Source organism: Piscibacillus sp. B03, assembly GCF_052246295.1.
In the GTDB taxonomy this organism is placed as follows: domain Bacteria; phylum Bacillota; class Bacilli; order Bacillales; family Alkalibacillaceae; genus Piscibacillus.
This window is the reverse complement of the sequence record NZ_JBQQCO010000005.1, coordinates 56654-114324: the sequence shown is the minus strand read 5'-3', so window position 1 is coordinate 114324 and position 57671 is coordinate 56654. Positions and strand designations below refer to the sequence as shown.

At 34.9% G+C, this 57671-nt stretch carries 62 protein-coding genes and 1 other RNA gene (2 of these 63 running past the window's edge); 60 read left to right on the top strand and 3 right to left on the bottom strand.

Annotation, left to right across the window (positions count from 1 at the left end; translation table 11 throughout):
* The 36 genes from ACTWQB_RS05390 to ACTWQB_RS05215 form a co-directional block, all read left to right on the top strand.
* On the top strand, positions 1 to 1298 hold the 3' portion of the coding sequence (locus tag ACTWQB_RS05390) for a RecQ family ATP-dependent DNA helicase (RefSeq protein ID WP_443138158.1). It extends 163 nt beyond the left edge of the window; 1298 of the gene's 1461 nt are visible here — the last part of the coding sequence; its start codon lies beyond the left edge, outside the window; its stop codon occupies positions 1296 to 1298.
* Complete coding sequence (locus ACTWQB_RS05385; protein ID WP_443138157.1) at positions 1298 to 1870, top strand: lysostaphin resistance A-like protein; 573 nt, start codon at positions 1298 to 1300, stop codon at positions 1868 to 1870. The genes ACTWQB_RS05390 and ACTWQB_RS05385 overlap by 1 nt, the downstream gene beginning before the upstream one ends.
* 405 nt (positions 1871 to 2275) lie before the next feature.
* A complete protein-coding gene (locus tag ACTWQB_RS05380; RefSeq protein WP_443138156.1) occupies positions 2276 to 2851 on the top strand; it encodes an adaptor protein MecA in 576 nt (191 codons plus the stop codon).
* A gap of 18 nt (positions 2852 to 2869) precedes the next feature.
* On the top strand, positions 2870 to 3799 hold the full coding sequence (locus tag ACTWQB_RS05375; RefSeq protein WP_443138155.1) for a D-alanine--D-alanine ligase: 930 nt from the start codon (positions 2870 to 2872) through the stop codon (positions 3797 to 3799).
* 172 nt (positions 3800 to 3971) lie between these two features.
* Complete coding sequence (locus ACTWQB_RS05370; RefSeq protein WP_443138154.1) at positions 3972 to 5237, top strand: Glu/Leu/Phe/Val family dehydrogenase; 1266 nt, start codon at positions 3972 to 3974, stop codon at positions 5235 to 5237.
* Between the two features lie 90 nt (positions 5238 to 5327).
* The gene (locus ACTWQB_RS05365) at positions 5328 to 6311 is read left to right on the top strand and encodes a YpdA family putative bacillithiol disulfide reductase (protein WP_443138153.1); all 984 of its coding nucleotides are present in this window, start codon (positions 5328 to 5330) and stop codon (positions 6309 to 6311) included.
* 5 nt (positions 6312 to 6316) lie between these two features.
* Entirely contained in the window at positions 6317 to 7273 is a 957-nt protein-coding gene (locus tag ACTWQB_RS05360; RefSeq protein WP_443138152.1) for an asparaginase, read from the top strand.
* A gap of 316 nt (positions 7274 to 7589) precedes the next feature.
* A complete protein-coding gene (gene sleB / locus ACTWQB_RS05355) occupies positions 7590 to 8456 on the top strand; it encodes a spore cortex-lytic enzyme (RefSeq protein WP_443138188.1) in 867 nt (288 codons plus the stop codon).
* Between the two features lie 15 nt (positions 8457 to 8471).
* A complete protein-coding gene (gene ypeB / locus ACTWQB_RS05350) occupies positions 8472 to 9815 on the top strand; it encodes a germination protein YpeB (RefSeq protein ID WP_443138151.1) in 1344 nt (447 codons plus the stop codon).
* 107 nt (positions 9816 to 9922) lie between these two features.
* Complete coding sequence (locus ACTWQB_RS05345; RefSeq protein WP_443138150.1) at positions 9923 to 10573, top strand: flagellar brake protein; 651 nt, start codon at positions 9923 to 9925, stop codon at positions 10571 to 10573.
* Between the two features lie 26 nt (positions 10574 to 10599).
* Entirely contained in the window at positions 10600 to 11259 is a 660-nt protein-coding gene (cmk, locus tag ACTWQB_RS05340) for a (d)CMP kinase (RefSeq protein WP_443138149.1), read from the top strand.
* Positions 11260 to 11274: 15 nt separating this feature from the next.
* Complete coding sequence (locus ACTWQB_RS05335) at positions 11275 to 11853, top strand: lysophospholipid acyltransferase family protein (RefSeq protein ID WP_443138148.1); 579 nt, start codon at positions 11275 to 11277, stop codon at positions 11851 to 11853.
* A 66-nt stretch (positions 11854 to 11919) separates the two neighbouring features.
* Positions 11920 to 13059 carry a 30S ribosomal protein S1 gene (gene rpsA / locus ACTWQB_RS05330; protein WP_443138147.1) on the top strand — a complete coding sequence of 380 codons (1140 nt, stop codon included), beginning with the start codon at positions 11920 to 11922 and terminating at the stop codon, positions 13057 to 13059.
* 189 nt (positions 13060 to 13248) lie between these two features.
* Positions 13249 to 14559, top strand: a complete 1311-nt coding sequence (der, locus tag ACTWQB_RS05325) for a ribosome biogenesis GTPase Der (protein WP_443138146.1) — start codon at positions 13249 to 13251, stop codon at positions 14557 to 14559.
* Positions 14560 to 14575: 16 nt separating this feature from the next.
* Positions 14576 to 15598, top strand: a complete 1023-nt coding sequence (locus ACTWQB_RS05320; protein WP_443138145.1) for an NAD(P)H-dependent glycerol-3-phosphate dehydrogenase — start codon at positions 14576 to 14578, stop codon at positions 15596 to 15598.
* 80 nt (positions 15599 to 15678) lie between these two features.
* Positions 15679 to 15942 (top strand): stage VI sporulation protein F, encoded by a 264-nt coding sequence (locus ACTWQB_RS05315; protein WP_443138144.1) that lies wholly within the window; start codon positions 15679 to 15681, stop codon positions 15940 to 15942.
* Between the two features lie 244 nt (positions 15943 to 16186).
* Positions 16187 to 16387: a DUF2768 domain-containing protein gene (locus tag ACTWQB_RS05310; RefSeq protein WP_443138143.1), complete on the top strand. Its 201-nt coding sequence runs from the start codon at positions 16187 to 16189 to the stop codon at positions 16385 to 16387.
* Positions 16388 to 16398: 11 nt separating this feature from the next.
* The gene (locus tag ACTWQB_RS05305) at positions 16399 to 17127 is read left to right on the top strand and encodes a hypothetical protein (RefSeq protein WP_443138142.1); all 729 of its coding nucleotides are present in this window, start codon (positions 16399 to 16401) and stop codon (positions 17125 to 17127) included.
* Positions 17128 to 17269: 142 nt separating this feature from the next.
* Positions 17270 to 18748 (top strand): stage IV sporulation protein A, encoded by a 1479-nt coding sequence (gene spoIVA / locus ACTWQB_RS05300; RefSeq protein ID WP_443138141.1) that lies wholly within the window; start codon positions 17270 to 17272, stop codon positions 18746 to 18748.
* Positions 18749 to 19197: 449 nt separating this feature from the next.
* Entirely contained in the window at positions 19198 to 19470 is a 273-nt protein-coding gene (locus ACTWQB_RS05295) for an HU family DNA-binding protein (protein ID WP_443138140.1), read from the top strand.
* A 208-nt stretch (positions 19471 to 19678) separates the two neighbouring features.
* Positions 19679 to 20332 carry a heptaprenyl diphosphate synthase component 1 gene (locus ACTWQB_RS05290; RefSeq protein WP_443138139.1) on the top strand — a complete coding sequence of 218 codons (654 nt, stop codon included), beginning with the start codon at positions 19679 to 19681 and terminating at the stop codon, positions 20330 to 20332.
* A gap of 1 nt (position 20333) precedes the next feature.
* Positions 20334 to 21044, top strand: a complete 711-nt coding sequence (locus ACTWQB_RS05285) for a demethylmenaquinone methyltransferase (RefSeq protein ID WP_443138138.1) — start codon at positions 20334 to 20336, stop codon at positions 21042 to 21044.
* Between the two features lie 19 nt (positions 21045 to 21063).
* Positions 21064 to 22032, top strand: a complete 969-nt coding sequence (locus ACTWQB_RS05280; protein WP_443138137.1) for a polyprenyl synthetase family protein — start codon at positions 21064 to 21066, stop codon at positions 22030 to 22032.
* An 82-nt stretch (positions 22033 to 22114) separates the two neighbouring features.
* Entirely contained in the window at positions 22115 to 22561 is a 447-nt protein-coding gene (ndk, locus tag ACTWQB_RS05275; RefSeq protein WP_443138136.1) for a nucleoside-diphosphate kinase, read from the top strand.
* A gap of 270 nt (positions 22562 to 22831) precedes the next feature.
* A complete protein-coding gene (locus tag ACTWQB_RS05270) occupies positions 22832 to 23605 on the top strand; it encodes a CheR family methyltransferase (protein WP_443138135.1) in 774 nt (257 codons plus the stop codon).
* Between the two features lie 13 nt (positions 23606 to 23618).
* Positions 23619 to 24785 (top strand): chorismate synthase, encoded by a 1167-nt coding sequence (gene aroC, locus ACTWQB_RS05265; RefSeq protein WP_443138187.1) that lies wholly within the window; start codon positions 23619 to 23621, stop codon positions 24783 to 24785.
* The gene (aroB, locus tag ACTWQB_RS05260; RefSeq protein ID WP_443138134.1) at positions 24785 to 25864 is read left to right on the top strand and encodes a 3-dehydroquinate synthase; all 1080 of its coding nucleotides are present in this window, start codon (positions 24785 to 24787) and stop codon (positions 25862 to 25864) included. The genes aroC and aroB overlap by 1 nt, the downstream gene beginning before the upstream one ends.
* A gap of 13 nt (positions 25865 to 25877) precedes the next feature.
* Positions 25878 to 27158: a 3-phosphoshikimate 1-carboxyvinyltransferase gene (gene aroA / locus ACTWQB_RS05255; protein ID WP_443138133.1), complete on the top strand. Its 1281-nt coding sequence runs from the start codon at positions 25878 to 25880 to the stop codon at positions 27156 to 27158.
* Between the two features lie 24 nt (positions 27159 to 27182).
* Positions 27183 to 28439, top strand: coding sequence for a tetratricopeptide repeat protein (locus ACTWQB_RS05250; RefSeq protein ID WP_443138132.1), 1257 nt, complete (start codon positions 27183 to 27185; stop codon positions 28437 to 28439).
* A gap of 14 nt (positions 28440 to 28453) precedes the next feature.
* Positions 28454 to 29008, top strand: coding sequence for a ReoY family proteolytic degradation factor (locus tag ACTWQB_RS05245; protein ID WP_443138131.1), 555 nt, complete (start codon positions 28454 to 28456; stop codon positions 29006 to 29008).
* Positions 29009 to 29021: 13 nt separating this feature from the next.
* Entirely contained in the window at positions 29022 to 29489 is a 468-nt protein-coding gene (locus tag ACTWQB_RS05240) for a DUF2487 family protein (protein ID WP_443138130.1), read from the top strand.
* A gap of 136 nt (positions 29490 to 29625) precedes the next feature.
* Positions 29626 to 30135, top strand: a complete 510-nt coding sequence (locus ACTWQB_RS05235; protein ID WP_443138129.1) for a ubiquinol-cytochrome c reductase iron-sulfur subunit — start codon at positions 29626 to 29628, stop codon at positions 30133 to 30135.
* Between the two features lie 3 nt (positions 30136 to 30138).
* Positions 30139 to 30813, top strand: a complete 675-nt coding sequence (gene qcrB / locus ACTWQB_RS05230; RefSeq protein ID WP_443138128.1) for a menaquinol-cytochrome c reductase cytochrome b subunit — start codon at positions 30139 to 30141, stop codon at positions 30811 to 30813.
* 35 nt (positions 30814 to 30848) lie between these two features.
* A complete protein-coding gene (locus ACTWQB_RS05225; RefSeq protein ID WP_443138127.1) occupies positions 30849 to 31652 on the top strand; it encodes a c-type cytochrome in 804 nt (267 codons plus the stop codon).
* Positions 31653 to 31717: 65 nt separating this feature from the next.
* Positions 31718 to 32308 (top strand): DUF1405 domain-containing protein, encoded by a 591-nt coding sequence (locus ACTWQB_RS05220; protein ID WP_443138126.1) that lies wholly within the window; start codon positions 31718 to 31720, stop codon positions 32306 to 32308.
* 254 nt (positions 32309 to 32562) lie between these two features.
* Entirely contained in the window at positions 32563 to 33246 is a 684-nt protein-coding gene (locus tag ACTWQB_RS05215) for a zinc metallopeptidase (RefSeq protein ID WP_443138125.1), read from the top strand.
* A gap of 132 nt (positions 33247 to 33378) precedes the next feature.
* Here ACTWQB_RS05215 and ACTWQB_RS05210 read toward each other — a convergent pair whose 3' ends face one another.
* Positions 33379 to 34248: a YitT family protein gene (locus ACTWQB_RS05210; RefSeq protein WP_443138124.1), complete on the bottom strand. Its 870-nt coding sequence runs from the start codon at positions 34246 to 34248 to the stop codon at positions 33379 to 33381.
* Positions 34249 to 34383: 135 nt separating this feature from the next.
* On the opposite strand from ACTWQB_RS05210, the gene ACTWQB_RS05205 reads away from it, so the two are divergent.
* The 16 genes from ACTWQB_RS05205 to nth all read left to right on the top strand — a co-directional run bounded on the left by ACTWQB_RS05205 (position 34384) and on the right by nth (position 49397).
* Complete coding sequence (locus tag ACTWQB_RS05205) at positions 34384 to 34728, top strand: nucleotide pyrophosphohydrolase (protein ID WP_443138123.1); 345 nt, start codon at positions 34384 to 34386, stop codon at positions 34726 to 34728.
* The gene (dapB, locus tag ACTWQB_RS05200) at positions 34721 to 35524 is read left to right on the top strand and encodes a 4-hydroxy-tetrahydrodipicolinate reductase (RefSeq protein WP_443138122.1); all 804 of its coding nucleotides are present in this window, start codon (positions 34721 to 34723) and stop codon (positions 35522 to 35524) included. Before ACTWQB_RS05205 ends, dapB begins: the two co-directional genes overlap by 8 nt.
* A 12-nt stretch (positions 35525 to 35536) precedes the next feature.
* Positions 35537 to 35953 carry a methylglyoxal synthase gene (mgsA, locus tag ACTWQB_RS05195; protein WP_443138121.1) on the top strand — a complete coding sequence of 139 codons (417 nt, stop codon included), beginning with the start codon at positions 35537 to 35539 and terminating at the stop codon, positions 35951 to 35953.
* Entirely contained in the window at positions 35946 to 37073 is a 1128-nt protein-coding gene (gene bshA / locus ACTWQB_RS05190; RefSeq protein ID WP_443138120.1) for an N-acetyl-alpha-D-glucosaminyl L-malate synthase BshA, read from the top strand. Before mgsA ends, bshA begins: the two co-directional genes overlap by 8 nt.
* Before the next feature lie 15 nt (positions 37074 to 37088).
* Complete coding sequence (locus ACTWQB_RS05185) at positions 37089 to 38294, top strand: CCA tRNA nucleotidyltransferase (RefSeq protein WP_443138119.1); 1206 nt, start codon at positions 37089 to 37091, stop codon at positions 38292 to 38294.
* Positions 38270 to 39241 (top strand): biotin--[acetyl-CoA-carboxylase] ligase, encoded by a 972-nt coding sequence (locus tag ACTWQB_RS05180; RefSeq protein ID WP_443138118.1) that lies wholly within the window; start codon positions 38270 to 38272, stop codon positions 39239 to 39241. Before ACTWQB_RS05185 ends, ACTWQB_RS05180 begins: the two co-directional genes overlap by 25 nt.
* Positions 39242 to 39252: 11 nt before the next feature.
* Positions 39253 to 40089, top strand: coding sequence for a 3-methyl-2-oxobutanoate hydroxymethyltransferase (panB, locus tag ACTWQB_RS05175; RefSeq protein WP_443138117.1), 837 nt, complete (start codon positions 39253 to 39255; stop codon positions 40087 to 40089).
* Entirely contained in the window at positions 40086 to 40961 is an 876-nt protein-coding gene (gene panC, locus ACTWQB_RS05170) for a pantoate--beta-alanine ligase (RefSeq protein ID WP_443138116.1), read from the top strand. The genes panB and panC overlap by 4 nt, the downstream gene beginning before the upstream one ends.
* A gap of 1 nt (position 40962) precedes the next feature.
* Positions 40963 to 41346, top strand: a complete 384-nt coding sequence (gene panD / locus ACTWQB_RS05165) for an aspartate 1-decarboxylase (protein ID WP_443138115.1) — start codon at positions 40963 to 40965, stop codon at positions 41344 to 41346.
* Positions 41347 to 41396: 50 nt separating this feature from the next.
* Complete coding sequence (locus tag ACTWQB_RS05160) at positions 41397 to 44084, top strand: helicase C-terminal domain-containing protein (RefSeq protein WP_443138114.1); 2688 nt, start codon at positions 41397 to 41399, stop codon at positions 44082 to 44084.
* A 35-nt stretch (positions 44085 to 44119) separates the two neighbouring features.
* Positions 44120 to 44866, top strand: coding sequence for a hypothetical protein (locus ACTWQB_RS05155; RefSeq protein ID WP_443138113.1), 747 nt, complete (start codon positions 44120 to 44122; stop codon positions 44864 to 44866).
* 86 nt (positions 44867 to 44952) lie between these two features.
* A complete protein-coding gene (locus ACTWQB_RS05150; protein ID WP_443138112.1) occupies positions 44953 to 45468 on the top strand; it encodes a cell wall elongation regulator TseB-like domain-containing protein in 516 nt (171 codons plus the stop codon).
* A 24-nt stretch (positions 45469 to 45492) separates the two neighbouring features.
* On the top strand, positions 45493 to 46674 hold the full coding sequence (locus ACTWQB_RS05145) for a pyridoxal phosphate-dependent aminotransferase (protein WP_443138111.1): 1182 nt from the start codon (positions 45493 to 45495) through the stop codon (positions 46672 to 46674).
* 21 nt (positions 46675 to 46695) lie between these two features.
* A complete protein-coding gene (gene asnS / locus ACTWQB_RS05140; protein ID WP_443138110.1) occupies positions 46696 to 47988 on the top strand; it encodes an asparagine--tRNA ligase in 1293 nt (430 codons plus the stop codon).
* Positions 47989 to 48059: 71 nt separating this feature from the next.
* Positions 48060 to 48734, top strand: a complete 675-nt coding sequence (locus ACTWQB_RS05135) for a DnaD domain protein (protein ID WP_443138109.1) — start codon at positions 48060 to 48062, stop codon at positions 48732 to 48734.
* A 12-nt stretch (positions 48735 to 48746) separates the two neighbouring features.
* Positions 48747 to 49397, top strand: a complete 651-nt coding sequence (gene nth / locus ACTWQB_RS05130; RefSeq protein WP_443138108.1) for an endonuclease III — start codon at positions 48747 to 48749, stop codon at positions 49395 to 49397.
* 29 nt (positions 49398 to 49426) lie between these two features.
* On the opposite strand, the gene ACTWQB_RS05125 is transcribed toward nth, so the two are convergent.
* Together ACTWQB_RS05125 and recU are read right to left on the bottom strand one after the other, a co-directional pair.
* On the bottom strand, positions 49427 to 52012 hold the full coding sequence (locus ACTWQB_RS05125) for a PBP1A family penicillin-binding protein (protein ID WP_443138107.1): 2586 nt from the start codon (positions 52010 to 52012) through the stop codon (positions 49427 to 49429).
* A complete protein-coding gene (recU, locus tag ACTWQB_RS05120) occupies positions 51996 to 52631 on the bottom strand; it encodes a Holliday junction resolvase RecU (RefSeq protein WP_443138106.1) in 636 nt (211 codons plus the stop codon). The genes ACTWQB_RS05125 and recU overlap by 17 nt, the downstream gene beginning before the upstream one ends.
* A gap of 92 nt (positions 52632 to 52723) precedes the next feature.
* Between recU and ACTWQB_RS05115 the strand changes: the two genes are divergently transcribed.
* The 8 genes from ACTWQB_RS05115 to ACTWQB_RS05080 all read left to right on the top strand — a co-directional run.
* Positions 52724 to 53689 (top strand): DUF2515 family protein, encoded by a 966-nt coding sequence (locus tag ACTWQB_RS05115; protein ID WP_443138105.1) that lies wholly within the window; start codon positions 52724 to 52726, stop codon positions 53687 to 53689.
* 267 nt (positions 53690 to 53956) lie between these two features.
* Positions 53957 to 54304: a DUF1798 family protein gene (locus ACTWQB_RS05110; RefSeq protein ID WP_443138104.1), complete on the top strand. Its 348-nt coding sequence runs from the start codon at positions 53957 to 53959 to the stop codon at positions 54302 to 54304.
* A gap of 11 nt (positions 54305 to 54315) precedes the next feature.
* Entirely contained in the window at positions 54316 to 54726 is a 411-nt protein-coding gene (locus ACTWQB_RS05105; RefSeq protein ID WP_443138103.1) for a cytidine deaminase, read from the top strand.
* Positions 54727 to 54783: 57 nt separating this feature from the next.
* Entirely contained in the window at positions 54784 to 55350 is a 567-nt protein-coding gene (locus ACTWQB_RS05100) for an SLOG family protein (RefSeq protein WP_443138102.1), read from the top strand.
* A gap of 10 nt (positions 55351 to 55360) precedes the next feature.
* Positions 55361 to 55660 carry a cell division regulator GpsB gene (gpsB, locus tag ACTWQB_RS05095; protein WP_443138101.1) on the top strand — a complete coding sequence of 100 codons (300 nt, stop codon included), beginning with the start codon at positions 55361 to 55363 and terminating at the stop codon, positions 55658 to 55660.
* A gap of 79 nt (positions 55661 to 55739) precedes the next feature.
* Positions 55740 to 56127, top strand: an RNA gene (gene rnpB, locus ACTWQB_RS05090) — RNase P RNA component class B.
* Between the two features lie 74 nt (positions 56128 to 56201).
* A complete protein-coding gene (locus ACTWQB_RS05085; RefSeq protein WP_443138100.1) occupies positions 56202 to 57332 on the top strand; it encodes a THUMP domain-containing class I SAM-dependent RNA methyltransferase in 1131 nt (376 codons plus the stop codon).
* 21 nt (positions 57333 to 57353) lie between these two features.
* Positions 57354 to 57671: the 5' portion of a carboxypeptidase M32 gene (locus tag ACTWQB_RS05080; RefSeq protein WP_443138099.1), read on the top strand. 1185 nt of this gene lie beyond the right edge of the window; the window shows 318 of its 1503 coding nt (coding positions 1–318); its start codon is at positions 57354 to 57356; its stop codon lies beyond the right edge, outside the window.

The following is a 57671-nucleotide window of genomic DNA, read 5'->3' as shown; positions in this document are numbered from 1 at the left end:
TTCCTGCAAAACTATTAGATGGTGTTACGGTAGTTGTTTCACCTTTAATATCATTAATGGTTGATCAAGTAAAACTTTTAAAATCACAAGGGTTTAAAAGAGTCACAGCTATAAATAGTTTATTATCCCCTCAACAGAAAGATAATGTGCTCAATAAACTTGGTCAATATCAACTAATTTATTGTTCACCAGAGATGTTGCAACAAGCGCATTTTATTGAACGTTTAAAACAAATTAGTGTATCATTGTTTGTCATTGATGAAGCTCACTGCATTTCTCAATGGGGACATGAATTTCGGCCAGACTATTTGCGTTTAAAATATGTTATTAAAGATTTAAACGAACCAACTGTGCTGGCATTAAGTGCAACTGCTACACCTAAAATACAAGATGATATTATTAATTACCTAGATTTAGATATGGATAAGATTATTTATCCTATGGACCGAACGAACATCACTTATAATGTATTAGAGTCGAATCACTTCGTTGAGAAACAAGAACAACTAATCGACATTATAGAACGAGTTAAAGCTCCTACTATGATTTATTTCTCAAGTCGACAAGTAACAGAACAAATAAGTTCTCAATTACAACGTCAATTTCCAGAGCTCGCGATTGCTTATTATCATGGGGGAATGGAGCAACAAGACCGTTTGTTAATACAGCAACAATTTATGCTAGGGCAATTAGATATCATATGTTGTACAAGTGCGTTTGGTATGGGTATTAATAAGGAAGATGTCAGGTTAATTATTCACTATCATCTTCCAAACAACATTGAATCTTTCATTCAAGAAACTGGTAGAGCAGGGCGTGATGGTGAGCATAGTGTCAGTGTTTTACTATATACAAAAGGGGACGAAGCCCTCCCTTTTCAAATGATTGAGTCAGAGCTACCTGATGACCATGAAATTAAATCATTTTTATTACAAGACGTAGAAGGTACGTTACCTGAAATAAAGGAGAGATTTCTAAAGCTTCAAGTTGATCAAACAAGTATAGATTCTCAAGATGAGTTAATACAAGAAATAATCAAGAATCGTAATAAGCGAAAAGAAGTAAAGCTTAAAAGTGTATTAGAGTTGTTAGAATGGGTTCATACGGAACAGTGTAGAAGACAAGCGTTATTTCACCCTTATCAATCTGAGGTTAGAAAGAGCAGCTACGATTGTTGTGATAATTGTGATTTTGATATTCATAATTGGCACCTTCACCAAAATAACAAGAAGAACCGTACGAATGATTGGCAAAATATTTTAGATGAATTGTTACCAATCGGTGGAAGGGTGACTTAATGAATAAGCAAGCTGAAATTATTAAACAGTTATCTAAACGTGAACTGTTATTAAACCTATATTTATCACAGTTTATCTTCATAACTATTGCGATAGTTTTTTCAATCTTTTTATTTGATGATCTAGTAGAATTTCTAACATTATTTAAATGGGATTTAGGTCAAATTATAATTTTCGGTGTGTTACCAGGCCTTATAATTGTTTTGATTGACCTTATACTTATTAAACTTTTACCAGAGAAGCATTACGACGATGGTGGAATTAACCAAAAGATTTTTACATCATTAAGCATCCCTCAAATATTTATACTGTCCTTAGTTGTAAGTTTTTCTGAAGAGTTATTGTTTAGGGGTGTTATTCAAACAAGCTTTGGGTTTATAATAGCTAGCGTATTATTTGCACTAGTTCACTTTCGATACTTAAATAAATTTGTTTTACTTATTTCTGTATTGTTATTATCTTTTATTATTGGGTATTTATATTTGCAGACTAATAATTTATTGGTCCCTATTGCTGCCCATTTTACAATTGATTTTCTATTAGGAATTTATTATAGACTTAACCGGGAGTGATCACATCATGAAAGAGCGTGCAAGATCATCACATAAAGAATTGGATGTGCTAAACTTACCCTCGAGGAAAGAGAGACATCGAAGTAAAAAGGTGAAGAAAGAACTGACGATTAACTTAAATCCGTTAAGGACGAGCAATTTTATTTTAAAAACTTTACTGTTTTTATTTATTATCTTGATTTTATCTATTCCCTTCACCTATATATATTGGTTACAATAATAGTAGTTTTAGTTTAAATGACCAGTGGTGTTTAAACCACTTTTTTATTTTTAATGAGCAGGAAAACTTATGCTGTCGCTAGAATTGATTATTATTCTACAACAATTCGAATTATTTTGAGTAATACAGGCAATTTTAAGCTAGGCAAAAACATAAGATAATAGTGAGACGGTGGAGGTGGTTACGTGAGATTAGAACGTTTAAGCGTTAACCAATTTAAAATCTTTATGACATATGATGATTTGCAAGAACGAGGTTATTCAAAAGAAGATCTGTGGAACAACTTACCTAAAGCCAATCAATTATTCCAAGACATGTTATATGAAGCATGTGAAGAACTAAATATGGATTTAGATGGAATGTTAGTTGTTAAGGTTCATATGCTTCAAGCTCAAGGTATGATTATTATTGTGACACAGAATGAGTACGATCAGAGTGAAAATGAAGAGTATATTGAATTAAAAGTGACAATGGATGAGAGTAAAGAGATGATATTTGTATTTAATGATTTGGAAGATGTGATTCAAGCGGCGAAAAGGGTTCAGTACAAATATGATTTAACGAGTAGTTTTTATTCTTATGATGGACTGTATTATCTACACATTAATGAAAGATCATTAACTGAAAAAATTCGACAGGACTTAATATCTGTATTATCGGAGTATGCATCTCCAAGCACTTTGACATCTTATATCCTAAATGAACACGGAAACCAAATTGCAAAAGACAACGCATTACAAATATTTGTAAAGTATTTCTAAAATTTAGAGGTGAACATAATGAAAGTGGCAGTTTTATATGGCGGGACATCAAAAGAACGTGAAGTATCTTTATCGACAGGAAAAGGCATTATTCAAGCGTTAGAGAAAATCGGTCACGATGTTATAGCCATCGATTTTGATCCTAATAAATTGGCAGAGATGATGTCAAAGGTTAATGGTTGTAATTTAGTATTTATCGGATTACACGGTAAACAAGGAGAAGATGGAACCGTCCAAGGACTATTAGAGTTAATGGGAATTCCATATGTTGGTTCTGGAGTTTTAGCGTCTTCTTTAGCAATGGATAAATCAAAGGCAAAACAAATATTTGCAAGACATAACATGCCTGTTGCAAAGGGTAAAACATATGGTGAACATCAAGATGCATCTTCTATTGAAAAAGATATCTTGAATGAATTCACATTACCGATCGTAATTAAGCCTAACCAAGAAGGTTCAACTTTAGGATTAACAATTGTTAATGAGGAGAGCCAGGTCAAAGATGCAGTTGATTTGGCTTTTACTCATGATTTTGAAATTTTAGTAGAGGAATTTGTAAAAGGAAGAGAGCTGACGTGTGCTGTTCTCGGAAATAAAGGCCAAGAGAAAGCATTGCCAATTATTGAAATTATTCCAAAGAGTGAATACTACGATTATGAATCAAAATATTCGGAAGACGGAAGTGAACATATTTGTCCAGCAGAAATTAACTCCGAATTAACTAATAAAATACAGGATTATGCGGTGCTTGCTCATCAATCTTTGGGCTGTGAAACATATTCAAGGGTTGACTTTATTCTAAATGAAGACAATGAACCAATTATTTTAGAAGTTAACACCCTACCAGGGATGACGCCAACTAGTTTATACCCTGATGCTGCAAAAGCTGTAAATATGAGTTATGAAGACATGTTAAGGAAGTTTATTTCTTTAACAATAGAGGAATAATACAAGTAGCGATAATTGAAGCAACTATATGAAAATTTTTACGCTTCTAAATCACATTAAAACATGGCAAAATTATGGTTGATTTTTGTTGCATATTCGGTATGAAAATGTATACTAGTCATTGAAAGCAATAATCATTATTTTTCTTGTTTTTAATATAGGAGGTAAACACATGGTAGCCGATAAGCAAGCAGATTCTCAAGCCAATGATGTTTTAGTATCAACTCAAGAAGTTATAAAAAATGCCTTAAATAAGTTAGGTTATCCTGAGGAAGCATACGAACTAATGAAAGAACCCGTTCGAATGATGATCGTAAGAATACCTGTTCGTATGGATGATGGAAAAGTTAAGATTTTTACAGGTTATCGTGCTCAACACAATGACGCAGTAGGTCCAACAAAAGGTGGGGTTCGCTTCCACCCAAATGTAACAGAAAATGAAGTTCGTGCACTTTCAATTTGGATGACCCTTAAAGCTGGAATTGTCGATTTACCGTACGGTGGTGGTAAAGGTGGCATAATTTGCGACCCAAGAAAGATGTCATTTAGAGAATTAGAAGCTTTAAGTCGTGGATATGTTCGAGCAATTTCACAAATAGTTGGTCCGACTAAAGATATTCCAGCACCAGATGTCTTTACGAATTCACAAATCATGGCTTGGATGATGGATGAATACAGCCGTATAGATGAATTTAATAACCCAGGGTTCATTACAGGTAAACCTATTGTATTAGGTGGATCCCATGGTAGAGAGTCTGCTACAGCTAAAGGTGTAACAATTTGTATTGAAGAAGCTTGTAAAAAACGTGGCATCGATATTAAAGGAGCACGTGTAATTGTACAAGGCTTTGGTAATGCGGGCAGCTTCTTAGCTAAATTTATGTATGACATGGGTGCAAAGGTAATTGCCATCTCAGATGCAGAAGGTGCTTTACATGACCCAGATGGACTAGACATTGATTATTTATTAGATCGTCGTGACAGCTTTGGTACAGTAACAAACTTGTTTGAAGATACAATATCGAATGAAGAGATGTTAGAACTAGATACTGATATCTTAGTACCAGCTGCAATTGAAAACCAAATCACGAAAGATAATGCTCATAACATAAAAGCAAGTATTGTTGTTGAGGCAGCAAATGGTCCAACGACTTTAGAAGCAACTAAAATCTTAACAGAGCGTGATGTACTTATTGTACCTGATGTACTCGCATCTTCCGGTGGTGTTACAGTATCTTACTTTGAATGGGTACAAAACAATCAAGGATACTACTGGAAAGAAGAAGAGGTACAAGAGAAGTTACGTGAAGTATTAGTAAAGGCCTTTAATAATGTATATACTACAAGTCAAAATCGTCAAATTGATATGCGCTTAGCTGCATATATGGTTGGAGTTCGTAAGATGACAGAAGCGGCAAGATTCCGTGGCTGGATTTAATCATACGAGTTTTTCAATTTGATTATTTAATAACAATCTCCTATCATAGTTTTGGTAGGAGATTTTTGTATGTTTAGGAGTGGAGTTAAGATGCAAAAAGAACAAGTCATCATTGTTGGGGCTGGTCCTTGTGGTTTATCTGCAGCTCTTGAGTTGCAGAAGAGAGGGATCGAACCATTATTAATTGAAAAAGGAAACGTTGCAAATGCCATATATCATTATCCAACCCACCAAACATTTTTCAGTTCTAGTGAAAAATTAGAAATAGGAAATATGCCATTTATCTCAGAGCGTCAAAAACCCGTAAGGAATGAAGCATTAACTTATTACAGAACTGTAGCTCAACGAAATCAATTAAGAATAAATAATTTTGAGCAAGTTAATTCAATTGAAAAAACAAATGGTTACTTTCAATTGAAGTCAATAACAGCCAAAGGTGAAGAAAACCACTATCAAGCTCAATATGTAATCATCGCAACAGGATATTATGATCATCCAAATAAGTTGAAGGTTCCTGGAGAAGAGCTATCGCATGTTTTCCATTATTTCAAAGAAGCTCATCCTTATTTTAATAAAAACGTCGTGGTCATTGGAGGTAAAAATTCAGCAGTTGATGCTACATTGGAACTTGAAAAAGCTGGTGCCAATGTAACGGTATTATATAGAGGGTCCGACTATTCACCTAGTGTTAAACCTTGGATTTTACCGTTATTTGAATCACTTGTTAACCATAAAAAGATCAATATGCACTTTAATGCGAGTGTTAAAGAAATTACAAATAAACAAGTCATTGCGATTGTTGAAGGTAAAGAACACGTGATTGATGCAGATTATATTTTCGCAATGACAGGTTATCACCCTGACCATTCATTCCTAAATGAAATGGGTATTCAAATTGATGATGAAACAGGACGTCCTCAATTTGATCGTCACACTATGGAGACAAATGTAGATAATATTTATATAGCTGGAGTAATTGCAGCAGGATATAATAACAATGAAATATTTATTGAAAATGGTAGGCATCATGGTGAGCTTATCGCTGAAGATATAATTATTAAGCAAGGGCGGTGATCAACTTGAAAAAAGTCGTATTACTTACAACTGGCGGAACTATTGCTAGTAAACCTAATGAAAATAGTGGAAAATTAACTTCCGGAGCTATGACAGGAGAAGAGTTGGCATCTTTATGCGAGTTACCAAGTGAGATACAAGTTGAAGTTGATTCCGCTTTCCAGAAGCCTAGCGTTCATTTGACGGCAGAAGATTGGATGCTCCTTAAAGAGAAAATTGATTTCTACTTTGCACAGCCAGATGTCAATGGTGTTGTCCTCACTCATGGGACTGATACATTGGAAGAGACAGCTTACTTTTTGGATCTAACGATTAAAGATCATCGGCCGGTGGTTGTCACTGGCTCACAACGATCCATTTCAGATTTAGGTAGTGACGTTTATATCAATTTAAGACACGCAATATACTCAGCATGTAGTGAAGATTTACATCATTGCGGCACAGTTGTCGTATTTAATGAACGAATTTTTGCTGCTAAGTATGTTAAAAAAGAACATGCTAGTAATATACAAGGCTTTAATTCTTTTGGGTTCGGTTATTTGGGAATTATCGATAATGATGAAGTGCAAGTTTTTCAAAAGCCGATTAAAAGAGATTATTATCCGGTTAAGGAACCACTCCCAAAAGTAGATATTGTAAAATGTTATACTGATGCAGATGGAACATTATTAGAAACGCTTAGAACGACTGGAACTAAAGGAATTATCATTGAAGGTGTAGGTAGAGGGCAAGTTCCACCAAAAATGATGCCAGCGATCAAAAAATGTTTAGAAGACGGGATTATTATTGTTATTACCACAGCTTCAGAAGAGGGTGCTGTCTATCCAACTTATGATTATGAGGGCAGTGCTTACGACCTTATTAATCAAGGTGTTATTTTAGGTAGTGATTCCGATAGTAAAAAAGCTAGAGTGAAACTAGCTGTCATGCTTGCATCAGGGGTACAAAGTTATAATTTTTAATTAATCACAAACTCGGACTAGATAATTAGTTCGAGTTTTTGTTTTCCCCAAAAATTGATCTAACTTCCCAATAAAATAAAATATTTCTGTATTATTTTAAAGATTCCTTATAAATTAAAATTTTCCCCTATAAATCGATGAATTCTCCATAAATAATTACTCTAATTATAGGCTTCTTATTTAAAGTCACTTGAAAATCTGACAGCTTTTTTATTTTGTAAGAATATTAACCATAAAAATACAAAAGATAATAGGGCACAGATTGTTTGTATGAGGAGGAATTACTACATTGGCTAGAATAAGAATCTTAATTACTATTGGGTTAGCTATTGGATTAACTATAGGTTTACACAGTGAAGTTCCAACGTCAGAAGCTTTCACAGATCAAGTAATTCAACAAGGTGCTGTTGGTGAAGACGTCATAGAACTTCAATCAAGACTTCAGTATATTGGATTTTATAACGGTAAAATCGATGGTGTATTTGGTTGGGGCACATACTGGGCTGTACGAAACTTCCAATATGAGTTTGGTATGGAAGTGGACGGGTTTGTGGGTCAAAAAACTAAGGACATGTTAGTAAAGGCTTCAGAGTATGACAAACAATGGGTACAAGAACAAATTAATCAGGGCCGTGAGTTCACCCACTATGGTGGTCAGAAGCGCCCATGGTCAGAACAACAGCAATCCCAACAAGGTGGTCAAGGTCAAGGAGAAACTGAACAACAACAGAAAGGTCAAGGGCAGGAAGGTCAGCAACAAGGTGAAGGTCAAGCCGAACAGCAAGAGCAACCCCAAGAACCAACGGCAACTAATGTTCCCAATGGGTTTTCTCAAAACGACATTCAGCTAATGGCTCAAGCAGTATATTCTGAAGCAAGAGGAGAGCCTTATTCAGGTCAAGTAGCCGTTGCAGCTGTTATATTAAATCGATTAGAGGACTCTACCTTCCCTGATTCAATTTCGGGAATCATTTTTGAACCATTAGCCTTTACTGCAGTGGCAGATGGACAGTTTTATATGCAACCAGATGAACAATCTAGAGAGGCGGTAATGGATGCGATAAATGGATGGGATCCATCAGGTGGGGCTATTTACTACTTCAATCCAGATACAGCCACCTCAGACTGGATATGGTCACGACCACAAATTAAGAAAATTGGAAAACATATATTTTGTAGATAGGAAGGAGGATAACCAATGGTACGTTGGATCTTATACATTGTTATGTTGATTGGGTTTATAGGTGCGATAGTTTATGGTTATCAAGAACACCAAGAAAAGAATGCAGTTTTAGTACAAGCAGAAAATAACTATCAGCGTGCCTTTCATGATTTAACCTATCGTATTGATTTACTAAACGATAAGATCGGAACTGTCTTAGCAATGAATACACCTGAGAATTTATCACCACAGTTAACGGAAATTTGGAAAATCTCATCTGAAGCTCAAGCGGATGTAGGGCAATTACCATTAACATTATTACCTTTTAATAAAACAGAAGAGTTTTTAAGTAATATAGGTGAATTCTCCTATCGTGTAGCGGTTAGAGGGCTTGATGAAAATCCATTGACAGAGGAAGAGTTAAGTTTATTAAACGATTTACATGATAGTTCAAGTACTATTAAACAGGAGTTAAGAACTGTACAACACCAAGTTTTAGACCAAGGGTTACGGTGGATGGATGTAGAAGTCGCACTAGCCACAAATGAACCAGGTGATAACACCATTCTGGATGGACTAGAAACCATTGAGGATAACTCGGACCAATTTAATAGCACGGACAATGGTGGTGTCTTTAATTTAAATAGCAAATCTGAGGGTGAAGAAATTCAGTTTGATGGTAAAACATATAACGAAGAAGAAGTAAGAGGGTTTGTAACAGAACAGTTTGAACTCGATGAAAATGTTGATATGAACATCACAACAACAGGGAAAGGTTCAAATATTCCAATGTACAATGTCTCCTTTGATACTGGTGAACTTCATGGCTATGCTGAACTTACTCAACAAGGGGCAAATATGATTTCTTACATGTTAACGCGTGAAATGGGTGAGGCACAAATAAGCTTGAATGAAGCTATGAATCAAGCTAAGGAATTACTAAATGGAATTGGATATGACAATATAGAAGTGGTGGAAAGTTCTCAGTATGAAAAAGTTGGTGTGTTTCGTTTTGTAAGAGTTGATGATGGTGTGTATTATTATCCAGATAGCTTACAAGTTAAGGTAGCTTTAGATAATGGTGATATCGTTGGACTAAGCGCGAGAGATTATATTGTAAACACAACAACGAGAGGTGAAGTAGACTTTACGAAAAACCTTTCAGAAGAAGAAGCCTTAGACGTTGTCAATCCAAATATTGAAATTATGGAAACACGAGAAGCGGTAATTGAAAATGATATAGGAGATTTAGTCCTAAGTTATGAATTATTAGGGGTTTTAAATGATCAAACATACCGAGTATATATCAACGCAAGTGATGGTTTTGAAGAGAAGGTCGAAAAACTTCAACAATCAGAACAAATTTATGGGATTAACTAAGTTGAAAAAGGGAAAGACAATTTAAGTCTTTTCCTTTTTCATTTTTTTTGCCATAATAATAGTATCTGAAAACGGGGAAGGGGAATATAACCATGTTTAAAGTAGGAATGAAACTAACAATAGAAACCTTTAAAGATGGCGAGTCAGAAGGGCGTTTTCAGTGTCGCATTGTCGAAACTACTGAACATTATCTTTGTATAGACTACCCAGTGAATGAACAGACAGGACGAACAACATTATTATTGGATGGATCCGAGTTTAACGTATCATATATTGGAGATGATGGTAACGTTTATCAGTTCACTTCTGAAATCAAAGGGAGAAAGAAGTTAAAAATTCCCGTTTTATTAATGCTTAAACCATCTAAATATGAATTGCAAAAAATACAAAGAAGAGAATATGTAAGGGTAGATGTATCTTTGGATGTAGCTATAAAACCAAAGTCCTCAGATCTTCCCCCTTTAATAACAAGAACTCTTGATATAAGTGGTGGAGGCCTGGCCGTCGTTGATGATGAGAAGCACAAAGGTTATAAACCTGGAGATGTGATGGAAGCAACGATTGTGTTGCCATATAACTCTAACCATTACAGTTATTTTATTGCTGATGTAGAATTAATCAGATTAATTGAAGCTAAGAATCAAGAACCAGCTAAAATTACATATCAATTTTTAAAATTGAATGAGAAACAAAGAGATCAGATCATTAAATATTGTTTTGAAAAACAACTTGAACAACGTCGAAAAATTAATGGTTAACATCAAGATTATGGAGGAATAGAATAATGCGTATTGCTATTGATGGACCTGCTGCTGCAGGTAAAAGTACTGTTGCGAAAATGATTGCTAAAAAGCTTGAATATGTTTATATAGATACTGGTGCGATGTATCGTGCTTTAACCTGGATGGCGCTAAATACGAATACGGACGTTCATGATGAAGATTCATTAGGTGAACTTGCAGAAAACGTAAATATCACTTTTGAAAATACTAACAATGGCCAAGAGGTTTATTTAAATGGTAAAAATATTACAAGTGATATTCGTAACCATGATGTTACTAATAATGTCTCCTATGTAGCACAATACGGTAAAGTTCGTGAAAAACTTGTAGACATGCAAAGAGAGCTTGCAGATCATGGTAATGTTGTGATGGACGGAAGAGATATCGGAACCTTTGTGTTACCAAACGCAGAAATCAAAGTATTCTTAGTAGCATCTGTAGAAGAACGTGCTGAAAGAAGACATAAAGAAAACTTAGAGAAAGGTTTTGAGTCGGACTTAGAACAACTTAAAGAAGAAATTAGACGTCGTGATGAGATTGATTCTAAACGAGAAGTAGCCCCATTAGTTAAAGCAGAGGATGCAGTTGAGATAGATACGACTAGTAAATCTATTGACGAAGTAGCAGAGGCTATTATGTCTCTTGTAAATTCAAAGAAATAAAGGGGAGCTTGAAAGATGTTCTATAAATTCGCCAAAACAGTAGTTGGTCTAATCTTTCGTTTATTATTTAAAATTAAAGTGATTGGTAAAGAAAATATCCCTAAAAATGGGCCAGTCATTATTTGTTCAAATCACATTTCAAATTTTGACCCACCTGTTGTGGGAATCACAAGCGCAAGAGACATTCATTTCATGGCAAAAGAAGAATTGTTTGAGAAGCCATGGCTTGGCAAGCTTTTAACTAATTTAGGAGCTTTTCCAGTTAAAAGAGGCATGAGGGATCGAAACGCACTACGAAATGGTTTGAAATTACTAGAAGAAGGAAATGCACTAGGACTTTTTCCTGAAGGAACTCGCAGTAAAAATGGAGAAGTAAAAAAAGGACTAGCTGGAGCAGGATTTTTTGCTATGCGTTCAGATGCAACTGTTATTCCTTGTGCTATAATTGGTACATATAAAAAATTTAGCAAATTAAAAGTTGTATATGGACAACCCATTAATTTTGAATCCTTGAATAAAGAAAAACCAGGAGCTCAAGAAGTGACGGATGAAATTATGGATCATATTAAGCGATTATTAGAAGAAAATAGATGATTCATGTTAAGATGAAATTATTAACAATAGTTAGTGGTAGTTTCAAAGCTTAAGGAGGAAGAAGATATGAGCGAAAATCATGAAAATCAAATGGAACAAACATTAGAAGTAGGAAGCGAAGTAACTGGGAAAGTAATGAAACTTGAAGATAAACAAGTAATTGTTGATATCGGATCTAAGTTTGATGGAATTATTCCGATTTCTGAACTATCTCATTTACATGTAGAACATCCTAATGAAGTTTTATCAGAAGGTGAAGAAGTACAGTTATTAGTCACTAAACTTGAAGATGAAGCAATTGTTCTTTCTCGTAAGCAGCTGAGCCAAAAGCTAGCTTGGAAAAACCTTGAAGAAAAATTTGATTCAAATAAAGTATTTGAAGCTACAGTTATTGATGTAGTAAATGGTGGATTAGTCATGGATGCCGGTTTAAGAGCATTCATGCCAGCTTCTCATGTTGAGGCTTATTATGTAGAAGACTTCGAGCCTTATAAAGGTCAAACTTTAGAGGTCAAAGTAATCGAACTGGATGAGTCTAAACAAAGGGCTATCTTATCACATCGTGCTGTAGTTGAAGATGAACAAAATGCTAAAAAGAAAGAAGTATTAAGTACTTTAGAACCTGGCGCGGTTGTTGAAGGTACTGTACAACGTCTAACTAACTTTGGAGCATTTGTTGACCTAGGCGGTGTAGACGGTTTAATTCACATTTCTCAATTATCACATGATCATGTCGATAAAGCTGAAGATGTTCTTAGTGAAGGTGAAACTGTAAAAGTTAAAGTCTTATCGGTAGATCGTGATAATGAACGTATTGCACTTTCATTAAAAGATACTCAACCTGGTCCTTGGGGTGGTGTTGAAAAGGAATTCAGCGTTGGAAGCATAGTTGAAGGTGAAGTTAAACGTTTAGTTAATTTTGGAGCATTTGTAGAAATTAAACCAGGAGTAGAAGGTCTTGTTCATATTTCTCAAATCTCTAAAGAGCACATTGGCAATCCACAAGAAGTATTAAAAGAAGAGCAAAAAGTAAAAGTTAAAATCTTAGATATAAGTGAGAAAAACAAAAGAGTTTCTTTAAGCATAAAAGAAGCGCAAGAAGAACAAGATAATGTTGAACTCAAGAAGTATCAAAAAGAAGATGAGGAACAAGGCTTTCAATTAGGTGACTTAATTGGAGACCGCCTTAAAGACTTAAAAAAGTAAACGGATAATAAACTTAACGGAAAATTATGAGCGCCCTCACCAGCTAAATATGTTACGGAACAGCATAAACAATAATGAATCAAATCTATCAGTTGAGCCGCTCAGTTCCGTTTAATAAAAAAGTGGCGCAATGCCACTTTTTTATTTGTTAAGATCATGTATTAGTTTACATAAAAGGATGAAGTAGAGATGAAAAAATCGGTTGTAGCGATTGTAGGTAGACCCAATGTTGGTAAATCAACTATATTTAATCGTTTAGTTGGTGAACGTATCTCGATTGTTGAAGATACACCAGGAGTAACAAGAGATCGAATTTATTCTGAAGCCGAATGGCTGCATTCAACATTCAATATCATCGACACAGGTGGCATTGATATCAGTGACGAACCACTAATTGTTCAAGTGCGCGAACAAGCACAAATTGCGATTGAAGAAGCAGACGTGATTATCTTCTTAGTGAATGGTAGAGAAGGAATTACAGCAGCAGATGAAGAAGTAGCTAAAATTTTATATAAATCTAATAAACCAGTGGTCTTAGGTGTTAATAAGATTGACAACTATGAAATGCAAGACCTTTTATACGAATTTTACTCTCTAGGTTTTGGACAGCCTTATCCAATCTCAGGGACTCATGGATTAGGGTTAGGTGACTTGCTAGATGAAGTGATTAAACACTTCCCAGAAGAAGATGGTGAAGAGGAAGATGACGACAGAATTAATTTTTCCCTAATCGGAAGACCAAACGTAGGAAAGTCTTCACTTGTTAATGCCATCTTGGGAGAAGAACGCGTTATTGTCAGTAATATTGCAGGCACTACTAAGGATGCGGTTGATACTGAGTTCCAAAAAGATGAGAGAGACTTTAAGATTATTGATACTGCCGGTATGAGAAAACGTGGCAAAGTATATGAATCCACTGAGAAATATAGTGTTCTACGTGCGTTGAAAGCAATTGAGAGAAGTGATGTAGTATTAGTCGTTATTGATGCTGATACTGGTATAATTGAACAAGATAAGAAAATTGCTGGTTATGCGCATGATGCTGGTAAAGGAATTATTATTGTAGTTAACAAATGGGACGTTGTTGATAAAGAACAAGACACGATGAAGAAATTTGAAGATGACATCCGTCAACAGTTCCAATTTTTATCTTATGCACCGATCGTTTTCCTTTCAGCCTTAACGACAAAACGCATTCATACACTATTACCGATGGTAGTCGAAGTTAGTGAAAATCACTCTAAACGAGTTAGAACAAATTTATTAAATGAAGTCATTGAAGATGCACTGGCTATGAACCCTGCACCTTCAATTAAAGGACAGAAGCTAAAGATTTTATATACGACACAAGTTTCCACAAAGCCACCAACATTTGTTGTTTTTGTTAATGATCCTGATTTAATGCACTTCACGTATGAACGTTTCTTAGAAAATAGAATTCGTGACGCGTTTGGTTTTGTTGGAACACCAATTAAAATTTATGCTAGACAAAGAAAATAAAGAGGTGAATGGTTAAATGGGACAAATTGCAGTAATAGGCGCTGGAAGTTGGGGAACAGCTTTAGCCTTGGTGTTAGCACATAATGGCCATGATGTTAGAGTTTGGTCACATAGACAAGAACAAGTTGATGAAATAAATACGCATCATGTGAATTCTAAGTATTTACCTGACGTCGAACTCCCTTCTAACCTTGTTGCCGATGCGGATATGAAAGATGCCGTTGATGGTGCAAAAGCAATTTTATTAGTCGTTCCTACTAAAGCAATAAGAGAAGTTTGTAGACAATTAAGACCTTTTAGTACGAATGATCAAACGATTATTCACGCATCAAAAGGAATTGAGCCTGAAACACATAAACGAATTTCCGAAATGATTGTTGATGAACTTGGTGACAATGTACAAGATCGACTAGTTGTTTTATCTGGACCAAGCCATGCAGAAGAAGTAGCTTTAAAACAGCCTACTACTGTAACAGTTTCTTCTTATAACATGAACTCGGCTGAGATTGCACAAGATTTATTTATGAATGAAAACTTTAGAGTTTATACGAATGATGATGTCGTAGGTGTTGAAATTGGTGGAGCACTAAAAAACATTATCGCTCTTGGAGCAGGAATCTCAGATGGTTTAGGTTATGGTGATAATGCAAAGGCTGCACTTATTACTCGTGGTTTAGCTGAGATTGCACGTTTAGGATCAAAATTAGATGCTAATCCTCTTACATTCGCAGGGCTTACAGGTGTAGGGGATTTAATTGTCACGTGCACAAGTCAACACAGTCGAAATTGGCGTGCAGGTAACATGCTTGGTAAGGGTTACGTTCTGCAAGATGTGTTAGATCAAATGGGGATGGTTGTAGAAGGTGTTAGAACTACCAAAGCAGCTTATCAATTAGCTCAGAAATTAGAAATCCCTATGCCTATAACTGAAGGTCTTTATGAGTTATTGTTTGATGAAAAAGACCCTAAGCAAGTTGTAGACAATTTAATGAATCGTAGTAAAACTAAAGAATTAGAAGATTTAGCATCATTTTTATAAAATTAGACGCTAAACACACACAACAGCCCTCCTTGTTTTGCATATAGTATTACGAATGCAAACTCAGGGAGGAGCCGAATATGTCTCAAGATTTCCAACAAAACATTTTTGACCATTTAAAAAAGAAAGCAAATATTAACCCTAATGAAGTTATGAATGTTGCAAAGTCTGTTCAAAATGCGAACTTCAAAGATGAAAGAACCGTTCGTAATTTGGTTAGACAACTGGCAATGATGGCAAATAAGCCATTAAGCAAACAAAAAGAAGACAGAATTGTGAAGATGATTACTGAAAAGGGTCATCAATTAGACCAACAAACTTTGCAGCAGCTATTCAAAAAATAGGGTAAGAATGGGCAAGCGAAGTTTCGGGATGCACTATGAGTCATACTATATTATGCAACAGTCAATATGAGCTACTTTTGTGAGGAATTTAGTCTATAAATAAGAGGTGCAGAGCCCCATGCACCTCTTATTATTTTGTTTGAATCTGTTGAATGTTAACATGATTTACAAGTTTTTATTCTAAATTACTCTATTAGATGTGCTATAATACCATCTAGAGAAATAGAGAAAGGGCTTGATATAGATGATCGATCCAATGATGAGAATGTACATATCTTTTGGTGGAATGGGTGCATTAGTTTTATCAGCTGTATTAATATTACTTGCTAGACATAAATTATATGGATTTTTTAGAGTTATTATAAGTATATTAGCTTATTCTCTACTAATTGTCGGTAGTTTAATCATATTCTTTATTGTCTTTAGCGGACCAACTCCAGAATAGGTGGTATTAAAATGAAGTTGAAATTAATAACAATCATCTTAATGACGTTAATATTATCGGCTTGTTTATACCCTGATAGTCAAAGGGAAGAACAAACACCGACTAATGATGAGCAACTACAAGAAGTACAGCAAGCAGTGCATCAATATAGGGATCAAAATAATGGTCTCCTACCAATTAAAAACAGAGATCAAGACACACCATTATTTATTAAATATCCTGTTGATTTTAGTAAATTAAAAGAAGCAAATATTATGGGACAACCACCTGCAAACTCATATGAACGTGGGGGAGCTTATTCTTATGTAATCTTAGACCCTGAAGATGAAACGACTGTTAAAGTCTCTGATGTACGTGTTAATCAAGAATTGCGTTCTGTAAACTATGAAATTAATCTTTATCGTAATGAAAGCTTATATCCACCATATGGTGAGATGTTATTTAAAAATTATTTTAAACTTGACCATGAAGCTTTAAGTAGTCGAGAACCATTAACGGTTAGAAGCCCTTACACAAGAGAAGAACTAGAAATCATAATTAGTGTTGATGGCCAACCATTAGTAGACTATAGACCTGATGTGTATAAACTGTTAGATGAAAAAGGAATTGAAAAATATGATGGTGATCTACGGGATCTTTTAATTGACGAATATCCAATTGTCCCAACATATTCGCCACCAATGATATTAGAAGACGGAGAAATTATATTTAAAGAATATAATAATGAAACAAATGAATAAGCTTATTGTAGAGATTCTATTTAAATTTTATTAGAATCTCTATTTTTTTTAGAATTAAGTCATATTTGAGTAGGACAACATCATAAATTAATATTGCATCGAATAATAGGTGTACGATATTGTACAGGGTCGGAGGGATATAATGGAAAATTTTAACGTGTTTCATGACATATCGAAACGGACGAACGGTGATATCTACCTTGGAGTTGTAGGTGCAGTCCGAACAGGTAAGTCAACATTTATTAAGAAGTTTATGGATTTAGTAGTTATTCCGAACATCGCAAGTGAAGAGGAAAGAGAGCGAGCAAAAGATGAATTACCACAAAGTGCTGCTGGTCGCACGATCATGACGACTGAACCTAAGTTTATCCCGAATCAAGCCGTAGAGATTTCAGTAGATGAGGGATTAGACGTAAAAGTTCGCATGGTTGATTGCGTCGGTTACACTGTAGAGAGCGCAAAGGGTTTTGAAGATGAGAATGGACCACGAATGATTCATACACCTTGGTATGAAGAAGCAATTCCTTTTCATGACGCAGCTGAAATTGGAACCAGAAAAGTTATTCAAGAGCATTCAACAGTTGGTATTGTAGTTGCTACAGATGGTTCATTTGGTGAAATACCTCGAGAAGATTACGTTGAAGCAGAACGAAAAGTTGTAGAAGAGTTAAAAGAAGTTGGTAAACCATTTATTATGGTCCTTAACTCAAGCCGACCTCATGAGCTTGAAACAATGGAATTAAGAAATGAGCTGGCTGAAGAATATGACATTCCAGTACTTCCAGTTTCAGTTGAGAATTTACGTGAGGAAGACATCTACAATATTTTAAGAGAAGCGCTATATGAGTTTCCAGTACTTGAAGTCAATGTTAACCTACCTAGTTGGGTAATGGCTTTAAAAGAGGATCATTGGTTAAGAAAACAATTCCAAGGTGCTATCCAAGAAACAGTTCAAAACATCAAGAGACTACGTGATGTTGATCGTGTTGTTGGAGATTTCTATGATTATGATTTCATCACAGATGCTAATCTTTCTGGTATGGAAATGGGTGAAGGTGTAGCAGAAATTGACCTACACGCATCAGATGAGTTATATGATCAAGTATTAAAAGAGATTGTTGGCGTAGAGATTAGAGGAAAAGATCATCTGCTTGAACTGCTTCAAGATTATGCTGATGCTAAGAGAGAGTATGATCAAGTATCAGATGCACTACAGATGGTTAAACAAACTGGATATGGAATTGCAACACCAGCATTAGAAGATATGCGTCTAGAAGAACCTGAAATTATTCGACAAGGACCTCGTTTTGGAGTTAGATTAAAAGCAGTCGCTCCATCGATTCATATGATTCAAGTGGATGTGGAATCAGAGTTTGCTCCAATCATTGGTACTGAAAAACAAAGTGAAGAACTAGTCAGATATTTAATGCAAGACTTTGAGGAAGATCCATTATCAATTTGGAAGTCTGATATCTTTGGACGCTCATTAAGCTCAATTGTGAGGGAAGGTATTCACGCTAAGCTAACGTTAATGCCAGAGCATGCAAGATATAAATTAAAAGAGACATTAGAAAGAATTATAAATGAAGGTAACGGTGGCTTAATCGCCATCATCTTATAAAAGCGACATTTAAGTCGCTTTTTATTTTGTATTTTCTACATTGCTCTAGTGTTTTTAAAAATTTATAGTTAATAATGTCACTTATTTTAGATTGTTTTATCTAGCGCAATGCGCCCAACCGCTGGATGGTTAAAAGGGTGATTGCGCTTTTTTTTATAGGAGTGATTAACGTAAAATATTGGTTTATAGATAGTAGAATGGTATGATTTATAGAAGAAAAGTAGGTAAAAAACCTTTTAAAATGCTTATTTGACGCGATTTTCCCTTGCTATATAATCTATTTATGTGGTAATATGCAAATAACCGGCTAGAAAATTATGCTAAACTCAAAAAAGTCGGTATAACTGGGACAAAATGCAGTATTTTGTTGCATTCTCAGTGTATTTTTGTTTAAATGTGGTTAGAATGGTATTATCTGATAATTTGAAATTTGAGAGGAGGTGAAAGACATGAACAAGACAGACTTAGTAAATTCAGTAGCTGATCAAGCGGACTTATCTAAAAAGGATGCAGCTAAAGCTGTTGATGCAGTTTTAGAATCTATTACAGGTTCTTTAAAGAAATCTGAAAAGGTACAATTAATCGGTTTCGGTAACTTTGAAGTACGTGAGCGTTCTGCTCGTAAGGGTCGTAACCCACAGACAGGTAAAGAAATCGACATTCCAGCAAGCAAAGTACCTGCATTTAAACCAGGTAAAGCCCTTAAAGATGCTGTAAAATAAAGCAATACATAGGGCAACAGAGGAGGGGCAACCCTCCTCTTTTATTTTTCTATAAGATTATTTTATTGAGGACATTTAATAGACTTAACTTTTTTCGTATAAAATATATTGTTAATAATTGCTGTGATTAGATTATCAGCTCATTACGTGCTACAATATTACTGAGATATAGGGAATTTTATGTCTACACAATTAATAGGTGATATATGTGATCAATAGAGAAACTAATGAAATTCGTAAAGAGTTTATAAAAGTGTTTAAACATCCATACATAAGTGAAGATTTTTATAATTCAGTCCTATCTGAGAAGCAAATATTTTATTTTCAGGATTTATTAAAAGAAAGTGGCCAACCGGAGCATATCGATTTATTCTATGCACTATTACATATGCAATTATCTTTAGATATACATGATTTAATCGAATTAAAATTCAACTCATCATCTGAAGAGAAACGAAATCAGACAAATCAATTACAAGTGTTAGTTGGTGATTTTCACAGTTCGTATTTCTATCGAATACTTTCTGAACAAAATTATTTAGATGAGTTGTATCATTTTATAAAGTACATAAAAGAAATAAATGAACTTAAGATGACTCTTTTACATTCAGAAGCTTCGGATCTAAACAGTCAGTTGGATCAAATTGAATCTGTGCATTGTGGTTTATTTAATTCTGTAATTGATCTATATGGATTAACTGAATATAAAAATAAGAAGATAAGTGAACTAGTCACTTCATTAGTTTACCAGAGCCAAAGCGTTTGGCTAGATTTGTTAAAATCAAAAGAACCATCAACAGAATTAATGATTAATGAACGAATTAACAGATTAAATAAGATGAGTTATACAGGAGAAAGTTAAAATGGATCAACAATCTAAATCAGAAAAAGTACATTCAGTGTTTGAAAAAATTTATAAACGTTATGACAAAATGAATTCGATAATTTCATTTCAAAGGCACGTAGCTTGGCGAAAAGATGTTATGAAACAAATGAACGTTGAGAAAGGTTCTAAATGTCTTGATGTATGTTGTGGTACTGGTGATTGGACAATTGCACTGTCTGAGGCGGTTGGTGAAGAAGGTTATGTTTACGGGTTAGATTTTAGTGAAAACATGTTATCAGTCGGTCGGAAGAAAGTAGATGAGCGTAATATAAATAACATTACATTACAGCATGGTGATGCCATGAACCTACCATATGATGACCATCAATTTGATTATGTCACGATTGGATTTGGTTTGAGGAATACACCTGACTATAATCAAGTTTTAAAAGAAATGTATAGAGTCGTTAAACCTGGAGGCCAAGTCGTATGTCTCGATACATCCCAACCTACATTGCCAGTTTATAAACAGTTATACTTCTTTTATTTTGAACATATCATGCCTTTATTCGGTAAACTATTTGCAAAAAGTTATGATGAATACGCATGGCTTTATGAATCAACTAAAAATTTCCCTGGCAAAGATGAACTAGCTAAAATGTTTAAAGGTGTAGGCTTTAGTTCTGTAAAAGTAAAAAGCTATGCATTGGGTGCGGCAGCAATGCACTTAGGAATTAAATCAAAATAAGTTCATAAAGGTGAAATACATGAAAATCGCTACTGCATTAAAATATGTCAATAAAGATATACAACTAGTAGAGAAGAAAATAAAAAGTGTTACAAAAGCCGAAAGTTCCATGATTCAATCAGCATCCAATCACTTGTTGTCAGCTGGCGGAAAAAGAATTCGTCCTATTTTTGTGTTGTTATCATCACGTTTTGGAAGTGAAAATCAAGACAAAATCATTGATGTTGCCGTAGCATTAGAGCTTATACATATGGCTTCGTTAGTTCATGATGATGTTATTGATCATGCAATGTTGCGACGTGGTAAACCAACTGTTAATAAGCAATGGGATAATGGTACTGCTGTATACACAGGAGATTATATCTTTGCTAGAACTTTAGAGTTGTTAAAACCATTTAAGAATCACCGATTACATTCTGTGTTATCCAATACCATTCACGAGCTTTGTATTGGGGAAATTGAACAAATTAGAGATAAGTTCAATTTAGATCAAAACCATTTTACATATTTTAAACGAATTAAAAGAAAGACAGCTCTTCTTATCGAATCGAGTGCTCAAATGGGTGCTATTGCCTCTGGTGTTGATAGTGAAGTTGAAAACCTGCTTAAGGATTATGGATACAATATTGGTATGTCATATCAAATTATGGATGACATACTCGATTTTACATCCACTGAGAAAGAGTTAGGAAAACCAGTTGGCAGCGATTTGTTGAGTGGACATATTACACTTCCGACATTTTATGCAATGAGTGAAGATGAAAATATATTAAAAGGGGTTCAAGCTTACTTTAATGAAGAGGAACACCCTTTACAAATTGAAGAAATAATTTTAAAGATTAAACAATCTAAAGCAATTGAACAATCATATGAAGTGAGTCAGAGGTATTTACATAGAGCAAAGACTGCTTTAGAACAACTACCTAATTTAGAACCTAAACAGTACTTAGATGAAGTTGCACAATATTTAGGAAAAAGACGATTTTAAAATTTGATAAATAATTGTTTTTTTGGTTAAACTTTGATAAAATTTTTGACGGCTTACAAATTATTTATAGAGGTGAAAAAACATGGAAAAAACTTTCATTATGGTTAAACCAGACGGTGTACAACGTAACCTTATTGGTGATATTGTGCAACGCTTCGAGAAAAAAGGATTTAAATTAGCTGCAGCAAAATTAATGCAAATTTCACCAGAACTTGCAGAAGAGCATTATGGTGAACATAAGGACAAGCCTTTCTTCGGAGAGCTAACTGGATTCATTACTTCTGGACCTGTTTTTGCAATGGTCTGGGAAGGCGAGAACGTAATTGCTACAGCTCGTAAGATGATGGGTGCTACAAACCCTGCTGAATCTGATATCGGTACAGTTCGTGGCGACTTCGGTTTAACAGTAGGTAAAAATGTTATTCATGGTTCTGATTCACCTGAATCTGCAGAACGCGAAATTGGTTTATTCTTCAACAAAGAGGAATTAGTTTCTTACAATAAAGATCAAGATCAGTGGATTTACTAATCAGTAAAAAGGCCTTATGTTTAAGGCCTTTTTCTAGTTTTAGTAATGTCTAGCGCAATACACCCAACCATTTAGTGAATGTCCGTCTAAAAGATAGATTAAGGTAACATCGACTTTTGAAGATTGTCGTTTTTTCCTATACCTTAGCATAGTCGGTTTTATCCGTGGTTGAATGGGTACTTGCGCTTTTCTTATTTTATTCAAAATAATAGCCTTAGTATTCGACATTTTTTATAATAGTAATAGATGGATAAAGAGGAGAGTTGGGGAATGGATGATTACCAATCATTTATTAAATGGATTTATAAAGATGTTGGAGTAGATTTAAGCCTCTATAAGGAAAAGCAAATGAAAAGAAGACTAACGTCATTAAGAGAGAGACGTTCATATAATAATTTTCAAGACTATTATCAAGCCCTTAAAAAAGATCACAAGCTTATGAAAGAATTTATGAACCGGATTACAATTAACGTTTCTCATTTTTATAGAAATTATAATCGGTGGGAAATTTTAAAAAAGGATATCTTACTAGGAATTATGAGTGGGAAAAAGAATATTAAAGTTTGGAGTGCAGCGTGTTCAACTGGGGAAGAACCTTATACGATTGCTATGATGTTAAGTGATTTCTATGATTTGAAAGATATTTCTATTTTAGCAACTGATATAGATGAAGAAGCAATTGAACAAGCAAAAGTAGGCGTATATTCTGAACGGTCTCTTGATGAAACCCCTAAAGACAAACGGGAACGTTTTTTTAAAAAGACAAATTCTACATATGTAATATCCGAAGACATTAAAAAAACTGTTCATTTTAAGAAACATAATCTTTTAGAGGATGAGTATGAACAGTCATTTGATTTAATTGTTTGTCGTAACGTTTTAATCTACTTTACTGAACAAGCTAAAATAAGTGTATATCATAAATTTAATAAATCATTATCATCGAATGGGGTTTTATTTGTAGGCAGTACAGAGCAGTTATTTAGACCGAAAGACCATAATTTTGAACCAATTAAAACATTCTTCTATAAAAAATTAAATTAGTTGAGGTGTCATGATGCGATATTTAACGGCTGGAGAATCACATGGTAAACAATTGACTACGATTATTGAAGGTGTACCAGCACAAATGAATTTATTGAAAGATCATATCAATGAGTCATTAATTCGTAGGCAAGGAGGTTATGGTAGGGGCAGACGCATGAAAATCGAAAAAGATTTGGTTGATATTACGAGTGGTGTTCGCCATGGTTATACGCTAGGCTCACCAATTAGCCTTGTCATCTCTAACGACGATTTCAAACATTGGACTCATATTATGGGTGAAGATCCGATTGATGATGAAACGGAAATCAAACGTCAAATCACCAAACCACGTCCTGGGCACGCTGATTTAAATGGTGCTTTGAAGTATGGTCATCGAGATATGAGAAACGTCCTAGAGAGGTCTTCTGCAAGGGAAACGGCTGCTCGAGTGGCAGCTGGTGCCGTTGCTAAAACAATCCTAAGAGAAGTAGGCATTGATGTTTTAGGTTATGTTAAGAAAATTTATAATATAGAAGCTGAAGACCAGCCCCTTTTAACGATAGAAGAGAAGAAGGATATTTCGAACGAGTCTCCTGTAAGAACATTAGATAAGAGCAAAGAACAAGATATGATGGATCAGATCGACCAAGCTAAAAAAGATGGAGATTCAATTGGTGGTGTTGTAGAAGTACACGTCGAAGGTGTTCCGGCTGGCCTTGGATCCCATGTCCACTATGATCGAAAGTTAGACGGACGCATTGCTGGAAGTGTTATGAGTATTAATGCTTTTAAAGGTGTAGAGTTTGGCGTTGGGTTTGACGCGGCTAATCGTCGTGGAAGTGAGACGCATGATGAAATTGCATATGACGAGGATAAAGGTTATTATCGAAAGACGAATCGATTAGGCGGTTTTGAAGGTGGTATGACAACTGGCATGCCTATAATAGTAAAAGGGGTTATGAAACCCATCCCAACGTTATATAAACCTCTAAATAGTGTCGATGTTGATACGAAAAAACCTTTCCAGGCTAGTATTGAAAGATCAGATTCATGTGCTGTACCTGCTGCTTCAGTTGTCATGGAACATATAGTTGCCTGGGAGGTCGCTAACGCCCTTTTAGAACAGTTCACATCAGATACGATTAATCAATTAAAAGAAGAGGTTAAAAAGCATAGAGAAAGGATTCTTCATTTTTAATGAAACAGATTATTGTGAATTCAAGTGAAAGACCTTATCCTATTTACGTGGGGAAAGGGATCAGGCATCAATTTTCATATTTCCTAAAAGGTAAAAGCTACAGCCAAGTTTTTGTTGTTACGGATGAAAATGTATCAAAGTATTACTTGGATGATATTCTTGTTAGCTTGGAAAAATCATTTGTTGTAAAGTCATATACTGTTAAACCAGGTGAAGCATCTAAATCATTAACTGTTTATGAAAAACTTCAACAATTTCTTTTAAAAGAGAATGCAGATCGACATTCCGCCATCATTGCTTTAGGTGGTGGAGTAGTCGGGGATTTAGCTGGTTTTGTTGCTTCAACTTATATGAGAGGTATTTCGTTTATTCAAGCACCAACAACATTACTTGCTCATGATAGCAGTGTAGGTGGAAAAGTGGCCATTAATTTAGGAAAAACAAAAAATGTCCTTGGAAACTTCTACGCACCTGATTTTATAGTTTATGACACTGAAACACTATTTTCTTTACCTGAAAAAGAAGTTCGGTCGGGTTTTGCTGAGATGGTTAAGCATGGATTTTTATCAAAACATCACTTATTAGATTATATCAGGCAAAGAATGGAGAACAGGATTGATTTAACTACTAATAACTTTGACGATTTATTAATTGATTCAATCAAGGTAAAACAACAAATAGTAGAGCAAGACGAAAAAGAATCTAATATTAGGAAGTATCTTAATTTAGGTCATACGTTAGGTCATGCTATCGAAGCGATTACTTCTCATACACATGGGGAATGTGTCATGTATGGTATGTTATTTTCTTTATATACTTCAGAACAATTACAAGGCTTACACGGTAAGTTCTTGACAGAAGACTTATTGCAATGGATTAAACATTTAAATTACCCAATAGATATTATTTCAGAACAGGACATTGATTTATTATTAAAGAAGATGACTAATGATAAAAAGACAGTGAACCAACATATTCACTTCGTACTTTTAAAAGATGTCGGTAGTCCATTCGTACAACAATTAAAACCTAATGAAATAAGGCAATATTTAATTGGGTTTATGGAAAAGATGTACTAAGGGAATGAAGTAAATGAAAACGTTAATAAATAAACAAGGGGCTTTAAAAGGCACAATAGAAGTACCAGGGGATAAATCTATCTCCCATCGATCCATCATGCTGGGTGCAATCTCAAAGGGAGAGACAAATGTTTATAATTTCTTACAATCAGAGGATAGTTTTAGAACTATTAAAGCCTTTCAAGAGATGGATGTTCAAATTGAAAAAAAAGATCATGCAATTAGGATACTAGGGAAGGGAGTACAACATTTTACACCACCCAAAAATGAGCTTGATATGGGCAATTCGGGAACAACTGTTAGATTATTGAGTGGAATCCTATCAACGTTACCTTTTGAATCGAAATTGGTAGGTGATGACTCCTTAAGCCGAAGACCTATGAACCGAGTAATAGATCCATTAGCTGACATGGGAGCATTAATCGATTCAAGTAACGGGACATTACCTATGAATATAAAGGGTAAGAAGCTTAATCCAATTACATATAAACTACCAGTTGATAGTGCTCAAGTGAAATCAGCTATTTTATTTGCTGGTCTTTTAACAGAAGGCAATACTACCGTCATTGAACCTAATATTACACGTGATCATACTGAGCGTATGTTACCAATCTTCGGAGCGTCTATTCAAAGAAAAGGTAATAACATTACAATTGAGGGTTTACAAGATTTGAAGGGTTCTAATGTATATGTACCTGGCGATATTTCATCAGCTTCATTTTGGCTGGCCGGGGCAACTATAACACCGGGAAGTGAAGTTACAATACAGAATGTTGGTTTAAACCCCACAAGAACTGGTTTTATAGATGTGTTAAAAAGAATGGGTGCAAATATAGAAACTGAAATAACTAGTTATGAAGGTGATGAGCCTATAGGTCATATTCATGTTCGTTATACAGAGAGTTTAGTACCAATTAAAATTGATGAGCATGAAATTGCCAAGTTTATAGATGAAGTCCCCTTATTAGCTTTGGTTGCCACACAAGTGAACGGTTCTATGACTATAAATCACATTGAGGAGCTTCGGCATAAAGAATCAGACCGAATAAATACAACGGTTAATACGTTAAAGAGTTTTGGTGCAAAAATAAAAGAGATAAATGATGGTATAGTCGTAGAGGGAGGTCACCCACTTAACGGGGCAGACATTAAAGCGTTTGGTGATCACAGAATTGCAATGATGGCGGCTATTGCCTCATTAATAACTAGGACACCTGTAACCATTAAGGATAGTGATTGCATTAAAGTGTCTTATCCAAATTTTTTCGATGATTTAACATCGATTTTGAAATAATCATTTATGGCAGGAGGAGAAATAATGGATCCCATAGCAGAAGCATTAGATCTATATGATGCTGGCAATGTAAATGAAGCGGTTAACCATTTAATGGAACATGCGAGTGAAATCAGTGAACAAGAACAATTTTCAGTAGCGGAATTATTACAACAATGGGGGTTTCTTGAAGAAGCCAGGAGGTTATTTGAAGAATTACATCGAACCTATCCTAATGACCATCAAATAAAATTCCAATTAGCAGATATTTATATCGATTTAGAGATGGATACTGAAGCGCTTGAATTAATTGAGAGTATTGAGCCTGACGACCCAGAATATATCAATGCCTTAATGATTCTTGCAGATATTTATCAGTCACAAGGGTTAAGCGAAGTAGCAGAGCAGAAACTTATGCAAGCCAAAGAATTACAACCTGAAAATTATTATATCGACTTTGGCATAGCAGAATTAGCCTTTCATAACGGTGAATTTCACAAAGCTTTAGAGCATTATGAGATGTTAGAGTCACATGAAGGGGAATTCCCATTTGTTAATATTCACGAAAGATTAGCAGAGTCCTATGCATCAGTTGGTCAATGGGAAAATGCCTTAACATTTTATCAAGAGCTAGAGTTGAAAGAACCTGATCAATTGTTTAAGTATGGGTATACAGCATATCAATTAGCCAGATATGATATTTCTATTAAAGCTTGGAATGACCTTATTGACTTAGATCCAGATTACACCAGTGTTTACCCTTATTTAGCAAAGGCCTACGAGGAAGAGGGATTATTAGATTCTGCAAAAGACGTATTAAATCAGGGTATGAAGAAAGATGAGTACAATATTGACATGTACATTAGTTTAGCTCAACTAGAATTGAAACAAAATAATATAGAAGAAGCAAAAAGTAACTTAAAAGAAGCCATAGCATTGGATCCAAGCCATGAAAAAGCAATTTCAGAATTATACTCTATTTATGAAGCACATGAGAATTGGGAAGATGCTAAGAAACTTGTTGAGGAACTTATGAAATTTGAACCTTACCCAGAAATTCTTGATTGGAAAGCAGGACAAGTCTTTAACGAACTAGAAGAGTTTGATAAGGCTAAGAAATTTTATGAAAAAGCACAATTGACTTATCATAATGATGCCGATTTCTTGAAAGAATATGGTTACTTCCTTATTGAAGATGGTCAAATGGAACAAGCGATAAAGTTATTAAAGTCTTACTTAAAACAAAACCCTGAAGATCATGACACCAAAGAGTTTATTCATCGTTTGCAGGGTGGAATCTAAAAGAGGGTGAAGATATGGGTGTTACGACAAATCAAAAAAGGCTCTTTATTAATTGGTACTTGGACAATTTTAAGACAGAAAGAAGAGAAATGGTTTGGTTACTTGAGTATATGCTGAAGCGAGAAAATATACTCAAGAACGTACACTTTATTTTTGAAGCTCATTTGTGTCCACGTAGTATAATAATCGCAACTGACGATGATGAAAAACGTCCGTTTAGATACTATAAGGATCATGTGGTTACAACAGATGTAGATAAGGCGTTTCACGATATTAGACTAAATCCCGATGAAAAACTATATATAGAAGTAAAGTTTGAAGGAAATAGGCAATCAATCGAATACGCAAAAGTGTTGGAAGATAACCCATATTTACCTGATGATTATTATTTAGAAAATGACGATTATATATTATTAGAACGCTTTATAGAAGAATCATCTCGTCTATCAGAAATACATTTACTAAAAAGTAAGATCGATGCTGCTTTAGACTCTGGAGATGTTCACTCATTTAATAAATGGAGTGAAAAATTAAATAAATTAAAAGAAAAAAGAAAATACAAATCTTAATAGGAGTTTTAACATGAAATATCAAAGCTCAGACATTAAACAGTATGTTCAAGCTAAGGAGTATATTGATACTGCCATTTTACCGATCATACCTTATTCATTTAATACGGACCAAGATTTAATACAATTATCAACTCAGAAGGAATTAATAAAACTTTATGTTAATCAAATTGAAGGTGAATTAAAAGGACGAGTTTTTGTTTTACCTGAATATTACTACTTGAAAACAGACAAAATACTTGAAGAAGAAAAAGCTAGGTTGAAAGGTTTTGTCAATCATATTAATCAACAACCTTTCAAGTATACTTTTCTCATAACTTCAGATAGTAAGATGAGAAAGATTGACCGAGATGTAGATGCAGAGTTGATATGGCTTCCTGGAATGAGTGCTCCGGACTTGAATCAACAAGAGGCTCAACAATTTATCCAATCTCAAGTCCAAGAAATTAAAATGCTAATCCAAGATAGCTGGTCCGATTAATTATGACATTTTTTCATCTAAAATGTGGTTTTTATTGACCGCTTTTCAGGATTACGCTATCATTGTATTGTCCTAATAAATATGTGTATCATCAATACCCTGTTCGTTGTAATTGATGAATAGAGGGGGGAAAGACATGACTGATAAGAAAAACCAAGTTTCGCGTCGACAATTTTTAAACTACACACTAACTGGTGTGGGAGGATTCATGGGAGCAGCTATGGTTGCGCCGATGGTTGGTTTTGCGATTGATCCTTTACTTCAAGGTCAGAAGGAAACAGATTTTGTTTATGTAATGGACGTGGATGAGATTACTAGCGAACCACAACGTAAAACATTCTCTATCGACCAGGTTGATGGTTGGTACGAGTCTAAAGTAGACCGTACGGCATGGATCTTCAAAACAGAAGATGATGAAATTCTTGCATTATCACCTGTTTGTACTCACTTAGGATGTGTAGTTGACTGGAATGCTAAGGAAGAATTCCAAAATGAATTCTACTGCCCATGTCATGATGGTCGATATAACAAGCTCGGTGAAAACTTACCTAATACACCACCGACAGAACCATTACATGCGTATGAGTACAAGATTGAAGATGGAAGATTATTACTAGGTAAAGCGAAATCAAGAAAGGAGGCGTAATAGATGCTTCATAAGTTGTATGATTGGATTGATGAGCGATTAGATATTACGCCTATTTGGCGAGATATCGCTGACCATGAGGTACCAGAGCATGTTAACCCAGCTCACCATTTCTCAGCGTTCGTATACTGTTTTGGTGGACTGACGTTTTTCGTAACTGTGATCCAAGTTTTATCTGGTATGTTCTTAACAATGTACTACGTTCCAGATATCGTTAATGCATGGGAATCAGTTAAATACTTACAGACTCAAGTCGCTCATGGACAAATTGTTAGAGGTATGCACCACTGGGGAGCTAGTGTTGTAATCGTAATGATTTTCTTACATACATTACGTGTATTTTTCCAAGGTGCTTATAAGAAACCACGTGAATTAAACTGGGTTGTAGGTGTACTATTATTCTTTGTAATGCTTGGTTTAGGTTTCACAGGTTATTTATTACCTTGGGATAACAAAGCATTCTTCGCAACACAAGTAGGATTAGAAATTGCTGAAAGTGTTCCATACATTGGTGGAGATTTGAAAACACTACTTGCTGGTGATCCAGAAATTGTAGGTGCAAAGACATTAGCAAGGTTCTTTGCAATTCACGTATTCTTCTTACCAGCAGCACTGTTTGCACTAATGGGTGCACACTTTATTATGATTAGACGACAAGGTATTTCTGGACCACTATAAGATTTAATTCCATGTCATGAAAAGGAGGGAACACAGTGCAAAGAGGTAAAGGAATGAAGTTCGTCGGGGACTCCCGTGTTCCTGATAAAGAAAGTCGAAACAAAATTCCAAAGGATTACTCAGAATATCCTGGAAGAACGGAAGCTTTTTGGCCTAACTTCTTATTAAAAGAATGGTTAGTTGGTGCTGTCTTCTTAATTGGTTTCTTATGTTTAGTAGCAGCTGCGCCTTCACCATTAGAGCAACAGGCCGACCCAAATAATTCATCTTATATACCATTACCGGACTGGTATTTCTTATTCCTTTATGAATTACTGAAATATGAGTTTGCGGCAGCACAGTATGTTGTTATTGGTACTGTAGTCATTCCAGGTCTAGGGTTTGGTGCGCTATTATTAGCTCCATTCTTAGATGTAGGACCAGAACGTAAACCTTCTAAGCGTCCTATTGCGACTGGTTTAATGATCTTAGGTGTTGCAGCTACTATTTGGTTAACTTATGAATCAGCAGCTCATGTTGATTGGGAAGAAAGAGCTGAATACTCAGTAGAGGCAGTGCCGGATGTTGAAATCGATGAAGAACATCCAGGTTATGAAGTATACGCTAATAACTGTTTATCTTGTCATGGTGATGCCTTACAAGGTAATCCGGGCTTAGGTCCATCATTAGTTGGGATTCCTTATAATGCCGATCAAATTAAGGATATCGCGCAAAATGGTATTGGTGAAATGCCAGCGAATCAATTTGATGGTACAGAAGAAGAGTTAAATAATCTTGCTGAATTCATTGTAGAAACGAATGAAGCTGCAGCAGGTGAAGGTGAAGACTCAGAAGAGTAACAAATTTGATTGAAAGCTGACTTGTGATCACAAGTCAGCTTTCTTAATATAATTAGGTGATTACTATGTTATTTAAACTAAAATATATTTTAATGGATCGTACGTTTTTGATATTGCTATTAATTATTAATATATTAGGTACGATTTATGGTTACATATGGTATGAGTATCAACTCGTAAGAACTCCGACTCACTTTATCCCATTTGTACCCGACAGTCCAACTGCATCATTGTTTTTTGTAATCGTATTAATTGGTTTTTTAATGGGAAAGAATTATAAATTATTTGAAGCTCTAGCTATGTTAACACTCTTTAAATATGGAGTTTGGGCAGTTGTAATGAACATTCTAACATTTATTGAAATTGGTCAAACAACACCAGCTGGTTTGATGTTAATTGTTTCCCACGGTGCTATGGCTATTCAAGGATTAATGTATGCATCCTTTTATAAAATTGAATTAATTCACGTAGTAATTGCAGCGATATGGACATTACATAATGATGTGATTGACTATGTTTACGGTATGATGCCTATTTATGGTTCATTAAATCAATATATGTCCCACATTGGATACTTTACATTCTGGTTAAGTATTTTATCTATTTGGTTAGTCTATAAATTTGGGATGGTACAACGCACGAAAACAACTCCATAAGTCATATAATATAAAAAAGCTTGTGGAGTGTTAAATATGTTTAATATCTTAGATATGATGATTGTATTGAACCATTCGTCCATAAGTAGTTTATTTATGACAGTTTTGATTGTATTTGGAAGTGTATTAACTACTTTAAGCTATGTCGCTTGGAAACGTTACCATCACTATGAAAATGGAAGCAATTTTATTGATAAAAATCAAAGAAATGAATAAAATTAACTATATAGAAACAGAAATGGAGGAATGACACTATGGGGATGGGAACTTTTCTCATATACTTTGCGATACTTTTAATTTTACCTTTATGGGCCCAAAGTAAAGTAAAGAATACTTATAAAAAATACATGAAAGTGCCTAACTCTTCAGGTATGTCAGGTGCAGATGTAGCTAGAAGAATTCTTCAGGAAAATGGAATATTTGATGTGAATGTAGAGGAGACAAAGGGTTTTTTAAGTGACCATTACGATCCTAGAAAGAAAGTTGTTCGACTCTCCTCACACAACTATCATCAACATTCAAAAGCAGCTGCAGCAATAGCAGCGCACGAAGTAGGACATGCTATTCAAGATGCTCAGGATTATGCATTTTTAAGATTTAGACATGCTCTAGTGCCGGTGGCTAACCTTGGTTCAAACTTGTCTATTTTCTTAATTATAGGTGGTATTATTTTTAGCGCAACAGGTTTGGTAGGTATAGGTATAGTATTCATGGCATTCGCTGTATTATTTCAACTTGTCACATTACCAGTTGAATTTGATGCGTCTAACAGAGCTATGGATCAATTAGTTTCCTCTGGTATTATTACAAGTAATGAGCATACTGAAACGAAGAAAGTGTTAAACGCAGCTGCCTTGACTTACGTTGCAGCAGCCATTGTTGCAGTAATGGAGTTACTCCGTTTTGTATTCATATTTTTAAATATGAACAATGATTAAATAAAAATAAAGCCAGGGATAGAAAATATGTTTCAACATAGTAGAAGCCGAATGTTAGTTAAATTACGCCTAACATTCGGCTTCAATTATATTGCTTCGTCAAATTGTTTCGCTTTACCGGTGAACTTGATCTTAAGCAATCGGTTTTTTGTTCTCGTCTAATGTAAAGCCCTCGCCAACCACATCATGAACTGATGTTACAGCTACGAATGCATGAGGATCAATTTCATTAATAATTTCTTTTAGCTTAACAATTTCATTTCTTCCTACCACACAATAAAGTACATTACGTTCCTCGCCAGTAAAACTTCCACTACCATGCAAAACAGTTACGCCTCGATCCATATGCTTTAATATGTGAGCAGAAATTCTATCACTATTTCCTGATATAATCATAGCTCCTCGAGCAGCATAAGCTCCTTCTTGGATAAAATCAATGACACGTGCTGCGATGAATACAGCCACTAATGTGTACATCCCTTGTATTGGTTTTAAATATAAAATTATAGAAGAAACAATAACAATGGCATCAAATAAAAACATTGTACGTCCCATACTCCACCCAACATATTTATGAACGAGACGCGCAATAATATCAACGCCACCAGTCGTACCACCATAACGGAAGATGATTCCAAGACCTACTCCAATAAACGTTCCTGCAAATAGAGCTGCTAATGTCATATCATTTCTTAATGAAAATTCTAGAGGGAAAATTTGAAAAATCCATAAAAAAATTGAGACAGCAAAGGTCCCCATCACTGTGTAAATAAAAGTAGTGATGCCTAAAAGTCTCCACCCAATAAAAAATACTGGTATATTTAATACTAAGTTCATAATACCCGGATCCATATTAAACATGAAGTACAACAATAAGGTGATACCAGTAAATCCACCTTCAGCTAAATTGTTTTCCATATTAAAGTTAACAATTCCAAATGAAAATATAGCTGACCCAATTAATATAAATATTGTATTTTTAACTTTAATGTTATATTTCATTTTACCCCTCCTAAAAAAGAAAGCACTTTAAATATTATAGTCAATGGATATTTTTGGTTCAATATAAAATAAAAGATTTGTCAAAATAGTTGGATTTAGCTACCATTAGGATAGGCAATTAGAAAGGTGATTATCATGACAAATTCAAAACAAGATCTTCAACAAATGCAAAAACGTGTTGATGAGTTTATTAGTCAATTTAAAGAGGGGTACTTTTCACCCTTAGCTATGACAGCAAGGCTAACAGAAGAGTTAGGTGAATTAGCCAGAGAAGTAAACCATTATTACGGAGAAAAACCAAAGAAGAGTTCTGAAAACGAGAAACTCATTGAAGAAGAATTAGGTGATTTATTTTTTGTTTTAATTACATTTGCTAATTCTTTAAATATTGATTTATCTGAAGCGTTTGATATAAGTATGTCTAAAATTGAACAGCGAGATCAAAATAGATGGACGAAAAAGGAGAATGATAATGACTAACACGATTAACGTAATGTTGGCAGGACCAAGAGGGAAAATGGGAACTGAAGCCCTTAAAATGATTGAGAATACGGAGAACTTTAATTTAGTTGGTTGTATTGACCGTAAACATAATGGGCAATCAATTAAAGAAGTTGATGGATTACCTAATTTAGATGCACCAATTTATACAGATGCAGTAGAAGCATTCGAGCGATTGAATGCAGATGTGTTCATTGATTTAACGAACCCTGAAACGGGATATAAACATACGAAATTAGCTTTACATAATCACATAAGACCTGTAATTGGGACCTCAGGTTTCTCTGAAGAACAGTTGGAAGAATTAAAGCAATTAAGTAGCAGTCAACAAACAGGAATCGTAATTGCGCCGAACTTCGCTATTGGTGCAGTATTAATGATGCGTTTCTCTCAAATGGCAGCTAAATACTTTCCTAATGTTGAAATTATCGAAAAGCACCACGATGAAAAGTTAGATGCTCCTTCAGGTACAGCTGTTAAAACAGCACAACTTATTAGGGAAGTGAGAACATCACAAAAGCAAGGTCATCCAGATGAACATGAAACGATGGATGGTGCTAGAGGTGCAGAGTTAGATGGGATGCATATCCATAGCATAAGATTACCAGGGTTCATAGCTCAACAGGAAGTCATATTTGGTCAAAGTGGACAAACCCTTACGATTAATCATAATTCGACTGATCGCCAATCATTTATGAGTGGTGTTAAATTTGCAGTGGAAGAGGTTATGAAGATTGACCATTTTGTATACGGTTTAGAAAATTTAATGGAATAGTAGGTGTTTATTTTGAATATTGCACTCATTGCTCATGATCTAAAGAAGCAAGATTTAATAGATTTTATTACAGCCTATAAGGATATTTTTACCGAGCATGATTTATTTGCAACTGGCACGACCGGAAAAATGATTGCTAATGAAACAGGTTTAACCATTCATCGTTTTCAAAGTGGTCCGTTAGGTGGAGACCAACAGATAGGCGCCAAAATTGCTGATGACGAGATGGATATGATTATATTCTTTAGAGATCCGTTAACAGCCCAACCTCATGAGCCTGATGTTTCAGCATTACTACGTTTATGTGATGTGTATAAGGTTCCATTAGCAACAAATGAAGCCTCTGCTGAAATTTTAATAAGGGGACTTGGAAGTGGCTGGTTAGACTGGCGTGCAATTAAAGAAAAGAGAGTAAGATACGATGAGTAAAAAGATAGGTATTGTTTGTTACCCAACAGTTGGTGGTTCTGGTGTTGTTGCTACAGAACTAGGAATCCAACTTGCAGAACAACAATATGAAGTACATTTCATTTCAACGACCATGCCGTTTAGACTAAAAAGACTATATCCTAATATCTACTTTCATGAAGTAGAAGTCTCAAATTATCCCGTTTTTAAGAATCCGCCATATGATTTAGCTTTAGCCAGTAAAATAGCTGAAGTTATTGATCGGGAAAAATTAGATATTATTCATGCGCATTATGCTTTACCACATGCGATTTGTTCTATATTTGCCAAACAAATGGCAGAACGTGAAGTTAAAATTGTGACAACTCTACATGGAACTGATATTACAATTTTAGGTGTTGATAATAATCTTAAACATATGATTCGTTATGCGATTGAAGAATCCGATGAAGTGACAGCTGTTTCTAAAAGTTTAAAGAAACAAACTGAAGAGGCATTTCAGGTCCAAAAACCCATTAATGTTGTGTATAACTTTATTGAACCTGTGAAGGAAGCAACATTAACGGAAGAAGATTTGAAATATAAGTTTGGGATCAGTGAACATGAGAAAGTGTTAATACATATTTCAAACTTCAGGCAAGTTAAACGTGTAGAAGACGTTGTGAGAGTTTTTAATGAAGTAAAGAAGCGTATGGATGCTAAACTTTTACTAGTTGGGGATGGCCCTGAACATTTGCGTATTAGGAATTTAGTGCAAGAATTTGGATTGGACCAAGATGTTCTGTTTCTTGGAAGACAAGATAACGTACATGACTTATTGAATATAAGTGATTTAAAACTTTTGCTTTCAGAAAAAGAAAGTTTTGGATTAGTACTTTTAGAAGCAATGATTAGTGGGGTTCCTTGTATTGGTACAAATGTTGGAGGAATACCAGAAGTTATAGTAGATGGAAGAAATGGTTATGTATGCGAAGTTGGTAACATAGAAGATATTTCAAGTAAGGCGATTAGATTATTATCTAACGATGAGTTATGGAATGATTTTTCTAAACATGCTAAAGAATATGCTTTTCATAATTTCAATTCTCAATTAATTGTAAAGAAGTATGAGGCTATATACGATCAGTTATTAAATAGCTAATGCAGGGTGGAAATCATGTTAAAAGAACCTTTTCAAAAAGCAGAACCTATTATGAAGCAGCTTGAAGCACATGGATATGAAAGTTATTTGGTTGGTGGTGCTGTAAGAGACTATTTAGTGAATCGTCAAATAGGTGATATTGATATTGCAACAAACGCGACTCCACAAGAGGTTCAACAAGTGTTCTCTAAAACTGTTCCAGTCGGCATTGAACATGGTACGGTATTAGTTTTACATAATGGAGAATCCTTTGAAGTCACCACCTATCGAACAGAAAGCGATTATCAGGATTACCGTCACCCGAGTGAAGTGTCATTTGTCAAAGATATTAATTTGGATTTAAGTAGAAGAGACTTTACTATTAATGCCATAGCCATGAATCGTCATGGAGAAATTTTAGATCCATTTGAGGGTAAAAAGGATTTAGAACGACAATTAATTCGAACGGTTCGTTCACCACAGGAACGTTTTGAGGAAGATCCGTTACGAATGCTTCGTGGCGTGCGTTTTATCAGTCAGTTGAATTTTGATATGGACTTGGATACAACGGATGCTATTAAAGAACTACATCATTTGCTTAACAAAATATCGGTGGAACGAATTACTGATGAAATGATGAAACTTTTCACTCAACCTTATATAAATGCCGCTCTAAAAGTCATCGATGATTCAGGAATGTACGGTTCTTTACCAATATTTAATGAAAACAATAAGCTATTTTTCGAATTAAAGAAAATAGACTTTAATCAACCATTAAACCATCCTGGCGTTATGTTTGCCCTATTTTACTTATTAGATTACGAGGTATCATTACAAAAATGGATAAAGACGTATAAAGTATCCAATCAAATTAAACGCCAAGCAATACATATTGTAGAGTGCTATAATTTATACAAGCACCAAGGACTATCAGATTGGGTTTTATATAAATCAGGTAAACAAATGAAAGATTTATATCAAATTATTTGCTTATTAGACTCGCCATTACCATCAATAGAAGAGCTTGAAAAACGTTATCTAATGCTCCCTATTAAGTCTAGAAGTGATATCGTGATTTCTGGCCAAGACCTTCTTCAATGGTTTGACCATGTAAAGAAAGGCAAATGGATCGGTAACTTCTTAACTGAAATAGAGAGATTGATTGTAATAGGTGAGCTTAGAAACGATCGACATGAGATTGAAAGTAGGGTGAGGGAATGGAAAGTACAAGAAAAAAGTTAATTGATTTACTATCAAATCATGAACAGCCGTACATATCTGGCCAACAACTTTCGGAAGAATTACAAGTTTCTCGTTCTGCTATTTGGAAACACATGAATGCCCTTAAAAAGGAAGGTTATCAAATCGAAGGGGTTACTAATAAAGGTTATCGAATTGTAGAAACTCCTCATGATTTATCAGAAACAGCCCTTAGATGGAATTTAAAAACCGAATGGCTAGGACAAAACCTAGTCTATAAAGAGCAAGTAACCTCAACTCAAATTGTAGCTCATGACCTTGCCCGTGAAGGAGCAGAGCATGGAACAGTCGTTGTCGCTAAGGAACAGACTAAAGGTCGTGGTCGTATGCGTAGGTATTGGGAGTCAAAAGATGGAGTGGGGTTATGGTTCAGTTCAATTTTAAGGCCTGAAGGTGTGGAACCTAAACGTGCTTCTCAAATGACGTTAGTAGCTGCTGTTGGGATTGCTGATTATCTATCAAAAAGAGGTATAGATATAAAAATCAAATGGCCAAATGATTTATTTATAAACGGGAAAAAATTGGCAGGTATTTTAACTGAGATGCAAGCAGAACAAGATGCTGTTGAATACATCATACTCGGCATAGGTATTAACATGAACCATGAGAAACAAGATTTATTTGAATCCGAAAAGAATAAGGCAACTTCTTTATACATAGAAACAGATCAGCTCTTTAATTTAAATATTGTATTAAAAGACTTGTTAAATGAATTAGAATCTAAATTTGATCTATTTATTGAAGATGGGTTTTCCACCATAAAAGAAAAGTGGGAAAGTTATGCTTACAAACTAGGTGAATGGGTAACAATTAAAACTCAGTCCGAGTGGGATGCTAAAGTGTTTGGAATAGACGAAGATGGAGCCTTAATGGTAATGGACCAAGATAATCAGATCCACCACTTATATTCGGCTGAAATTCTTTGGTGAGAGGTGTTTAGATGAAAACGCATCGTTCATTTTTAAAATTGAAAGAGGAGTCAAAAAAGATTGCTATGATGACTGCATATGACTATCCTTCTGCTAAAGCAAGTGAACAAGCAGAAGTTGATATGATTTTGGTAGGAGATAGCCTTGGAATGGTAGTTTTAGGATATGATTCAACCATTCCAGTAACGATTGAAGATATGATTCATCATGGTAAAGCAGTTAAACGTGGTGCACCAAATACATTTACAGTCGTTGACATGCCCTTTATGACATTCAATATCTCGTTAGAAGACACATTGAAGAATGCTAAGAGATTATTTCAAGAGACAGGAGCTCAAGCATTAAAACTTGAGGGTGGACAAGAGGTATTAGAACAAGTAAATGCTTTAACAAAAGCAGGTATTCCTGTTGTTGCTCATATAGGTTTAACACCACAAACTGTTAATGTCATGGGTGGCTACCGGGTTCAAGGGAAAACAAATGAAGATGCAAAACGATTAATTGAAGATGCAAAAGCTTTAGAAGAAGCAGGTGCTATTGCATTAGTGCTAGAGTGTGTTCCAGAGAAATTAGCTAAGATCATAACAGAAGAAGTTCACATCCCGACAATTGGCATTGGGGCTGGTAAATTCTGTGATGGACAAGTATTAGTTTATCATGATTTATTACAGTATGGGGTAGAACGATTAGCTAAATTTGTGAAACCATACACAAATTTGAATGAACAGGTTCACTCAGCCTTAACTTCTTATATCAAAGAAGTTAAGGAAGCTGAATTTCCAAAGGAAGAACATACTTATTCTATAGATGAAGGTGCACTCAAGGGATTATATGGAGGAACGAAATGAAAGTAATAGATAAAATTGTTGAAATGAAACAATTTATTTACTCAGTAAAAGAAAAGGGACAATCATTAGGTTTTGTACCGACGATGGGCTACCTACACGAAGGGCATAGAGCACTAATAAAAGAGGCTAAAAAACATAATGATGTTGTCGCTGTAAGTGTATTTGTCAATCCACTTCAATTTAATCAATCTTCAGATCTCGAACAATACCCAAGGGATTTTTTAAGAGATGAAAATATATTAACTAATGACGGAGTAGATGTCGTGTTCTATCCTTCGGTAGATGAGATGTATCCAAATGAGCTTTCCATCGAAATGAATGTCGTTAAGCGAACGAACGTCTTATGTGGTAGTTCTAGACCTGGGCATTTTGAGGGTGTCGTTACGGTTTTAACTAAATTATTTAATATAGTTCAACCAGATCAAGTCTATTTCGGTTCAAAAGATGCACAGCAAGTCGCCGTAGTGGACGCGTTAATCCACGATTTAAATTTCGATATTCGATTAAATCCTGTTTCAACAGTTAGAGAAAAGGACGGGTTAGCATTAAGTTCAAGAAATGTAAATTTGACTACTTCAGAACGAACAGAGGCTTCTGAGATTTTCCAATCATTATTAAAGGGGCAAGAATACATATTGAATAATCCCAACTGGGAACGCCACCAGGTTATTGAAATTATTAAAAATTATTTAGATGAACACACTACAGGTAAAGTCGACTATGTGGATTGCTTATCATTCCCTAATTTATTAGATGATATTGATAAAAACCATGATATAATTATTGCGGTTGCGATTTATTATCAGAAAGCACGACTAATTGATAATTTGATTCTCAACCATAACGGCTTTATTAAGTATGGGAGTGAATAACATGTTTAGAACACTAATGAATGCTAAGATCCATCGTGCAACGGTTACAGAAGCAAATCTAAATTACGTTGGTAGCGTTACGATTGATCAAGATATATTAGAACTGGTGGGGATACTTCCTCATGAAAAAGTTCAAATAGTGAATAACAATAACGGAGAACGAATTGAAACTTATGTAATAGCTGGTGAGAGAAATAGTGGTGTCATTTGCCTTAACGGAGCTGCTGCAAGGAAGGTTCAGAAAGGTGATATTGTGATTATCATGTCTTATGCAATGATGACGAAAGAAGATGCTTTAAACCATCAGCCTAAAATTGCAATTTTAAATGAATCAAACGAAATCGAACAATTGCTGACGGAAGAAGCCCCTATGACAATGATGTAACTCCCAGCGTGGGAGTTTTATTTTTGGTACAGAAAAGAGGTGGGTTTTAATTGAATCGTTTTGTCGTTGTAGACTTAGAGACGACTGGTCACTCGGTGAAAAAAGGTGACGAAATCATAGAAGTAGGACTGGTCGTTGTAGAAAATAAAGAAATTGTACAAGAATATTCATCAAAAATAAAACCGGATCAACCGATTCCACCATTTATAACAAAGCTTACTGGTATGACAGACGAAGATGTAAAGAACGCACCTAAATTTAAGGATATTATTCCGGAATTATTGTCATATCTAACAGATGCTTATTTTGTAGCACATCAAGTACAATTTGATTATAACTTTTTAAATGAATCATTAATACAACATGGTTATGAACCACTTCAGTTACCTGTGATTGATACAGTTGAAATGTCCAGAGTATTATTTCCAACTGCCGATAGTTTTAAACTAGAAGATATTACGAGCTATTTAAATATAAAACATTATTCGCCACACCGTGCATTATCAGATGCATATGTAACAGGACTTTTATTAATTAAATTATTGAATAAGTTAGAGTGGTTGCCTTATGAAACCCTTAACCAAATTCTACCGTTAACACGCCTTTTTAATGGAGATGTTGAACAAATAGTCGAAGAGAATATTCAGCATAAAAGGTATAAAAAAACTTCAAAGGATATTGTTTTTGAAAATGGATTTGCTGTTAAGAAGTTAAAACCCTACTTTAGTAATGGCTCTGATCAAAAGAAAATGACGTTTGATGAATTTATTGATCAAATTAATGAACAAGACGGCTTTTCTTTGCGTGATGGTCAAATTAAAATGGCGCACCAAATCGTTGAATCATTAAAAGAACGTCGACACGCTGTTATAGAAGCTGAAACTGGGATTGGAAAAACTTTAAGCTATCTTATAGCTGCAATTTATTTTGCTCAAACCACCGATTCTAAAACATTAATTAGTACAAGTACTATTCAATTACAACATCAGATTATTAACCGTGATTGGGACATGATCTCTAAAATATTAAAACAGAATCATGTCATATCCGTTTTAAAAAGCCCAAACCATTATGTTAATTTATCTAAATTACGATATTACTTAGAGGAATTTGACGATTATAATTATGATTCAGCACTTAGTTTAGCAATTATTTTAGTATGGTTAACTGATACGTTTACAGGAGATAAGGATGAAATTCAATTGCCATCCAAAGGTGAAGAAATTTGGCCATTTATCTCTGGAGAGAACTCATTTGAAGACGATCAAAGAGGTTCTTACTTCCAATTAGCTCTAAGTCGGTCTAGCAAATCATCAGTAGTGGTTGTTAATCATGCCTTTTTAATTGTAGACCATTTATTTAAAACAAAGCGTTTAACGGATTATGAGTATTTGGTTATAGATGAAGCACATAGATTGCAAGAAGTAGTCCAAAAGCAACTCGGTAAGTATTTGGACTATGTATCTATTGCTCATGTATTAAACAGTGTAGGAAAATTAACTGAACATACAGCTGTAGAACGCCTTAAACACTCAGCGGATCAATTTTTTAGGTCAATTCATCAAGCTGTGCTCTTTTTACATTCTGAAAAAGATTCATTAACAGATACGGGAAAGGTTCAACTTTCTTTAGATCAATATCATTTAAATGTGATATTATCTGGTCATTTAAAACAACAATTAAATGAATTGTTACTTGATATAACTCAATTAATTTCTATCTTAAAACAAAACAAATATAACAATAATTGGAAACGACTCACAAAAAATAAAGTCATAGAAGAACTGGAAGAAATTAGTTTAACTTTAACTGCCTTTTTTGAACAAGATGATTCTAAAGCTAGATGGATTGATATTGACCAAGATGGTGCTAAAAATTCTGTTCAGTTGAATATAGAACCAGTTCAGGTTCAATCATTTATTCAGTCAACTATAATTAGGGAAGATCGACCAACGATATTAATGAGTGCAACAATTAGAACGAATCACTCTTTTGATTCCTTTTTAGATGATATAGGACTTAGTGAAAATACAAATTGTATGTATTTACCTTCTCCATATGATTTTCAACATCAAGTTCGTATGTATGTACCGAATGATTTCCCAAGCATAACCCAAACAGATTCTAAGGAGTTTGATAAGTCGGTAGCTTCCTTTGCTATATCTTTAATTGAAGAATTAAATGATAAAGCAGTTATTTTATTTACGTCCTATGAAATGTTGAAATCGGTTTACAAAATGATTAAAGTGTTAGACCGTAATCAAGAAATTCCGTTATTAGCTCAAGGCGTTCAAACCGGAAGTAGAGAGAAGCTTAAAAAACTCTTTGAGAAATCAGATAAAGCCTTATTATTAGGAACGAGTTCATTTTGGGAAGGAATTGATATTTATAATGAATCCCTTAAAATAGTTGTTATGGTTCGTTTACCTTTTGATACTCCAAATCACCCAATGTTCCAGGTTAAAGCAAAGCACCTAGAGGAAAGAAATAAGAATGCATTTTACCATTGGATGTTACCACAGGCAATATTAAGGTTCAGGCAAGCATTTGGGAGGTTAATTCGTTCAGAATCGGATCACGGTTTGTTTATCGTATTAGATCAACGAATTATGACTAAACCATATGGAAAACAGTTCTTAAAATCAATACCTGAAGTACCTTTGCTTCATGATCGAACTTTTCGTATCTTTTCAGATGCAAAAAACTGGTTGTCATATAAGTCCAATAAAGACAAATGATAATAGTCAGTGATAATAAAAGCAGGTGAAGGGTCATGATTGGTCGTATTTTATTTGCGTTTATATGTATTTTCATCTCTTCAGTCATTTCCATTCATGCTGAAGAAGAGCTTGTTTTCGAACCATTAACATCAGGTAATTTTGCCATTATGTATCTTAATCAAGATGAGGTTTTTCTTATCAATACTGGAAGTTCAAGTAGCCAATCTGAAGTTAAAAGATATTTAAGGAAATTAGAAGATAAGCATATTAAAGGTATTTTAATTTCAAAAGTGAACGAACAAAACTGTGGTAATTTGGAAATGATTCTCAATGATGTAGAGGTCGACAATCTTTACTTACCTAAAAACAATAAAGAACTATGTAAAGTTCCGGACGAATTTAAGAAACAAACTTATTTCCTCAGTAAAAATGAACGGATTGCAATTAGTTCGAAGTATTACATTGATCATATTTATAGTCCTGATACTGAAAGTAGTCACATTGCTATATCTAATGGTAATTTTATTTGTTATTGGTATGAAGGAGCTATTAACCATGAATTATGGAATCAAGAGACTCAGGTGATTTATTTGACGGATAGCCCATCGGCAAACCTAACCGAAGAGGATTTGGTAAAGTTAGACCCTGAGGTAGCGATTATTAACAGAAAAGGGGAAATAAGGTCGTTGATTGAGCTTTTTCAAAAACAATGGGTAGATATATATGCATTAAGAAGTGGAGTATCAGCCCATATAACGATAATGCAGGATGATTACGAGTTGTACCTAAAAAGGGAATAATTCAGAAGAAGTTATGTATAAGCTAACAATTTTTAATATTGAATTGTTATAATAATAGCAGTGATTAATTTTAAAGGATGAATACATTGAATTTACGCAAAATATTTCTCATTGCTGGAATAATTTTAGGCATTACTTTTATTACATTTGTAGTTGTGCTATCGGTCACTTATAATCAAGTACAAGGTGATAAAGTAGCTCTACATGAAGAGACTTTGAATAAAGCAATTAGTGAGACGCCGTTAGTCGGGTCTAATTCTTATTCGTTATTTAATGGTCGTCATTCTTATGTCGTAATTGAAGGCATTGATGATGATGAACGCTCTTTATATGCTTTTGTTCCATATGATTTGGAGGAAGAGGGAGAAGAAAATCTACCTGAAGTTAACTATGTATACCAAGAAGAGGGTTTAAATGAAGACGAAATGTTAGAAAAATGGTCCTCAAATTGTGAACAATGCAAGTTAGATGAAATGAACCTTGGTATTGTAAACAATCGTGTAGTTTGGGAGATGATTTATGAACGAAATCAGCGTTTATATTTCCAAACATATCGATTTGATAACGGTGAACTATATGATTCTATTTCTTTTAGGAAATGATTACATAGGAGGAGATGTTTACTTATGAATTTAGCAGAAAGAGTTCAAGCCTTAACACCATCAACTACACTAGCCATTACTTCTAAGGCTAAAGCATTAAAAGAAGCAGGTCATGATGTGATTGGCTTAGGTGCTGGTGAACCAGACTTTAACACTCCAGAATATATTTTAAATGCTGCAAAAAAAGCAATGGACGAAGGTAAAACGAAATATACTCCAGCTGGTGGGTTACCCCAGTTAAAAGAAGCTATTATAGCTAAATTTCAAAGAGACAACCAGTTAGAGTACAGCCAAAACGAAATAATTGTGACTACAGGAGCTAAGCACGCGCTTTACACATTATTTCAAGTCCTTCTAAACAAAGGCGATGAAGTGATTGTGCCTATTCCTTACTGGGTTAGTTATCCAGAACAAATCAAGTTATCTGAAGGAACACCAGTATACGTTAAAGCAGAAGAGAAAAATCAGTTTAAACTGACTCCCAAACAACTGGAGGACTCTATTACACCTAGCACAAAAGCAGTCGTACTGAATTCACCCAGTAATCCCACTGGCGTGCTATACAGTAAAGAGGAATTAGAAGCTTTAGGTGAAATAGCACTCAAGCACGATTTATGGATTGTGTCCGATGAAATTTATGAAAAATTAATCTACGGATCAGGACAACACATCTCCATTGCTTCGATTTCACCAGCGTTAAAAGAAAAAACGATTATCATTAATGGAGTAAGTAAATCGCATTCTATGACTGGTTGGAGAATAGGCTATGCCGCTGGAAACGAAACGGTGATTAAAGCGATGTCCAATCTAGTTTCTCATGCCACGTCTAACCCTACTTCTATTGCTCAATACGCGGCTATTGCAGCTTATGAGCATTCTGAGGAAGAAATTAACAATATGAAAAAAGCTTTTGAAGAACGTTTAAATAAGTTATACAATTGGATAGTGGAAATTCCAAACATAACTTGTGTTAAGCCAGATGGAGCTTTTTATCTTTTTCCTAACGTCAAAGAAGTAGTGAAAGCCTCACCATTTAATACAACAGATGAATGGGTTGCGCAATTGCTTGAAGAAGAAAAAGTAGCCATTGTTCCAGGTTCAGGCTTTGGATCAGAAGATAATGTTCGATTATCATATGCGACTTCATTAGAACAACTAGAAGAAGCGGCTAAGCGAATCAAACGATTTGTAGAAAAATATTCTTAATATGACGAGGAGGAGAACAATTTGAAAACGACAATATCGCAAGTTAAAAACCATGTAGAAGAGACTGTTACAATCGGCGCATGGTTACATAATAAACGATCAAGTGGTAAAATTGCTTTCTTACAATTGAGAGATGGTACAGGATTTATTCAAGGGGTAGTCGTTAAGTCAGCTGTGTCAGAAGAAGATTTTGATTTAGCTAAATCCCTTACACAGGAAACATCCTTATATGTCACTGGAAAAGTAGTTGAAGATACAAGAAGCCCACTTGGTTTTGAACTACAAGTCACAGGATTAGACGTCATTCAAGATGCTGTAGACTATCCAATTACACCAAAAGAACATGGCACAGAGTTTCTAATGGACCATCGTCATCTATGGTTACGCTCTAAGAAACAACACGCGATCATGAAGGTAAGAAATGAAATTATCCGTTCAACGTATGAGTTCTTTAATCAAGAAGGTTTTGTAAAAGTAGACCCACCAATATTAACGGGTGCATCAGCTGAAGGGACAACGGAATTATTCCATACAAAATATTTTGATGAAGAAGCCTACTTATCTCAAAGTGGTCAGTTGTATATGGAAGCAGCGGCTATGGCTTTAGGGCGAGTATTTTCATTCGGTCCAACGTTTAGAGCTGAAAAATCTAAGACAAGACGTCATTTAATCGAGTTCTGGATGATTGAACCTGAAATGGCATTTATGGATCATGATGAAAGCTTAGAAATGCAAGAGGAATACGTTTCATTTGTGGTTCAGTCTGTTCTAAACAACTGTAAGCTAGAGCTTGAAACATTAGAACGTGACACATCCAAATTAGAAAATGTGAAGCCGCCATTCCCAAGAATTACTTACGATGATGCAATTCAATTCTTAAAAGACCAAGGCTTTGATGATATCGATTGGGGAGATGACTTCGGTGCACCACATGAAACAGCCATTGCTGAAGCATATGACAAACCTGTTTTCATCACGCACTTCCCAGTTGAGATTAAAGCATTCTATATGAAACCAGATCCAAATAATCCAAACGTTGCCTTATGTGCGGATCTAATTGCACCTGAAGGTTATGGCGAGATTGTTGGTGGTTCAGAACGTATTGATGATTTCGAATTAATGCAACAACGCTATGAGGAACATGAGTTAGATGGACCTGCATATGAATGGTATTTACAGTTACGTCAATATGGAAGTGTCCCGCACTCTGGTTTCGGACTAGGTCTTGAACGTACGGTTGCATGGATTACAGGTATTGAACACATTCGTGAAACGATTCCATTCCCTAGATTATTAAACAGATTATATCCTTAAGTCAAAAAAGGGATGACTCTTACCATGAGTCATCTCTTTCTATTAGAAAAAATACAAAGGTGGGTACGTCATTGAACTTACCATTTTCATATCAGAAGCTTCTTATTGATCAAGTCAATATACCTTCAAGGTTAATTAAAGATTATCAGTCATTAGGATTATCTGAAGTGGATTTAATGGTTGTGTTACATATTATAAGGTGGCAGAAGGAGAATGACCTTTTACCGTCATTTGAACAAATCGCGCAATATATGTCGATTAATGCAAATGATGTATCAAATGTCCTCAAAAAAATGAGGAATCAAGGTTTACTAACCATTGATCAGCACGAAGATGACAATCGCGTTGTACACGAATGGTATTCTATAACACCACTGATTGAGAAACTTTACGAGGTCCAACAAGAAGTAAATCAATCAAAAGACGAGGAAGGTAAGTTGTTTAGTTTATTTGAGCAAGAGTTTGGACGTGCGTTGTCACCAATAGAAATTGAAACCATTAGTTACTGGTTAGACGATGACCGATTCAAACCTGCTCTAATTAAAGCAGCCTTAAGAGAAGCTGTTTTAATGGGTAAGTTAAACTTCCGTTATATCGACCGAATCTTAAATGAATGGAAGAAAAAAGGCATTAAAAGTATCAGTGAAGCGAAAGAAAACAATCAAACAAATTATAATCAATCTAACCAACAGAAGCCTACTAAAAAAAGAGATACGTCGGTGTATTATAATTGGTTAGAAGAATAAAGGGGGGAGTCGATGTTAAACAAAAAGGGAGTTAGGCAGGTACTTGATACACTTGAAGAAATGTTCCCAGATGCAGAGTGTGAATTAAATCATACAAATGAATTTGAATTATTAGTAGCTGTGGTTCTATCAGCTCAAGCAACCGATGCCTTAGTTAATAAAGTAACACCCGACCTTTTCAAAAAGTATAAAACACCAGAAGATTATTTAGCAGTATCATTAGAAGAGCTTCAAAATGATATTAAACGGATTGGGTTATATCGAAATAAAGCGAAAAACATTCGCAAATTAAGTGCAGACCTAATTGATAAACACGACGGGCAAGTACCGTCAAACTATAATGATTTAATTAATTTAGCAGGCGTTGGAAGAAAAACGGCAAACGTAGTTATGTCAGTAGCTTTTGGTGAACCAGCTATAGCAGTTGATACCCATGTTGAACGCGTGTCTAAACGGCTAGGAATCTGTAGATGGAAAGATTCTGTATTAGAAGTTGAAAAAACATTGATGAGAAAAGTACCAGAGGAAAAGTGGAGCGATACACATCATCGTATGATCTTCTTTGGACGCTATCACTGTAAGGCAAAAAGTCCAAACTGTCCCGAGTGTCCATTATTAGAAATTTGCCGAGAAGGTCAAAAACGTATGAAAAAACGAGGCTGAATAATCAGCCTCGTTTTTCTGTCTTATTTTTATTCTTGTTCATCATCTTCTGAATTTTCTTCATCAGATCCGTCTTCGCCAGACCCATCTCCAGATCCATCACCGGTACCATCTTCGTCATCTCCGGTGTCATCTTCACCAGTTTCCTCATCACCTGAAGAGTCGCCTTCGTCTGAACCATCTTCATTTTCTTCTTGACCATCATCATCGTCTGAAGGAGGGCCATTTCCGTTTCCGTTTCCAGGTCCATCATTATCCTCATCTTCTTCATCGTCACCAATTATGTCGTCTAAGAAATCTTCGTCTTCCTCTTCTTCAGGAGGCGTTTCAATAGACGTTCTTACTGGTTCTGATTCGTTCTCATCACCTTCAAAAGCTATTACTTCAAAGGTATAAGACGTTTCAGGTGAGATTTCGTCAAATACAATCATGGTTTCATTAATGGTAGCGACTTCCTGCATGCCACTATCATCAACTGATACATTAACTCTGAAACTTACTTCATCTGCTGCAGAGTGATCCCAAGATAGTTCAATAACACCACGTTCTTCATCAAATTCAGCAGTTAAGTTTTCAACTGGATCTGTCTGATCAAATTCTTCTGATACTTCTGATGGTTCAGTTCCTTTTACAAATAACTCTGTAACAATCTCACTGTCAGGTGTATAGTCGCTTGGTTTTTTAGCCGGTCTAGAACCTTTTTCGACCTTGGCTTCTACAACCGAATCAGGCTTTTCAAAATCTGGTGTTTCGACACCTTCTGACATGTGAGTCATTAGGTTTCCGAATACAGCTTTCGGTATATCCTTATCTTGTTGAGATAAAGTAGCATTTTCTTTTGAATATCCAGTCCAAACAGATATTGTAAAGTTAGTGCTGTACCCGACCATCCAAGAGTCATAATCATTGTTAGTTGTACCAGTCTTACCAGCAACAGGAAGGTTACCTACATTAACGCTTCTTCCTGTACCATCAGTTAAAACATCCTTCAACATATCCGAAATCATATAGGCAGTATAATCTTCCATAGCCATATTAGATTCAGGTTGCGTTTCAATCTCTTTTTGGTCATCAGGATAAACAATTTTCGTTACTGCATGCGGTTCATTGTAAATACCACCATTACCAAATGCTGCATAGGCTCCAGCTAATTGTAGAGGGTTGAATTGGTGATTCCCCCCAATTGAATCTGAATTATACAAAGTATCTGTATAAGGTAAGCCTAATCCACGAGCAAATTCTATTAGACGATCATCTGAATGATTATTTCTCATTTCATCAAAAGCTTTAAATGCTGGTACGTTAATTGATTGATATAACGCTTCTCGCATACTCATCCAACCACGGTAACGATCATCGAAGTTACTTAAACCATCTTCACTATAGTTATCGACCTCTTCATCACGTAACTGATGATAAGTTGACCATTTATCAAATTCTATAGCAGGACCATAGTCAATAATTGGTTTAATTGTTGATCCTGGTTGTCGACCACCCATAATAGCGTAGTTCTCACCAGCCCATATTCCTTCTTTATTACGGCCTCCACCTAAACCAAGAATAGCACCTGTTTTAGTATCAATAGCCGCAACACCTGCTTGCACTTGCTCGTCAGTAAATTGAACGGGACTATCTTCACTACTTAATAAATACTCAATTTGCTTTTGTGCATCTTGATCTAGTGTTGTATGAATAGTAAGTCCAGCAGAGTGAACTTCTACCTCGTCATCTAAAATTTGACCAGCTTCACGTAAAACCTGTTCAATAAATGCTTCATACGGAATATCTGATTCATAACTTTCTTGAATCATATCAGTAACACTAATGGCTTTAGCTTCTTCGGCTTCAGCTTCAGAAATCTTATCATGTTTTACCATTAAGTTAAGTACCGTGTTTCGACGTTCTTCAGCTAAATCAGGATTAACATGCGGATTATACGCATTTGGCCTTTGCGGAAGACCCGCTAGTAGCGCTGCTTCAGATAATGTTAAATCCTCTAAATTTTCTTTGCCGAAGTACGCCTCAGAAGCTTTTTGTACACCGTAAACGTCTTTACCATAAGCAATGATATTTAAGTACATAGCAAGAATTTCTTCTTTACTATATTCTTGTTCTAATTTAAATGCTAAATATTGCTCTTGAAACTTACGTTTTAAGTTCTTATCGGATGATAAGAAAGCATTTTTAACGACTTGTTGAGTAATGGTACTTGCACCTTGAGAACCAAATCCATTTCTAAAATTGGCAATGACGGCACCACCAATACGTTTTAAATCAATTCCGCTATGCTCATAGAATCTAACATCTTCTGTAGCTAATACAGCATTTTCTAGTACTTCAGGAATTTCATTATATTCTATGGCTTCGCGTTTCTGCGCACCGAGTTCAGCAATAACTTCTCCATTACGATCTAAAATAGTGGTTGATAATGGTACGTTTAACTCGTCTGCATTAAGTTCAGGAGCGTCCTTTATATAAGAGAACACTACGCCTGCAACAACAAACATACTTAGTAAACCAATAATTAATAATGATATAAGTACTTTTTTCCAATTAATTTTTCTTTTCTTTTTGGTTTGTTTTTTAGCTTTTCTGCTTTTAACTTCTTCGCTCATTTATATCTCCTCCATTGAAGTAAACACGGTCAACCACGGTTAAATAGTCCACTTTTTTCTGCAAAGTGAACGGAATTAAATAACCGTTATCTTTGATGTATTGGTAAGGTAACGATTTTCTATTACCCTCAAATTGTTGCTCCCAAACTTGTATAAATGGACGTATGGGAAGTAAAAAAGTTTCATTATAAATTTTAAATCGAATTATAAAAAAACAAATGCCACCATGTTCATCTACTTTTTTCATATGCTTGACTTGATGTTCATGTATGTTTGAAAAAGGTAGAGATGTTTTATTATTAGTCTGTTTGGCCTCAAAGTCAATATATAATCCCTTATAAATTCCATTGTAGTCAGTTGTAGACGGTTGTTGATAATAAGCTTCTTTTATAACTGCTGCACTTCTCTTAGGATAGTCTACTGAAACTACTTGTATAGGAGTAGGCTTTTTATGAATAATAGCTTGATTCGTTTCTAAATAGAATTTATTCGTTTCGTTTAACTCTTTTTCGAGGGTCATTCCTCGGTTACCAAACTGAGTGGGATTCAGTTTATTATAGTTTGCTTGATTTGTTGTTGAATTATGTTGGTTTTGTCGACTTCCCTTAGGGTACTTCAAGTTTATTCCTCCTCAACATCAATATTATACCAAATTTTAAAGAAGATGAATTTGGATATACTATTACAAAATAGTTAAGAAAGGCTGACAACATGATCCCGTTAATTGTCAACTACATTAAAGAGCAAACAAAAATACATAATCAAAATAATGTGACAAGAACAAAAGCTTACTTGGATTTCTATAGAAAGTTTCCAGAAATCAAATGGTCTTTTTTAGCAAGTTATGTTTCAAGAAACGCAGGGTGGAATATGACAGATTTGCAAAGTGAACCCTATGTTCAGTTTTTAAGTGAAGACCAAAGAAAATCGCTATATCTAACCTATGAAAGCATTAATTGGTATATTTTTCAAGACGCATACCCTCAATTGTTAATTTATCAGTTGTCAATGGAAAAGAATACACCACTATTCTTTTTATTTAAACATTTTCATATTTCTAAGTTTGTGGAAGAAGAGTGGTATCGCTTCTATAAGTATGGCGGTGAGGACCGGTTACTATATGCTCAAATTATTAATGAACAGAATTTGATTGAACAACCTATTATGGAACAACAACCATATAAAAGCAAAGTGTTTCATAAACTGCCTTTCAAAGGACAGAACATGGCTCATTTTAATGCTGTATTGCTACCTACTGAAGATGGAAAAATATATGGTGATTTTGTGTCTCATTTTTTAAGTGTTAGTAAACGGATTTCAATAGGTAAGAAGATTGCTAATTTATTATTCTATCCCGGTCTTTATCCTATGTTTTATTCCTTCGCAAAACATATTGAGATTACAGGTGACAGAATGGAGTATGAACAATTCCTGAACAAAGAAAGAATAACAGATAGTCATAAATTGGCTGATTTCTACAGGGATACTAAACACCAATTAAATGAATATCGTGAAGATTGGTCTTCGTACACTAAAGTAAAACGAAAATGGTTCAAAGAAGAATCAATCAAAAAGATAAAACCTATAAATAGCGAATTTTATAAAAAAAGAAAGTGGATTAAGGACTTAAGTTCGATTAAAGGATCAATAAAGCATGAATCTGTCGAAAAAAGCTAGAGTATAAGAACCTTTGTAACTTTCCTTCTTTGTTTGTCGGACGTAAAGGAATTTGAAAGCGATTGGCTAAATAAATAGGCAAAGGAGGAGAGGTCAATGAAGTACCCTAATAATAAGGAGTATTTATTAGAATCTCTACAACGTCTAGAAATGGAGTTAGAACACTTGAAGAAGAGAATGCAAATTGTGAATCCTGATTTAAGAAAGAAATAATAGCATGTCGCGAAAATTCATGATAAAGTATGATTTGAAGGCAAGGTGATTGAAATGGAAGAATTTTTGCGGCTGACAAAAGAGATCACATATCAGGATCTAGAAGCCATCCATCATCGTTACTTTAATGAACGTAAATTTGACCGAAAAAATTACGATGACTTTAATTTAATGAAGAAGGAAGCCACACCAATCTTTGAAAAGATAGAAAAATGGGAAGAAGATGCCAACAAGGTTGTACACCTTATACCAATCTTTCCAAACCAAATAAAAAATACAAAAGATAACTTAGAAATTATGATTCTACACAGTTATTTTAATGATGTAAGAAAAAAGCGTTTTGTTGAGTTATATCAATCTGTAAAATATAATATGAACTTAATTTTAGAAGATCCAGAATAGGGGAGAACATCGTGAATCAAGAACAGTTAGTAAAAGAAGCCAAAAGTATGTTAAGTCAAGCTTACGTTCCGTATTCCAATTTTCCAGTTGGCGCTGCATTGTTAACGAAGAACGGTAAATTGTATAAAGGCTGTAACATTGAAAATGCAGCTTATCCTGTAGCCTGTTGTGCTGAGCGTACAGCCATATTTAAAGCCGTTTCAGAAGGTGAAAGGGAATTCGAGGCCCTTGCAGTCATTGCTAACACAACTAGACCTGTACCACCTTGCGGCTCTTGTAGACAGGTTATGAGCGAGTTTTTCGATCCGGAAATGACCGTTTACATTAGTAATAAGGACCAAGAAGTGAAAGAAGTTAAAGTGAAAGAGTTACTTCCATTCTCGTTTAATCAAGAAGATTTAGCTTCTGGACAGGAAAAATAATGAAAAATAACGGTTAGAGCTAGTACAAACTAGCTCTTTTTTTGATATACTAACAATATGAATGTAAAATCAATAACTATAACTGGTTATAAACCTCATGAATTGAATATTTTCACTGACAATGATGAGAAAGTAGTCATTATTAAGGAAGCTCTTAAAAGAAGACTCGTTGACTATCTAAATGACGGTTTAGAATGGGTTGTCTTATCTGGTCAGCAAGGAGTTGAGACCTGGGCTTTTGACATAGTGCAAGACCTAAAAGAAATTTATCCAGTTAAAATAGCCTTAATACCGCCATTTTTGGAACAAGAAAGTATTTGGAAAGAAGATAAACAAACCAAGTATCAACAAATGATTCAATTAGCAGATTTCTATCAACCATTAAGTCAAAAAAAATATGAAAATCCGAAACAATATTTTGTGAAGAACAAATGGCTAATTGAAAAAACAGATGGGTGTATTTTGCTGTATGAAGAAGAGTTTGGTGGGTCACCTCAATATTTTTATGATTTAATATTGAAATATCAAGAACAACATGAATATAATGTAACGATTATTAATTCTTTTGATTTAAATGACTTAGCCCGGGAAATGCAAGAATGGGAGTCACACGAAGACGTTTAGGAGGGATTCGATGAAAGTGAACTTAACGAGTCAAGAAATTTTGGACAAAGAGTTTAAAACAACCATTAGAGGTTATAATCAAGATGAGGTAGATGAGTTCTTAGATCTAGTCATTCAGGATTATGATTCACTTCAAAAGGAAATTGAAGCACTAAAAGAAGAGAACCGCAAGCTGAAAACGACTAGTAAGCCTAATGCTTCGACATCAACCTCTTCACAGACTAAACAAAGAGGTCAGATTAATTATGATGTCTTACAAAGGTTATCTAACTTAGAGAAGGCGGTTTTTGGTAAAAGATATAGTGAGTAGACATGTAAATAATTACCAATGAAGTCTTATAGCATTTATGTTAAACTTTATAGTTCAGGCATAAATAAGATGGTTGTAAGTGTTGACGTAACCGCTCTGAACCTGTTTCAGAGAGGAAAGTCCATGCTCACACAAGCTGAGATGCTTGTAGTGTTCGTGCTTGACGAAACCATAAGTCAAGGTAGTTAACAACGGTTAACTAACGGCAGGGAAACAATCTAAGTCCTTATGGGATATGATTGGATTACCTTTAAAGTGCCACAGTGACGATTTTGATTGGAAACAATCAAAGTGGAACGCGGTAAACCCCACGAGTGAGCAACCCAAAATATGGTAGGGGCACTTTCTGCAGGGAATCAAACCTAGCAGAGAGGCAGGTCATTTTGGCTTGCAGATAGATGGTTACGACTGGAGTACGAGGTTGACCGCCGTTAGCAGTACGAAGGTACAGAACATGGCTTACGAAACACTTACAGGTCACATTTTATTTATGCCTTACATATTATTTTGACGCTATAAAGTTCTGAAAGGAATGGAAACGTTGTCACAGCCAATAAAACTAATAGCAACAGCAGCGATGGGTTTAGAATCCATTGTGAAAAATGAAGTGAAACAGCTAGGATATGAGAATATACAAACGGAAAATGGCCGTGTCATATACGAAAGTGACTTGTCAGGGATTGCGAGGAGTAATCTATGGTTACGTACCGCTGATCGTGTCAAGCTTTTAATGGATGAGTTTAATGCTTATTCTTTTGAGGAACTTTTTGAACAAACCAAATCACTACCATGGGAAGAGTGGATTTCTAAAGATGGTTTTATCCACGTAGTTGGAAAGTCCCATAAATCAAAACTCTACTCTGTTCCTGATTGCCAATCAATTGTTAAGAAAGCTATTGTTTCTCGTTTACAAGAGGCCTATAGCTTAACTTCAAGGTTAGAGGAATCTGGAGCAAGATATAAAGTTGAAGTTGCTATATTAAAAGATAAAGTTACATTATCATTAGATACATCAGGTTCTGGATTACATAAACGAGGATACCGTATAGGCCAAGGAGAAGCGCCGCTGAAAGAAACGTTAGCTGCTGCGTTAATTCAATTAACAAACTGGTCACCGAACCATACATTAGTAGACCCATTCACAGGTTCTGGTACTATTCCAATTGAAGCAGCATTAATAGGTCAGAATATTGCACCTGGCTTTAATCGTGAATTCTCAGCTGAAGAATGGGATTCTGTTTCATCATCGATTTGGGATCGAGCTTTAGAAGAAGCTGAAGACTTAGCAAATTACGACCAACCACTTGACATAACAGGATCAGACATTAGTCACCAGTCAATAGAGATTGCTGAGCAGAATGCATTAGAAGCGGGCCTTGCAGATTTAATTGATTGGAAACAAATGCAAGTTAGTGATTTTGTTCCTAAATCTGACAAAGGTTATTTAATAGGAAATCCTCCTTATGGCGAACGCTTAGGTGATAAAGAAGCAGTAGAGAAGATTTATCAAGATTTAGGACATATTATGTCTTCTTATCCTAAGTGGAGTGTATATATTATGACCGCCTATAATGATTTTGAGAAGCAATACGGCCATAAAGCCACGAAAAAGCGTAAATTGTTCAATGGTTTTATTCAAACAAACTATTATCAATTTTTTGGAAAGAAATAATTAAGATTGGAGAGGAATTATTTGGGGACAGCAACATATACTTCTTTGGAAAAAGAATTTTTGGAATATTATAAACAGATTGAATCTTACGCTGAAGCTATCAAGTTGATGGCTTGGGATTTAAGAACGAAAGCACCCAAAAGAGGTGTTCATCGTCGTTCAGAAACACTTTCTTTCATGTCTCAAAAAATTCATGAATTAAAAACATCGGAACAAATGAAGCATTACATCGACCAATTAAAGGGGTCTGAAGATGAAGTTATTAGGCGATCTATTGTGCTGGTGGAAAAGGATTACAACAAAACAAAAAAGATTCCAGTTGATAAGTATAAAGAGTTT

Bases quoted from the DNA above. Each gene is read 5' to 3' on its own strand.
- ACTWQB_RS05215 (WP_443138125.1), top strand. From the start codon at position 32,563: ATGGGGATGGGAACTTTTCTCATATACTTTGCGATACTTTTAATTTTA.
- ACTWQB_RS05375 (WP_443138155.1), top strand. From the start codon at position 2,870: ATGAAAGTGGCAGTTTTATATGGCGGGACATCAAAAGAACGTGAAGTA.
- ypeB (WP_443138151.1), top strand. From the start codon at position 8,472: ATGGTACGTTGGATCTTATACATTGTTATGTTGATTGGGTTTATAGGT.
- bshA (WP_443138120.1), top strand. From the start codon at position 35,946: ATGAGTAAAAAGATAGGTATTGTTTGTTACCCAACAGTTGGTGGTTCT.
- ACTWQB_RS05305 (WP_443138142.1), top strand. From the start codon at position 16,399: ATGAAGTTGAAATTAATAACAATCATCTTAATGACGTTAATATTATCG.
- ACTWQB_RS05100 (WP_443138102.1), top strand. From the start codon at position 54,784: ATGAATGTAAAATCAATAACTATAACTGGTTATAAACCTCATGAATTG.
- panD (WP_443138115.1), top strand. From the start codon at position 40,963: ATGTTTAGAACACTAATGAATGCTAAGATCCATCGTGCAACGGTTACA.
- spoIVA (WP_443138141.1), top strand. From the start codon at position 17,270: ATGGAAAATTTTAACGTGTTTCATGACATATCGAAACGGACGAACGGT.
- ACTWQB_RS05205 (WP_443138123.1), top strand. From the start codon at position 34,384: ATGACAAATTCAAAACAAGATCTTCAACAAATGCAAAAACGTGTTGAT.
- ACTWQB_RS05385 (WP_443138157.1), top strand. From the start codon at position 1,298: ATGAATAAGCAAGCTGAAATTATTAAACAGTTATCTAAACGTGAACTG.
- nth (WP_443138108.1), top strand. From the start codon at position 48,747: ATGTTAAACAAAAAGGGAGTTAGGCAGGTACTTGATACACTTGAAGAA.
- ACTWQB_RS05250 (WP_443138132.1), top strand. From the start codon at position 27,183: ATGGATCCCATAGCAGAAGCATTAGATCTATATGATGCTGGCAATGTA.
- ACTWQB_RS05270 (WP_443138135.1), top strand. From the start codon at position 22,832: ATGGATGATTACCAATCATTTATTAAATGGATTTATAAAGATGTTGGA.
- panC (WP_443138116.1), top strand. From the start codon at position 40,086: ATGAAAGTAATAGATAAAATTGTTGAAATGAAACAATTTATTTACTCA.
- qcrB (WP_443138128.1), top strand. From the start codon at position 30,139: ATGCTTCATAAGTTGTATGATTGGATTGATGAGCGATTAGATATTACG.
- ACTWQB_RS05235 (WP_443138129.1), top strand. From the start codon at position 29,626: ATGACTGATAAGAAAAACCAAGTTTCGCGTCGACAATTTTTAAACTAC.
- ACTWQB_RS05115 (WP_443138105.1), top strand. From the start codon at position 52,724: ATGATCCCGTTAATTGTCAACTACATTAAAGAGCAAACAAAAATACAT.
- ACTWQB_RS05240 (WP_443138130.1), top strand. From the start codon at position 29,022: ATGAAATATCAAAGCTCAGACATTAAACAGTATGTTCAAGCTAAGGAG.
- ACTWQB_RS05185 (WP_443138119.1), top strand. From the start codon at position 37,089: ATGTTAAAAGAACCTTTTCAAAAAGCAGAACCTATTATGAAGCAGCTT.
- ACTWQB_RS05365 (WP_443138153.1), top strand. From the start codon at position 5,328: ATGCAAAAAGAACAAGTCATCATTGTTGGGGCTGGTCCTTGTGGTTTA.
- panB (WP_443138117.1), top strand. From the start codon at position 39,253: ATGAAAACGCATCGTTCATTTTTAAAATTGAAAGAGGAGTCAAAAAAG.
- aroB (WP_443138134.1), top strand. From the start codon at position 24,785: ATGAAACAGATTATTGTGAATTCAAGTGAAAGACCTTATCCTATTTAC.
- dapB (WP_443138122.1), top strand. From the start codon at position 34,721: ATGACTAACACGATTAACGTAATGTTGGCAGGACCAAGAGGGAAAATG.
- ACTWQB_RS05145 (WP_443138111.1), top strand. From the start codon at position 45,493: ATGAATTTAGCAGAAAGAGTTCAAGCCTTAACACCATCAACTACACTA.
- ACTWQB_RS05370 (WP_443138154.1), top strand. From the start codon at position 3,972: ATGGTAGCCGATAAGCAAGCAGATTCTCAAGCCAATGATGTTTTAGTA.
- ACTWQB_RS05110 (WP_443138104.1), top strand. From the start codon at position 53,957: ATGGAAGAATTTTTGCGGCTGACAAAAGAGATCACATATCAGGATCTA.
- der (WP_443138146.1), top strand. From the start codon at position 13,249: ATGAAAAAATCGGTTGTAGCGATTGTAGGTAGACCCAATGTTGGTAAA.
- ACTWQB_RS05315 (WP_443138144.1), top strand. From the start codon at position 15,679: ATGTCTCAAGATTTCCAACAAAACATTTTTGACCATTTAAAAAAGAAA.
- ACTWQB_RS05210 (WP_443138124.1), bottom strand. From the start codon at position 34,248: ATGAAATATAACATTAAAGTTAAAAATACAATATTTATATTAATTGGG.
- ACTWQB_RS05220 (WP_443138126.1), top strand. From the start codon at position 31,718: ATGTTATTTAAACTAAAATATATTTTAATGGATCGTACGTTTTTGATA.
- ACTWQB_RS05155 (WP_443138113.1), top strand. From the start codon at position 44,120: ATGATTGGTCGTATTTTATTTGCGTTTATATGTATTTTCATCTCTTCA.
- aroC (WP_443138187.1), top strand. From the start codon at position 23,619: ATGCGATATTTAACGGCTGGAGAATCACATGGTAAACAATTGACTACG.
- ACTWQB_RS05285 (WP_443138138.1), top strand. From the start codon at position 20,334: ATGGATCAACAATCTAAATCAGAAAAAGTACATTCAGTGTTTGAAAAA.
- ACTWQB_RS05310 (WP_443138143.1), top strand. From the start codon at position 16,187: ATGATCGATCCAATGATGAGAATGTACATATCTTTTGGTGGAATGGGT.
- ndk (WP_443138136.1), top strand. From the start codon at position 22,115: ATGGAAAAAACTTTCATTATGGTTAAACCAGACGGTGTACAACGTAAC.
- rpsA (WP_443138147.1), top strand. From the start codon at position 11,920: ATGAGCGAAAATCATGAAAATCAAATGGAACAAACATTAGAAGTAGGA.
- aroA (WP_443138133.1), top strand. From the start codon at position 25,878: ATGAAAACGTTAATAAATAAACAAGGGGCTTTAAAAGGCACAATAGAA.
- cmk (WP_443138149.1), top strand. From the start codon at position 10,600: ATGCGTATTGCTATTGATGGACCTGCTGCTGCAGGTAAAAGTACTGTT.
- ACTWQB_RS05320 (WP_443138145.1), top strand. From the start codon at position 14,576: ATGGGACAAATTGCAGTAATAGGCGCTGGAAGTTGGGGAACAGCTTTA.
- ACTWQB_RS05180 (WP_443138118.1), top strand. From the start codon at position 38,270: ATGGAAAGTACAAGAAAAAAGTTAATTGATTTACTATCAAATCATGAA.
- ACTWQB_RS05345 (WP_443138150.1), top strand. From the start codon at position 9,923: ATGAAACTAACAATAGAAACCTTTAAAGATGGCGAGTCAGAAGGGCGT.
- ACTWQB_RS05125 (WP_443138107.1), bottom strand. From the start codon at position 52,012: ATGAGCGAAGAAGTTAAAAGCAGAAAAGCTAAAAAACAAACCAAAAAG.
- ACTWQB_RS05335 (WP_443138148.1), top strand. From the start codon at position 11,275: ATGTTCTATAAATTCGCCAAAACAGTAGTTGGTCTAATCTTTCGTTTA.
- gpsB (WP_443138101.1), top strand. From the start codon at position 55,361: ATGAAAGTGAACTTAACGAGTCAAGAAATTTTGGACAAAGAGTTTAAA.
- ACTWQB_RS05245 (WP_443138131.1), top strand. From the start codon at position 28,454: ATGGGTGTTACGACAAATCAAAAAAGGCTCTTTATTAATTGGTACTTG.
- ACTWQB_RS05280 (WP_443138137.1), top strand. From the start codon at position 21,064: ATGAAAATCGCTACTGCATTAAAATATGTCAATAAAGATATACAACTA.
- ACTWQB_RS05295 (WP_443138140.1), top strand. From the start codon at position 19,198: ATGAACAAGACAGACTTAGTAAATTCAGTAGCTGATCAAGCGGACTTA.